Here is a 55,622-nt window from a genome sequence, read left to right as displayed (position 1 = left end):
CCCTCGGCCTGATGGTCGTAGCCTGCGTGCACGCAGATGTAGTCGACGCCCATGGCATCCACTTCGCGAGCCCGCTCCTCCAGATTCGTTACGTTGATCATGTCGACCATGATCTGCCTGCCTTGCTTGCGGCCTTCCTCGACAGCGCCTCGAATCGTGGCGTCGTCGGATACGCCTAGAATCGTCACGATGTCCGCTCCCGCCTCGGAAGCCTTCATGACCTCGTAGCCGCCTGCATCCATGACCTTCAGATCGGCAAGCACCCGCAGCTGCGGGAATGCTTCCTTCATCGCCTTGACGGCATGAAGGCCTTCATTGATGACGATCGGAGTACCTATTTCGACAATATCGATCGAGTCCGCCACCTCGGCGACGACTTTTATCGCTTCAGGAATATCGACGAGATCCAGTGCAAGTTGAAGTTCCATCTATTTCAACACTCCTTCGGAATGAAATGTCGGTTTTAGGCGATAAGCCGAATCAGGCTGCCCGCTCCCGCATGTCCTTCATTCTAGGATTTTAACGCACTTTTTGTAAGTAGGCACTTTGAAGTGGGATAGTTACTCTGGCGTAACCATGAGCTTCTGCGACTCGATAGACTTATAGCAACCTGGCCGCGTACAGCCATTCCGACATATCCAGCCATTCTGACCTCCGTTAGAAGAAACGGATAGAGCAAGCCTGACGGCAAGGTTGGTTCCGTCGCAAATGGGGGTCGGCAAGGATCGAAGACGGTAGGGTGGGGCCGGAAGGCAGGCGGCTGCAGGTTGGATTTGACCGGAAATTATTTGGATTTGCCGTAAATATAGCCTTCATATTGCATTCAATCATAGAGGGACAGCCACGACAATGAAGAATATGTCGAACAAAGTCATCAAAACACTTGACAGGTCATTTCCGGTTAATTAGTATTAGTTTAGAGTTATTACAAATAAATAATCATCCTCAGGAGGAACCATTCATGTCTCTAATTGGAACCGTAGTAAAGCCGTTCAATGCATCCGCTTTTCAAAAAGGAAAGTTCATCGAGGTTTCCGATGCCGACTTCAAAGGCAAATGGAGCGTCGTATGCTTCTACCCTGCCGACTTCACGTTCGTATGCCCGACTGAGCTCGGCGATCTGCAGGACCAATACGAGACGCTGAAATCGCTTGGCGTTGAAGTATACTCGGTATCCACGGACACTCACTTCACCCATAAAGCATGGCATGATACGACCGATACGATCGGCAAGATCGAGTACATCATGATCGGCGATCCTTCCCATACGATCTCCCGCAACTTCGACGTATTGATCGAAGCGGACGGCCTTGCTGACCGCGGCACGTTCATCATCGATCCGGACGGCGTCATTCAGACGGTTGAAATCAACGCCGGCGGCATTGGCCGCGATGCGAGCACCCTGATCAACAAGATCAAAGCCGCTCAATATGTGCGCAACAATCCAGGCGAAGTATGCCCGGCAAAATGGCAAGAAGGCGGCGCGACGCTCAAGCCTAGCCTTGATCTGGTCGGCAAAATCTAAGGAGCTGTTCCAATGGTATTATCCGAAGATATCAAGTCACAATTGAACCAATACCTTCAGCTTATGGAAGGCGATGTGCTGATCAAGGTCAGCGCGGCATCCGATCCCGTCTCAAAAGAGATGCTGGAGCTTATGGATGAAATCGTCGGCATGACGTCCAGAATTACGGTGGAAAAAGCCGAATTGCCCAGAACGCCGAGCTTCAGCGTCAACCGCATCGGCGAGGAAACCGGCGTTACGTTTGCCGGCATTCCTTTGGGCCACGAATTCACCTCCTTCGTATTGGCTTTGCTGCAAGTGAGCGGACGAGCCCCGAAAGTCGATCAAAGCGTGATCGACCAAATCAAAGGCATCAAAGGCGACTACCGATTCGAGTCGTTCATCAGCCTCAGCTGCCACAATTGCCCTGACGTCGTTCAGGCGCTGAACCTGATGAGCATCCTTAATCCGGGCATTTCGCATACGATGATCGACGGCTCCGCCTTCAAGGAAGAAGCGGAAAGCAGAGATGTCATGGCTGTTCCTTCCGTATTCTTGAATGGAGAATTTTTCGGAAGCGGCCGGATGACGATCGAGGAGATCCTCTCCAAGGTTGTCGAAGCTCCGGACGCCTCTGAATTCGACAACAAGGAGCCGTTCGACGTGCTTGTCGTCGGCGGCGGTCCTGCCGGCGCCAGCGCCGCCATCTATGCGGCGCGCAAGGGCATCCGTACCGGCATTGTCGCGGAGCGCTTCGGCGGCCAAGTGATGGACACGGTAGGCATCGAGAACTTCATCAGCGTGAAATATACCGAAGGTCCGAAGCTCGCCGCAAGCCTTGAAGAACATGTCAAAGAGTACCAGGTCGATGTGATGAAGCTTCAACGGGCCAAACGTCTGGAGAAGCGCGACTACATCGAGCTTGAGCTCGAAAACGGCGCCGTTCTGAAGAGCAAGACCGTCATCCTGTCGACGGGCGCCCGCTGGCGCAATGTCGGCGTGCCGGGCGAGGAAGAGTTCAAGAACAAAGGCGTAGCCTACTGCCCTCACTGCGACGGTCCTCTGTTCGCAGGCAAGCATGTAGCGGTCATCGGAGGAGGCAACTCCGGCATCGAAGCGGCGATCGACCTTGCCGGCATCGTCAGCCATGTGACGGTTCTCGAATACAATTCGGAGCTGAAAGCGGACGCCGTGCTGCAGGACCGCCTGTACAGCCTGCCTAACGTTACGGTGCTGAAGAACGTTCAGACCAAAGAGTTCACCGGAACGGACAAGCTGAACGGCGTTTCGTATATCGAACGCGAAACAGGCGAAGTCAAGCATATTGAGCTGCAGGGCGTATTCGTCCAGATCGGACTCGTACCGAACACGGACTGGCTCGGCGATGCCGTCGAGCGCACACACATGGGCGAGATTGTCGTCAACAACCACGGCGCGACGAGCTTGCCGGGTGTATACGCTGCCGGCGACTGCACGAACAGTCCGTTCAAGCAGATCATCATTTCGATGGGATCGGGCGCAAATGCCGCATTAGGCGCGTTTGACTATCTTATCCGCAATTAATGCAGCTATCGTTCAATAGGCCGCCTAACTACCTGATGGGTAGTTGGGCGGCTTTTATTTTCATTGGAATAGAGGGACGAAAAAAAGCCCTAACGGAAATGCTCTATGTCAATCTTGGGGAAAGCTACATGTAAACATAAATGTGAAATTGCCGATAACATAGGAGTTGATGGAAGGCATTCTTTCTAAAGATGGCTTTTGCGCAAATCTCCGCCTGAATCCGTTGAACCTGTGCAGGCTGTCGCCAAGGAATGTCCATCCGTGGTTGCCTTAGTTGTAATTTCCGAGATCGTGGTATAATTGCAGAGCTTATCCGTATGGTTTTGCGCCATCTAAATCAGACAGCAAAGAGGCTTAGAGTGAAGGTTATGCGATCCTACAAAAAAATCAAGCTCCGCCACATACTCAGCCTTCTGGTAATCAGTGCGATGTTCCTTACCGCGTCCGTCGGCGTTTATGCGGCTGTGCGCGCGAGCAGCGCCTCCCTTTCTTCGAGCTACCTGCAAAACAACGCTCAATATGCCAAGAAGCTTGCTTCCAATACCGAGGAGCTGCTTGATCTGATGCACAGCAACCTGGTGTCGCTGGCAGCGGTATCCTGGCGGAACAAGATCAATCAAAATGAGCTGGATACTTGGTTCCAAACCAATCAGCGCTACTTCAACTCCGTGTTTTTTGCCGACGCCAACCGGACGATCCAAGCCATCAGCCCGACGAATGTGGGCATCGGAGCCGGCACGAAGCTGACGTCGAGCGCCTCCGGACAGGCTGCTTCAGAGCGGACGGCGTTCATCTCCGATCCGTATGTAGGCGCCTCCGGCCGTCTTCTTGTGCTGATCTCGACGCCTGTATTCGACAAGGACGGGGAGTATGAAGGGTTTATCGGAGGCACCATCTATCTTCAAGAGGATAATGTGCTCAGCCGGCAGCTGAGCGAGCACTACTACGGCAACGGCTCGTACGTATACGTCGTGGACAAGCACGGCAGATTGATCTTCCACCCGAATCCCATTCGGATCAATGAATTCGTGAAAGGCAATGAAGTCATCGAACGGGTCAAGTCAGGAAACAGCGGCTACAAAACGATCGAAAATTCCGATGGCCAAAGCTATTTTGCCGGGTATGCCTATGAGCCCGACAGCGGTTGGGGAATTGTTTCCCAAACTCCAAAGACCATATTGGACGAGCCTATTCGAACGCTTGAAAAATCCATGATCCTCCAGGCGCTGCCGTTGTTCATTCTTATCCTGATCGCGGCGTTGTGGATTTCCAGACAAATTTCATCTCCGCTCTATAAGCTCGCCAGAATTTCGGAGGAAGCGGCCGTCTCTTCGCGGCATGTCCTTTCCGTGAACACCAGGCTGCGCGGAACGTACATCTACGAGGTTCAGCAGCTTGCTCAAAGTTTTGACAATTATGTCAAGGTCTTATCCGATGAAGCCCACCTGGACGGACTGACGCGGCTCTGGAACCGTAAAATGTTCGATCTTACGATCGCGGAATGGATCGACGAGGGGGCTCAATTCTCGTTGATTCTGCTTGATGTCGATCATTTCAAGCGGATCAACGATACATACGGACATGTCATGGGCGATCGGGTGCTTATCGAGCTGGCATCCCAGATTCGCGCGCTTGCCGGTGTTCGCGATGTTGCCTTCCGATATGGCGGCGAAGAATACGGCGTCCTTGTCAGAACCGCGGATGTCCATCTGGCCGAGCTGCTGGCCGAGCGGATCCGCGAAGAGATTGCCGCAGCGGCATTTGACCCTGTAGGCCGTCTGACGGTGTCCGTCGGGGTCGCTCATTGCAGCCCGGAATGGGGGTCGGCAAAGGAATTCATTCATAGGGCGGATATGGCGCTGTATCAATCCAAAGCCGGCGGGAGAAACCGTACGACCGTCCTCTAGCGCTGCAACAATAGGATCATGTGAATGCGAAAGGACCTGTCGTGAGACTGTCTTGAATAAATTGAGTCTGAGCGTGCCTTCAGCCGCTTGTACGAGCTATAAAACGTGAATCGCTTAAACGGAAAGCCGGATGATTCCGGCTTTTTTGCATGGGCGCTTTGCGGCTCCTCTGAATTCCTTGAACAGGCATAACCTGGCTGACATCCGCCGGACAGGAGGCTTTCTTTCCTCCTTTCATTCCATGGACGGTTTCGATCGAGGCGCGCTGTCTTTCTCAGTCCGTACGCAGGTTATTGATCGGATGAGTGCCATGATTGACTTGACAGGTTTGAGAGCGGAAGGTAAGATGATTTTAATCGTAATAATTACTATTATATTATGCGGGTAAGATCAGACTCGTTGGTATTCGAGTGAAATCATGAGCCCATGAACCCATGGAGGAGCCATAAAGGAGTTGAAGGAATGATACAGGAGATGGCGGAGAAAATTCCGGTGACCGTGCTCAGCGGTTATCTGGGCGCAGGAAAAACGACCGTATTGAATCATGTGCTCAACAACCGGGAGGGCCTTAGGGTCGCCGTGATCGTCAACGATTTGAGCGAGGTGAACATCGACGCGGAGCTGGTCCGGGACGGCGCAGGGCTGAGCCGCACGGAAGAAAAGCTCGTGGAGATGTCCAACGGCTGCATCTGCTGCACGCTGCGCGACGATCTGCTGCAGGAGGTCGAGCGCCTTGCCAAGGAGCAGAGATTTGATTATATCTTGATTGAGTCGACGGGGATCGGGGAGCCGCTTCCGGTCGCCCAAACCTTTACGTATGTCGATGAGGACCAGAATATCGACTTGTCCAAGCTTACCCGTCTGGACTGCATGGTGACGGTCGTGGACGCCTATCATTTCTGGCAGGATTTCAATACCCGGGAATTGCTGAAGGACCGCAGCCAGGAAGCGGGCGACGACGATACTCGGGGAGTGGTCCACCTGCTGACCGACCAGATCGAATTTTGCGATGTCCTGATTTTGAACAAATGCGATATGGTCGGCGCGGAGGAGCTCGACAAGCTGGAGAAGGCGCTGCGAGGCCTGCAGCCTGCGGCGAAAATCATTCGGACGAGCTATGGAAACGTAGATCCGAAGGCCATCCTGAATACGCATCTATTCGATTTTGACAAAGCGAGCCAATCCGCGGGCTGGATTCAGGAGCTGTTGAAGGAGGAGCATAAGCCGGAGACGGAGGAGTATGGAATCGGCTCGTTCGTCTACACCCGGAAAATCCCCTTCCATCCGGAGCGGCTGCTTCAGCAGCTCGCCAGCTGGCCTCAGGAAGTAATCCGCTCTAAAGGCGTCATGTGGATCGCCACTCGCAACCATACCGCTGTATCCTTCAGCCAGGCCGGCGTATCCCGGCAGCTGTCCCCTGCGGGGCTGTGGGTAGCCGCGTTGTCGGAGGAAGAGAGGTTCGCCTATTTCGGCAGCGATTTCCCCAAATCGCCGGATTGGGACGAGCAATGGGGAGATCGGGTAACCAAGCTCGTATTCATCGGCATCGGCCTCGACAAAGAGCGGATCAGCGGCTCCTTGGACCGGGCGCTTCTCACGGGAGAAGAAATGAAAAGCGTATGGCGTCATTTCAAAGACCCATTGCCGGCATTCCAGGCCGTATGAAGCAGAGCCTAATCCTACAGTCAGAGGAGTTCATTTCATGAGCAAGACAGCAGCGGCGAGCAGGCTTCCCCGTTCCAAGGGGACAGACATCGCTACCTATTATTCATCGAAGGATTGCGCCCGCAAAGTGAGGCGCATCGTGCTACAGGCCGAAAACAACCGCATTGTGGAGGAATTCATCCGGATCCTGGACATGAAGGAGAAATTCGAGGAGCATGACGTGCCTATTCCGAACAAGATCGTCATGTTCGGCCCGCCGGGAACGGGCAAGACGCTGACCGCCTTCTACATGGCGCAAAGGCTGAACATGCCTCTGCTTCTGGTCCGGCTGGATTCCGTCATCCACAGCCATCTGGGCGAGACGGCGACGAATCTCCGTAAAATATTCGATCATGCGCGGTCCAGCCCATGCGTGCTGTTTCTCGATGAGTTCGATGCCATAGCCCGGACCCGGGAAAACAATGATGAAGTGAAAGAAATGACCCGTGTCGTCAACACTCTCCTCCAGTGTCTGGATGAGTTCGACGGAAGCAGCGTATTCATGGCGGCAACCAATCTGGAGAAGGATCTGGACCGCGCCATCTGGCGCCGCTTCGATACGAAGATGAGGTACGACAGCCCGAACCGAGCTTCGCGGGAGGCGTATTTGAGCCAGCTGCTGGGCGATTTCCCCGGAGGGGAAGAGCTTCTGGAGCCAGCCTCGCAGATGCTGGAAGGATGCAGCTTTGCCGATATGGAGCAGATCGTGCTCAAAGCCAAGCGCAAGGCGATCATTGAGGAGGCATCGATCTCCCTGCCGATGCTTCAGGATTCCTATGCGGAATATAAGCCGAGGCTGCTTGAGCGGCTTGAAGCCGGACAGGAGCGTTCGCTTCGCGCGGGGGGATGGAAATGAAAGGCATCACACGGCTTGAGGGGAGACCAGCCCGCTTTCGCAGGGCAGGATGATCGTCTTTTCTTCGAGATGATCGTCTGATATACTGAAAAAGTAAAAATTACGATTAAAGGAGAATGATCATGGCGAAGAAATCCAAGGTCGTAAAAGAGCTAAAGCGACAGGCTTTGGTTGCAAAATATGCCGAGCTTCGGAAAAAGCTGAAAGAAGAGGGCAATTACGAAGCTCTGGCCAAGCTGCCGCGCGATTCTTCCCCAACCCGGCTGCATAACCGCTGTGCCATGACCGGCAGGCCGCATGCCTATCTGAGGAAGTTCAAAGTATCCCGGATCGCCTTCAGGGAGCTGGCTTACAAGGGGCATATTCCAGGCGTCAAAAAGGCCAGCTGGTAATTCCGCGCCATGGCGGCCATTGAACGGGATGAATTCAGCCGGTATCGGATCGGCAGGCTGCTGGACGGATACATCCAGCTCAAAGTTCCCGGCAGCATGCGCCGAGACATCCGGCTGGCCTACTGCTGGGAAGAGAACGGTCTAACGCTCAGCGAGCTGAGGCCCGCCCTCCCTGAATCGGGATGGCATAGCAAGGATATCGTCCATTTTCGGCTGAACAACGGCAAATGGGCGGTATGCATGAAAAGAAAAGGAGCTTGGAGCGAAGTCCCGATGATTCCTCTGCACGGCGATTTCGAGCATCAGCTCGAACAGGTGGAGCTCGACCGGCATGGATTGTTTTGGGGTGAATGAGTCTCTTTGGAACGGCTTCAAATAGTAAATATTACTTGTATTCTAAGCGAGCATGGAACACTTTCAGTGATCGTAAAGCACAAGGAGGAAAAGGGAAATGAGAGTCACAGTTACGCTTGCCTGCACGGAATCCGGGGACCGCAATTATACGACGACCAAAAACAAAAGGAACAACCCGGAACGGCTCGAGCTCCGCAAATACTGTCCGCGTCTGAAGAAGGTGACGCTTCACCGGGAGACGCGGTAAGGAAGCAGACGAACAAGCAGCCGGCTGAAGCTGCCTGTCTGGCCATGCCGGCGAACGTAAAGACTTTCCCTTTCTTGCATCGAAAGGGAAAAGTCTTTTTTTGTATGCTGAGGATTCTTCCTGTGCCTCTAGCGTCATGAGAACCGGGATAGGTTCATAGAATGGAAGAAAGGATCAGAGAGTTAGAGAGGGATGCTGGATGGACCATCACCATGTGGCCAAGCGCAGGCTGGGCCGTCTATTTCTCGTGTATTTCATCTTTTCTTCCACATGCACCATCATCTTGTTCCATCTTCTTGCCCTGCCGGTCATGCCGTTCAAGCAAATGCCGGCCTTGCTTGGGAAGCGCACGGCGTCCGAACAGGCTCTTGCCGGCAATCGGACAAGCCTTGCGGCAACTGGCGGCGGAAGAGAGCTTCCATCCCGGTCGCCTGCGCAAGCTTCCGCTTCGGAAGGCGACGATATCTTTCCTGTCGGCCCGCTTGCCGGAGGCGCGATCGATCATGTGGACGACATGGTCCCCAACAGACAAGCGTTCAGCTCCGGGAATGTCAAAGTCAATATGACCTGGGAAGCCGTCTACGGCAAATCTCCCGATCCGGAGCGGCTTCCGGAGCTGGACGGGGTCAATGTGGTGAGTCCGACCTGGTTCGAGCTCGCCAACGGAGCCGGGGATATAAGCAGCAAAGCGGATCTGGACTATGTCCGGTGGGCGAAGGAGCGCAGCCTCCAGATCTGGGCGATGTTCAGCAACGGATTCGAGCCGATCCGGACGTCAAAGGCGTTGTCGACGAAAAAGTCGCGGGAACATATGATCAAGCAGCTGCTTCAATACGCGGAATCGTATGACCTGCAAGGAATCAACTTTGATTTTGAAAACGTGAAAACGGAGGATGGGAAAAACTTCGTTCAGTTCATCAAGGAAGCGGCGCCGCTTCTTCACGAACGGAACCTCGTCGTATCTGTCGACGTCACCCCGAAGTCGGACAGCGAATACTGGTCCTTGTTCCTCGACCGGCCGGCCTTGGTTCCCTATGTGGATTTCATGATGCTGATGGCCTATGACGAGCATTGGGCTTCCAGCCCGAAATCCGGTTCGGTGTCTTCCCTCCCCTGGGTGAGGCGGTCGGTCGAACGGCTGCTGGACGAAGATGGCATTCCGCCGTCTAAAATCGTTCTCAGCATGCCTCTGTATACTCGAATCTGGACGGAGACGCCGAAGAGCTCGGGAGGGAGCAAGGTCACTTCCAAAGCGCTTGGAATGAAAAAGGCGGCCGAGCTGGTGGCCGCCCGCAAGCTGACTCCCGCGTATGACCGGAAAACCGGGCAGAATTACGTGGAGTATCGGGAGGACGGGCAATTGAAACGGATTTGGCTGGAAGACAGCACTTCCATCAAAGCAAGAGTTGCGATAGCGAAAGAATACGGGCTGGCAGGCGTTGCTACCTGGAGCCGCTCGTTCATGGACAGCGGAATATGGAATGTCATCAAAAAGGAACTGGAATGACCCTTTTCTAAACAGAGGCGGAAACGGTTGCCGGAGCCAGAATAGGATGCCGCCCGGTCGTCTCAATGATTCCGCCCCATGCCTATATACCCGCCAAGCTTTCTCAGCAAGCCTCCTGTCCGAAAGTGGACGGGAGGTTTGCTTTGATGCGATTTCAATCTGGATCGTGGAATCGCTTGACAATACCTCAGCAATCCAATAGGATTTAAAACATAACTGACTGACTAGTCAATCGGGTGAGGTGAAGAAACATCTTGAACGAAGACAAGGATTCGCAGGCCGGCAGCGAGCGGCGCAGGCGCTTCATGGAAATCGCCCTGAGACGGTTCGCGAAGGACGGTTACCATGTCACGAAAATTTCCGATATCGTTGCCGAAGCCGGCGTGGCGCAAGGAACCTTCTACTGGCATTTCAAGAGCAAGGAAGCGATTGCGCTGGAGATCGTGCAAGACGGACGCCGTCAGCTGCTGGAAGTCATCGCGCAAGGCTACCGCCGGGAGGCGGGCACGGTGCAGGACATGGTGCAAGTATCGGAAGCTCTGCTTGCCAGGCTGTTCCTGTTTGCGGAATCCAACCGGGACCTTATGGAGATGCTGCTCGGCGGCAGCGGCGCCATTGAACCGATCCGTCAAGAGATCGCGGAGACGCGGGCTGCGATGGAGAGGGCCTTCCTGCAAAATATCCGCCGGGCGATCGAGCTTGGAATGCTGCCTGCCGCAATCGATGCCGAAGTGCGGGCCGCCCTCATCATGAGCTTGATCGAAGGCGTCATTGCGCGCTGGCTGTTCGGCTTGAACGCGCCGGGGAGCGGGATCGGCTCCAGGACAGCGGAGCAGCTGGCGTCCGAGACGGCCAGATTCGAATTTTTCGGGCTGCTCGGCATTTAACGGGCCGGCAGCGGAATGATCCGGTCAGAGCCGGACACCATAATAAAAAAAGGATAGGGAGAGAAATCCAATGCGGAAGAAATCGCTTTACCTCGCTGTATCCATCCTCATGCTGCTCGCCTTTGCGCTGGCCGGATGCGGAGCGAAAACGAACGACAATGCCCAGAATACCGCAAGCCCGGCTCCTGCCGGCGAATCCGGAAGCAACGCGCCAGCGGAAGGAGACGACAACCTCCTCGCTCAAGTGAAGGCGGCCGGCGTGCTGAAAGTAGGGCTCATGGGCACCTACGCGCCTTATAATTTCCTGAACGAGAACAAGGAAATCGACGGCTTCGACGCAGACATCGCCAAGGATGTCGCCAAGCGCCTTGGAGTGAAGGCGGAATTCGCGCCTCAAGACTTCTCCGGCCTGATTCCGAGCCTGCAGGCAAGCAAGATCGATGTCATCATCAGCCAGGTGACCATAACCGACGAGCGCAAGCAGCAGATCGACTTCACTCAGCCTTACATTACGAACCAAGTGAAGATCATCGTCCGCGAAAGCAACGACTCCATTACGAAGCTGGAGGATTTCAAAGGCAAAAATATCGGCGTCGGCCTCGGTACGAACGATGAAGCCTACCTGCGCAATGAAGTGCTGCCCCAAGTAGGCAAGTTCAATATCAAAACCTACGACGATGTCATCACCTCCCTCCAGGACCTCAATGCCGGCCGGATCGACGCCACGATCAACAATCTGTACGCCTTGAAGCCGATCGTGGACAAGAACGGGTACAAGGTGAAGGCGGTCGGAGAAGCGATCAAATCCGATTCCGCCGGGATCGCCGTACGCAAGAACAATCCGGAATTTCTGGCGGCGCTGGATCAAGCTCTGACGGATATGAAGTCCGACGGAACGTACACGACCATCTTCAAGAAATGGTTCGGCGAGGAGCCTGCCTCCAAATAAGAAGCAGGGTTGCTGAGGGCTGTGGCGCATGAGCGTCATGGCCCTATGCGATATCCAACGGATCAAAAGGAGCTTCGAGCGTTCATGAATCTGCTATGGGATAACGGCCTCTTCTTGTTGAAGGGCGCCTATTATACGCTGCTGATTACCGTCGTAGCGATGTTTTTCGGCCTGCTGATCGGCATCGTCGTTGCGCTTGCCCGGCTGAAGGGGAATTTGCCGGTCCGCTGGCTGGCGCGAGCATACGTCTCCGTCGTTCGCGGCACGCCCGCATTCGTTCAAATTCTTATCGTTTATTATGGGCTTGTTGATTACGGCATTACGCTTGGACCGCTGACAGCCGCCTATGTGGCGTTAAGCATCAATGTCGGCGCCTATTTGTCGGAGACGTTCCGGGGGGCGATTCTGGCCATACCGAAGGGGCAGACCGAAGCAGCCTATGCGACGGGCATGACCCCCTGGCAAGCTTTGAGAAGAATCATATTTCCGCAAGCGGCCCGGGTGGCGATCGCCCCGATGGGCAACACGTTCATCGGCATGCTCAAGGAGACGTCGCTCGTCTCCGTCATTACCGTAACCGAGCTGCTGCGTTCCGCTCAACTGCTGGTCGCCCAGTATTATGTGTACATGCCGTTTTACCTGGGCGTAGCGGCGATGTACTGGGTGATGAGCACTCTGTTCTCGGCCATTCTCGAAGCGATCGAGAAGCGGCTGTCCAAAGTCTATTGAGAGAGGAGGAGCGAACCGAATGATGATTCAGACGAACGGGCTGTCGAAATCCTTTGGCGGAACGGAAGTGTTGAAAACCATCGATCTTCAGGTTGCGGCGAAGGAAATCGTCGTTCTTCTCGGACCGAGCGGCTCCGGCAAAAGCACGCTGCTGCGCTGTCTCAACGGGCTCGAGGAGCTCAGCGGCGGTTCGGTGGAAGTGAACGGCGTCCGCGTGGCTTCGGATATGCCGGCGAGGAAGAAGAGCGCGGGCTTCCGGGAGATCCGGCGCAACGCAGGAATGGTTTTTCAGCAGTTCAATCTGTATCCCCATAAGACGGCTTTGGGCAATGTCATCGAGTCGCTGCTTACCGTCAAGAAGCTGCCGCGGGCGGAAGCCGAGCGCATCGGCTATCGGCTGCTGGAGCGGGTAGGCCTGGCGGCCAAAAAGGACGAATACCCTTCCCGGCTGTCGGGCGGACAGCAGCAGCGCGTCGCCATCGCCCGCGCGCTTGCGATGGAGCCGTCCGTCATGCTGTTCGACGAGCCGACATCGGCGCTCGATCCGGAGCTGGTCGGCGAAGTGCTGGAAGTGATGCGGCAGCTGGCTCAGGAGGGGATGACGATGGTCGTCGTCACCCACGAGATGAAGTTCGCCCGGCAGGTGGCCAACCGGGTTGTATTCATGGACGGAGGCATCATTGTCGAGGAACAGGAGCCGGAGTCGTTCTTCCGCAGTCCAGAGTCCGATCGGGCTCGTAAATTCCTGAATCAGCTCAGCGAGCATTAAGGGGCAACACCACTACTTTCACGAGAAAGCGGGTATGTGAAATGAAAGTCATGACCACTTGGAACGGCCGGCGGGCGTTTACTTCCGTCGGAGATTCCGGTTATCCGGTCGGAATGGACGCGACGCCGCTGTATGGCGGCGAGGGCAAGGGCGCTACGCCGATGGAGCTGCTGCTGGCCGGCCTCGCCGGATGCATCGGCATCGACGTCACGATGATCCTCAACCATTACCTCGATTCCATCCAGCGAATGGAGATCGAGGCCGATGGAGCCCGCAAGGAGGAAGCTCCGACCGGCTTCACCGCAATCGAGCTTACCTTCCGCGTGGACGGAGACATATCGGCCGTCCGGGTGTGGAAAGCGATCGAGATGGGCAGCAAGAAGTATTGCGCGGTGTCCGACTCGCTCAAGGCCGACATCAGCTACAAGCTTGTGCTGAACGGGGTCGAAGCCGCCAAGCCTTGAATATAGAGATTCTGGAAGCCGCAAGCCGCCCTAAGTCGGGAGCTTGCGGCTTTTCCGCATGCCGGGGCTTTACAGGAGCGGGACCCGGCATCCGCCCTGGATGGGAACCATTGAGCGGGATAGCCTCTCCTTGTCGGGAGAAACTAATCGGGCCGTACCTGAACAAGGCTGCGGACACCATTGGACTATACTGGAGGAAACCGAATGAAAAAGCCCTGGAAAGTGCTTGCTGCCGGTATCGTAATCAGTACGGCTTTGGCCGGATGCGGAACGCACCATGGTGAGCTCGGCAACAAAAACATCCGCAACAATGCGGCCGGCAACTACAATCTGCTCAGCAAGCGCTTTGCCGATGACGGCATGAACGAAATGAACCGCGTGAAGGGCTACCAGCAAAACGGGAACAACATCGTCGGCAATCATCAAAATTATCATTTGTCCACGAACAAGAAGCTGTCGGATGAGCTGAATAAATTGCCGGGCGTGCGGACGGCCCACGTCTTCACGACGGACAAGAACGCTTATGTCGCCATCGGGCTTGACGGGCACAGCGTGACCGGCTTGACCTCGACGGGCCGTACGGCCCAAGGCTACAGCGACGGCAAAGGCATCGTCGGCGGGATGGAACGGATGGGAGCCGATATCGGAAGCGGCGTCCGCAGCCTCGCGAACGACGTCGGCATGGGAGCCCGTGCGCTGACGAACGACGTCGGCATGGGAGCCCGTACGCTGACGAACGACGTCAAGCGCGGCGCCCGGGATTTGACCGGAGGCGTCATCGGCCAGTCCAATTACGGCACATTCATGGACCGCCCCGGATCCAACGGGTACAGCTCGTATACGAACGGCTTCAACGCCTACGGCACGGGAGCATCCACGAACAACCGCGGCCATATGATGAACGGCCTGTCCGACAACAACAACCGGTACATGGACCGGGAGCTGACGAGCGAGTTCAAGGCGAAGGTCGCCGATATCGTGCACAAGAACCATCCGGGCATCCAGAATGTATACGTATCTGCGAATCCGGACTTCTTCAGCCGGATGCAAGGCTACGCCAACGACGTGAAGCAAGGCCATCCGATCAAGGGCTTCGTGGCCGAGTTCAATGCCATGGTGGAGCGGGTGTTCCCGGCCGAATCGGCCAGCAACTCCTCCTACAAGGGCATGAGCACGAACACCAACATGAATAATGGAACGCGCGGAAGCAAAAACGAGCATCTGTTCCAATAACGTCCGAAGGCCGCCGCAAGGCGGCCTTTTGACTTGGCTGAACGGACCGGGCGCCAGTCCTAGCAATTGACAAATTTCGCTGCGGTGATCAGTATGGAGGTACATACTACCCATTTTTCTAGCAGTCCTGCAGGAGGCGTCCATGTACAAAGTCATGCTGGTGGATGACGAAGCCGTCGTCCGGGAAGGCTTAAGGAACATCATCGATTGGCCCCGCCACGGGTTCGAGCTGGCGGGCGATTTCACCAACGGACGGGATGCGCTTGAAGCCATCGAGACGCTGAGGCCCGACCTGGTTTTGACGGATATCAACATGCCGTTCATGAACGGCCTCGAGCTGAGCGAGAACATTCTGCAGCGTTATCCCTATATCAAGATCATTATCCTTACCGGATACGATCAGTTCGAATATGCGCAGCAGGCTCTCCGCCTCAAGGTCCACGACTTCATCCTCAAGCCGATCACGGCCAGCGAGACGAGAGCGCTGCTGGACAAGGTCCATGCGGAGATGGAGGAGGAGAAGCGCAGGGGCGAGGATGTCGGCAGGCTGTACAGCCAGCTCAACCAGAGCCTGCCGCTGCTGCGGGAGCGGTTTCTGGAGCGGCTGGCCGCCACGGGGGCGGGAGCGCGGAACATGGCCGAGCGCCTGGCCTACTTCGGCATACCGGCTCTCCAGCCTCCCTATCTGATCACCTTGTACGACTACGATGGAGCCTCGAGGCATTCCGATGCTTCCGAGCAGGATGTGGAGCTGCTTCATTTCGCCGGCTTCAACATCATCGAAGAAATCATCTCCAGGGAGGGCGGAGTCGTCTTCCGGACTCGCGAGGACCGGATCGCCGCCCTGATCGGAGGCCAGCCGGAAAGCCTGCTGCATGAGCTGGCGCTGCGGACCGCCGAGGAGGCGCGCCATCATATCGAGCGGTATCTGGGCTATACGGTCACGGCTGCCATCGGGCGAGCCGCCGCAGGACCGCAAGATCTTCCCGATTCGTACAAAAGCGCCTCGGCCGCGCTTGATTACCGGTTTCAATACGGCAAAAACCGGGTGCTCAGCATTCTTGACCTGGAAGGCAAGGAAACGGCGCCCGCATCGGTCAGCCTCGAGTGGAGCCGCCTGCTTGCCGGGACGATCCGCACCGGTTCCGCGGCCGAGATCCGCAGCCTCATCGGGCCGTTCATCGCGGGACTGAAGCAATCCCATGCGCCGCTGGACGTATGCTACCTGCAGATCCAGAAGGTCATCGTCCTGCTCATGAACACGATGCAGGAGATGGGCATCGACGAGACGCGCATCGTCAGCAGGCACCGGATGCTGTTCTCGGAGCTGTACAGGCTCGGCACCTTGGACGAGGTCGGCCAATGGCTCGAGGAAATCGCGGTCGGAGCGATCGAGACCGTATCCGACAACCGGAGCCAGACGATGCGCAATCAGATCGGACAGGCGATCGCGTATATCGAGGAGCATTACGCCGACGAGCGCATCACGCTGCAGGACATATGCCGGCATGTCTTGATGAGCACGAGTTATTTCAGCACGGTGTTCAAGCAGCAGACGGGCGAAACATTCGTGGAATACCTGACCCGGATCCGCATCGGCAAGGCCAAGGAGCTTGTATGCAACACTCCTCTCAAGCTGTATGAAATCGCTGCCAAGGTCGGTTACGCCGATCCGAACTACTTCAGCATCTCCTTCAAGAAGCATACCGGCCTTACGCCGCGCGAATACCGGGAGAAATCAAGGGAGCAGCCATGAGAGGCAGGCGCTTTCTGGATTATTATCCCAAGACGATCCATGCCGCCATCTCGACGGCATTCTCCCTGCTTATCCTGGCGGCCATCGCCGTCACCAGCCTGATCAGCTACAACGTCTCGGAGGATGCGGTCATCAGCAATTCGGAAGCCTACATGGGAGAGATCATTACCCAGGTCAACAACAACATCCAGTCCTATATCGACAATATGGAGAACATCTCCCTCATTATTTTCACCAACAAGGACGTCAAGTATTATATTTCGAGCAATCCGTTCATCAGCCGCGAAGAGGTGCGCTCCTATCAGAAGAACATTTCGGACCTGTTCCAGTCCTTGCTGTACACCCGCAAGGATATCGCCTCGATCATGGTATTCGGGTACAACGGCAGGGTGGTGTCCGACCGGAGGCTGACCCAGCTCAATCCGAACGTGCCGCCCCAGGACCAGGACTGGTACAAGCAGGCGGTGAAGGAAGGCGGAAGGTCCGTCATTTCTCCGCCCCATGTCCAGAATGTCCTGCAAGGGGAATACAGCTGGGTCGTCTCCTTGAGCCGGGAGCTCAAAAGCATCAACGGCATGACCGGCCAGGGCGTCGCGTTGGTCGATCTCAAGCTGAACGTCATCAACGACATCTGCCGCAACGTGAAGCTCGGCCAGCGCGGCTACGTCTTCATCGTCGACAGCAGCGGGAACATCGTCTATCATCCGCAGCAGCAGCTCATCTACAGCAAGCTCCGCACGGAGCAGATCGGCCGCGTCATGGCCTCCGAGCAAGGAAGCTTCGTGGACAAGGACAGCGGCCGCATCTATACGATCCACGATACGAGCTTCGGCTGGAAGATCGTCGGCGTGGCCTATCAGGACGAGCTGATTTCCAATCCGTCCGCGATGCGGAATTCATTCCTGCTGTGGGCGGCTGCCGGCCTGGCCGTCACCCTCATCATTTCCTTCATCATCTCGCATCGGATCACCCGCCCGATCCGGCGGCTGCAAGCCGTCATGAGGCAGGTGGAGCGGGGAGACTTCGACGTGCGGGCGGAGGTCGGGCAGGCGGGCGAGGTCGGCCAGCTCGGCCGCGCCTTCAACATGATGGTCGGCCAGACCCGCAGGCTGCTGGACGAGAGGGTCCAGACCGAGAAGATCAAACGGCGGACGGAGCTCAGGCTTCTTCAGTCCCAGATCAATCCGCATTTCCTGTACAACACGCTGGACTCGATCATATGGATGGCCGAGCAGCGGAAGAACGAGGAAGTGGTGTTGATGACATCGGCTCTGGCCAAGCTGTTCCGGGCCAGCATCGCCAAGGACGACGAGCTGGTCCCGATCCGGGTGGAGGTGGAGCATATCGACAGCTATCTCCAGATCCAGAAGATGCGCTACCGCGACAAGCTCGATTATGCCATCGACGTTCCGAGGGAGCTCCATGCCTTCAAAACGCCGAGAATCCTGCTGCAGCCGTTCGTGGAGAACGCGATTTATCATGGAATCAAAAATTTGCCGGAGGGAGGCATGATCGCCATCTCCGCCCGGCAGGCGGACAACGGCATCGAATTCCGGGTGTCCGACAACGGCCAGGGCATGTCCGAGGAAACGATCAAGCTGATCATGGGCGCCGTCCGCAGGGATTCGGACCGGGATCATATCGGGGTGAGCAACGTCAACGAACGGATCGAGCTCGCCTTCGGCTCCGACTACGGCGTCTCCATCGAAAGCGAGCCGGGCGAAGGCACGACCGTCGCGATCAAGATTCCGCAAGTGCGCTGAGGAGGAGGCAATCATGAGAACCAAACGGCTGTGGCTGCCGCTTCTGCTGCTCGGATTCGTCGTCCTGGTCGTCTGGACGGGGCTGGGCCGGGGCGAGGCGTCTCCGCAGGACAACCGGATTGCAATCATTATGAAGACGACCGACGCCAACTCCCATTATTGGCAGACGGTGCGCTCGGGAGCTTTGGCCGCAGCCAAGGAGCTGGAGGTTGCGCTGGAGCTGTCCGGACCGCTGCGCAGCATCGACTCCGACGAGCAGGCGCGGCTGCTGGAAAAAGCGATTGAGCAGCGGCCGCGGGCCATTGTGCTCGCTCCGATCGACGAGGATGCGCTGGCGCCTCAGCTGGAGGAGATCTCCCGTCTGGGCATCAGGCTCATCATCATGGATACGCCTCTCCTGCATCACCGGGCGGACAGCTATGTATCCAGCGACCATGTCGAGGAGGGCAGGGAAGCGGCGGGCATCCTCGCTCCCGGACGCAAAACAAGGCCGGTCTACGCCTTTTTGACCAGCGACGAGAAGTCCCCGGTAGCCATGCAGCGCAGGAACGGGGTTCTGGAAGCACTTCCGGCCGGCTCGGCCTACAACCTCGGCATGATCAATGTCGGCAAATCCGAGGAACAGGCGTACCGGACCGTGAAGTCGCTGACGGTCGCCTATCCGGGGATGAACGGCATTATCGCGCTTACCGACATCGGCGTGGCCGGCGCGGCCAAGGCATTGAAGGAAACCGGTCTCAGCGGCAGCGTCAAGCTTATCGGGTTCGACAGCTCCGTTCCCGAGATCCAGCTGCTCGAGCAGGGAGCCATGCATGCCCTGATCGTACAAAACCCATTCAACATGGGATTTCTCGGCGTGCAGGCGGCGCTTGATTCTTCCGGCGGAAGCGCGACAGTCGACATTCCTTCCGCCACGATTACCCGGGCCAACATGTATGCGCCGGAAAACCAGAAGCTGTTGTTTCCTTTCGTCTATTAAGAATAGTCCGAAACGAGTTGAACCGAGATGAAGACGCCCCAATGGCGCCGCAGCTGCTTCCGGGCAGCCGCGGCCTGCGCGGCCTCCGCGCTGCTTCTCGCTTCCGGCTGCTCCGGAAAGCAGAATGCGTCCGAGGTGAAGGAGCCTGAAGAGAAGCGGGCTTTGATCAAATTCGTCACCTCCGAATACAGCACGTCGACCAAGCCGATTCTCGACGGCATCGTCAGCCGGTTCGAATCGGAGCATCCCGATATCGACGTCGAGCTCCAGGTCGTCAATTGGGACATCCTGGACGGGGTCTACACAAATATGCTGGCCCAGAACGAGCCTCCGGACCTGCTGAATACGAATTTCTACTCGCACTTCGCCAAGCGGGGCTTGCTCAATGACATGGCCGATATTCTGCCGGAATCCTTCCGGTCGAATCTGTATCCCTTCCTGCTGGAGAAGGACCGCTACAACGGCGTTCAATACGCGATTCCTTATGTCGCTTCCGTGAGAAGCCTATATTACAACAAGGCTTTGTTCTCGCAGGCCGGCATTTCGGGGCCGCCGCATACGTGGGAGCAGCTTGCGGATGACGCCCGGAAGATCCGCCAATATACTCCGGCCCGAGGATTCGGGATCGACATGACCGACAACGAGATCCATGCCAATCTGTCCTATTTTTTCATAGGCGCGGGAGGCGGCTGGCTGAAGGACGGCAAGTGGGCGATCAATCAGCCGGCCAACGTGGAGGGGCTGGAATTCCTCAAGAAGATCTATGACGAAGGCTTGACGGACGAGGAGCCGACGGTGACGACCCGCGACGAGAAGCAGCGCATTCTCGGGGACGACGGACTCGCCATGATGATATCGGGCAACTACTTCAGCTCCGTCGTGCCCAAGGAGTTCCCCGGACTGCAGTGGGGATCGGGTCCGATTCCGGTCAAGGAGGGACAGCCTCCGATGACCTTCGGCGTCCACGACGTGCTGATCTCCTTCAAGACCGCCCATACGGACAAGCAGGCGCTCTCTCAATTCATCCAATTCCTCTACGGCGACGAGCAGTACGTCAGCATGGTGGAGCAGGAGGGCTTCGTTCCGGTCACACGCTCGGCCGGCGATGCGATGTCGGCAGCCGATGCCGCCATGAGAGCGGATCTGCATGCTCTGGCCAGCGCGCAGTTCATCCCGATCGAAAAGCCGGCTTGGGCGAGGGTGATGGATACGGCGCGCAAGCTCGGCAGCGCCGTCCTGTCGGGCCGTTATACGCCCAAAGCCGCTCTCGACGAGCTGCAGAGAGTCGCGCTGGAAGCGGATCGGGAAACCGGATAGCGATTCGGCCGATAATTTCAATGTTAGCTGGATCAAGCTCCAACCATACCTGGAATCAAGCCCCTCAAAAGGGGCTTTTTTTCGTTTTCAGAATCAATATTCATTTTTCCATCAAAATTTTGAATGAAAAAATCATAAAATACTAATGGATTTACGGAAGATATTCAATGGAGAGGAAGCCCTGTTCCCGTTAGTATACAGATAAGCACCTGAAGCAAAGGAAGATGGCACCGAGATCCGGGTGCGGGGAACGTTCCAATTTGGGAGGGGTTATGCTAGATGACTTTCACGGTAAAGAAAACGGCGGCAACCGCAATGGCTGTCGCGATGTCCCTGGCCGTACTGGCCGGCTGCGGCAGTAACAACAATAACGGCAACACGGCGTCAAGCGCTTCTCCTGAGCCGACGGCAAGCGCGCCGGCCGACAATTCGGCCGCCAATGCAGCGGGCAACACAGGCGGCGACGCCCCCGCGACGACCGGTCTGAAGGGCACGTTCGAGATCCAGTACTTCGTCGGCGGTTACGGCGACAAGTGGTGGAAGCAAGTCATCGCCGATTTCCAGAAAGCGAACCCGGACCTGAAAATCGTCGAAGACGCAGGCCCGCAAATCAATACGCAGAACAAGCCGAAGTGGATCGCGGGCACGCCTCCGGACTTCGTCTACATCGACGGACCTGAGCTCAACGACCGCCAGCTGGCGGAAGACGGGCAGCTCGAGGATCTCACCGACTGGATCAAGGACGCCAAAAACGTCGACGGCGTCAAAATCCTCGACCTGCTCGCGCAGCAGCCTCCTTCCTACGACGGCAAGACGTACAACATTCCGCTCGTCCTGAACTCATGGGGCGTGTTCTACAACAAAGCCCTGTTCGAGAAGAACAGCTGGACGGAGCCTACGGACTGGGATTCCTTCATCGCCACTTCCGAGAAGATCAAGGCTGCCGGCACGACGCCGTTTATCCATACGGGCAAATACCCTTACTACATCAACGGCGCCATCCTGTACCCGGCCATCGTATCGGCGAACAACGACGACTACAAGCTGCTCCAGGATATGGGCGACAGCAAGGTCGAAGCGTTCAAGAGCCCGGCCGTCCTGGAAGCTCTGAACAAAATCGTCGAGTTGCGCGACAAGGGCTTCATCGACAAAACGTCCATCTCCATCAACCATACGGATTCGCAAATGCTGTTCCTGCAAAACAAGGACGCCTTCATTCCGAACGGCCTCTGGCTGCCTAACGAAATGTCCAAGGACGTTCCGGCCGACTTCAAATTCGGCTTCATTCCTTCCGTAACGCAAAAAGCCGGCGGAAAAGTCGTGGCCAACACGTCCACGTCCACCGTCGCCATCTCCAAAAACGGCAAAAACAAGGAAGCGGCAAAAGCGTTCCTGCAGTTCATCTTCTCGCAATCCCAAGCATCCAAGTTCGCCGAGCTGAGCGGCGCTCCTTCCAACATCAAGGGCGACATCAGCGCTTCCAACGCTCCTGACTTCGTCAAGCAAGCGGCGGCTTACCTGACGAGCGACAACACGGTCGTCGTGCCGACGGTCACGTTCAACGCCGACGTCGACAAGGCGATGCAGGATGCGACCGACGCCCTCACGATCGGCAAGATCGATCCTCAAGGCTGGGTCGACCGCGTTGTGAAAGTCGTGGAAAAAGTAAAAAAATAACCGAGCAAAACAAGGACGCACTTGCCCAAGCTTGCGGAATAATCGTGAAGAAACGATAGTGTTCGCCTTTGAAGACGGGTTTCCTTCCGATGAGTCCAGTTCAGGGAAACCCGGCTTCAACAGCGATCGGAACGATTATCCGCCGGCAGAGGCGACATTCCACGTCCATCATTTGCGAGGTCAAGGCAAGTCAGATTGAGGACCATCCTCGGGACAGCTGTCTCGGGGATGCTCCGATTTAAGGGGCGGTGAGTTTGAGATGAATATCGGAAAAGCCAAGCTGCAGAGAAACCTCTTTATCGCGGCGTTCATCATCCCGACATTTCTGTTCTTCTGCGTGTTTACGATTTATCCGCTGATCCAGGCGCTCTATAATTCTTTCTTTGACTGGTCCGGAATGTCGCAGCACAAGGATTACGTCGGGCTGCAAAATTTCAAAGACATTTTCGACGATCCCATTATGCTTACGGCGATCGGCAACGACTATTTCCTCGTCATCGGCAAAATCATCGGCATCATGGCGATCGCAACCTTCTTCGCCGTGGCGCTGACCCGCCTGCGCCTGAAGGGAACCGCCTTTTTCCGCTCCATCTTCTTCATTCCGAACGTGTTGTCGGCCGTCGTCGTCGGCATTTTGTGGAACTTCATCTACAATCCTCAAATCGGCTTTTTGAACGGCTTCCTGTCCCTGTTCACCAGCAGCAAGGTGGAGATCAACTGGCTCGGCTTCGAAAGCCACACGATCTGGATGCTGCTGCCGCCTGCCGTATGGGCGGGCATCGGGTTCTACATGATCCTGCTGATTGCCGCGATCACGAGCATTCCGGCTTCTCTGTACGAGGCTGCTGATATAGAAGGTGCCGGGCAGTGGCATCAGTTCCGGCATATTACGCTTCCCCTCATCTGGGAGCAGATGAAAATCTCCGTCATCAACATCATGATGACGACGCTCAACGGCTCCTTCGTCATCGTGACGATCATGACGGCCGGCGGTCCCGACAACTCGACCCAGGTCATGGGCTCCTACCTGTATCAGCAGGCTTTCAAGCAGGCCCATTTCGGATACGGAGCCGCGATCGGCACGGTCATCCTCATCACATCGCTCATCACGACCCTTCTCCTGCAATGGCTTCTGCGCAAGGAACAGGTGGAAGTCAGCTAACATCCGATCATATGGAAGGAGAGGGACTACATGCTGCAAAGAACCGTTCATCCGGTGTTCAAATCAATCTTTTATGCTTTCCTCGTCCTGTGGGGAATATCGGTCATCTATCCGCTGTTCTGGACCTTCACCGACTCCCTCAAGAACAACCAGCAGTTCTACTTCAACATGCCATGGTCGCTGCCGAAGTTCCCGCTGCTGTGGTCGAACTTCGAGTATGTATGGACCAATTACAACTTCGGCAAATACTTCATCAATTCCATTGCCGTCACCGCCGGGGCGACCGTGCTCGGACTCGTCCTTGCGGCCATGACCGCTTACACGCTTGCCCGCTACAAGTTTTTCGGCAGCAAGGTGCTGTATACCGTCTATATCTCCTCCATGATGGTGCCGTTTGCGCTTGCCTTGATTCCGCTGTTCTTCCTGGTGAATGATCTGGGCCTTGCCAACAACCGTTTCGGACTGATTCTCGTCTATGCGTCCAATACGCTCGCCTTCGGCATCTTCGTCCTGATCGGCTTCTTCCGGACGCTCCCCAAGGAGCTGGAGGAGGCGGGAGCCATCGACGGAGCCGGCTATTTCGGAACGTTCTTCCGCATCATGCTGCCGCTGTCGCGATCGGGCATCATCAGCGTCGGCATCATCAATGTGCTTGAAATCTGGAACGAGTATATCGTCGGCACGATTCTCGTCATCGATCCGACGAAGTACACGCTGCCGATCGGCCTCGCCGCCATGCAGGTCGAAATGCAGTACAAAACCGAATGGGGACCGTTGTTCGCGGGGCTGCTGTTCACGATCGTGCCCGTCCTGGTCGTATATATCATGGCGCAGCGCCATATCGTCTCGGGCCTTGTGGCTGGCGCGGTGAAATAAAGCTTCATTAAAGAAGGTGAAGGACGATAAGACTTTAAAGAACGGAAAGACCTTGAATCATGCCGCAGTCGGCGAAGCGCCGGGGCGGAGGGTTCAAGGTCGTTTTTTTGGCCGGTTTTCACAGCCGGTTTATATGATAGATTAATTGACATAAAAGAAAGGTGGGAGTATAATCAACTATATCGTGTAAGGTAAGTTTACATAATCAATGGGAGGGTTCCTTATGCTGGATCTGCTGATTCGCCGATTCAACCATCCCGATTTCCCTTCACCGATGGATATGGGACTGTTGAATGGAAAAATCGTTTATTTGCATCCTTCGGACGGAAGTCCGCCGGAAGCGGCCAAGACGATCATGAAGGACGCCGTCATCATCCCTCCGGCCCGGCTTCATCCCGGCATCCCAGCCACATCCTAGTTGCCCCCGACCGAAAGGTCTTCTTGCGGCCGCTTCCGCATTCCTGCGGAGCTGCCGCCTTTTTTTGCTGCCGACATCCCAGGAGACTTGAAGGGCTTGCCGACAAACTCGAAGCGAAGGGGTTCTCCTGCACTTAAAAAACCTTCCCGCCGAATGCGAAAACGCATTCGGCATGGAAGGTTCGTCAAGAGAACTCTCCGGCCTGACGAAGGTCAGATCGTAAGTTCCCCAAGCTTGATCAACTCGACAACCGCTTGCGAACGGCCTTTCACGTTCAGCTTCTGCATCACGTTCATGATATGCTTTCAATCACACACAAATAAAACCGTTGATTGATCATAGAATGTGAATGAGGAGCGTGGAGAAGACGGCTGAAATCAAAGATCGCATGGAGGCTAAGTGGAGCGAAATCGAAGCTGTAAAGGCCGAACGCGAAGGGCTGTTCCAAAACGAGGAAGAGAACCGTGACCAAATTGCCGCTCTGTACTTTGAAAAGAAAATCCTCGAGCTGCAGTACCTGCATTTAAAAAGGCAACAGCTTATGGAAGTGAAACTCGTTGAAAATCGCCCTGTTTTGGTTGAGTCAGCGGAAGGGGTGAACGAGATCAACGAGACCTGCATCGGTTTGCTCCAAAAGAGTCTCGTTCGAGAAGGGTTCAAAGATCGGCTGGTGCAAGAAGGACTTTTGCAGGAGGAAATTGCATAATGGCCACATACCAAGTCGGCGTCCGTTGGGAGAAGGAACGTACCCAGATTGAGGCCAAGAACAGCACGGACGCGAAGCGCAAGTTTTGCCGGCTGAAGGGCCGTAGCTACAACGATCCGTGGTCCGGAGGCACCGTTCTGACGGCTGAACTCATGAAATTCAGTGAACCCAACTTAATTCAAACACAACTCGGGTGAAACTCGCACCCAAACGGGACTCCATTTGCTTTCGGACATGGTATATTTGTATTGTGAGATATCGAGAGAGACACCGACGGAGCGTGAACGCTCTAACCCGACAGCCGGCCCTATGTGGTCGGCTTTTTACATTCCGGTGCAAAGCTCCTCTCGTGATCGCTGCTTCAAACGCCGATGTAGGTCTAGCATCAGGCGCAATGCTTTCTCAGGCGCTCAGAATGGCCCCAAATTCGCGTTCCAGCCCGTTCTCCCTCTCCTTGGAAGGGGTCAAACTAAGAACGCCTGTTTGGAGCCATTCTCGGGCGTCTGCTTTTTATCGGTGACAAGCGCCGCGCTCCCGCAGAACATGTGCCGGGTTCCATTCCCGGACCTATAGCGATCCGCGGTGCATCACATATATGCGTGGTGGCGGAAGAGAGACGCGACTATTGCCCTTGTGTTCAGTATGCCGCAGCTCGCGGGTATAAGTTTCGAAGCAGGTGCTAGTCCTCCCAAAAAACTAGTGGGCAATAGGGAGCTGCGATCCATGGGAGAATGGCCCATGGCCATGCAAACAAATGGCAAGCTGCTCTTAAGGAACAGCCTCTGCGGTCTGCCCCAGCGCTTTAATGGTCGAGTTCCACTCGGATGGCAATGGCACGCAGCTGTTCGGCATCGCCTGGGTTGGCCTCGGCGCAACGCCGCTTACTCCATGTAGGCGGCCAACAAAGGCTTCGGCCGCTGAGCCCAAATCAGCGGTCACTTATATGCGGGATATTGGATGCTGCGCCTTGCAGCCCCGGATCATGCCCGGGAACCCGCTCATTCGCTATCCCTATTCGCTATTACTCCGGACCTGCCTATGACCCCCACACAGCCGTGATCCCAGCGGCTAAGGTTCGGATCGGGAACGCTCGCGACCAGCGTCAATAATGGTCGAACTCTTAATTAAGCAGGAGTCACCCTTAAAACATCGAATATTGACCTCAATCAATTTCAGGGGGTCATGAAATGTCGAAAAAGAATCTTGATTTTAACGATGTCATGCTTACTACGACAACCACCGGATATTTCGGAATCACCATCGAGAAAGAAGACGGATCCAAGCTCCAGTTGAGTTTGAATAGCGCAAATGGCCCAAAGCATTTTGAGGAAAACCCTTATTACGACCAAATGTTTTTCTTGGAAGTCGAAGATACTGAAACAGAAGAAAGCCAACATATTTTGCTCTCGGTTAATGAGCTTGAAATGTTCGCCCTGCACGCTCAACGAATTGTTAGTCAGCTGAGGGGTACTCATGTGTGGCAAAACATTCCGGAATACTCGCCAAGAAGAATCATCCGTGAAAATGAAACGCCTGAAGCAAATAGTGAATCCGATACAGATGCGACCTGACAAGTCGTACTCTTACCCAAGCTGCTGAGCAGATCGGCTGCTTGGCTGAGGGTGACCGTCAATATTTTCAACTGGAATAAGAACGGGTGTTCGTCATATAATACTCTCCATGAGGTGATACATATGGGGATGAAATGGCCGGACCCAGCGCCGTCGGAAAAAGAGCTGGATATGATCGAGCAGGTCGCGATCTTGGAGATGATGCCGGCGAGGTATGAAGAGGCATATGAGCAGCTGGACGCGCGTAGAAACATCCTAAACAGGCTCTATGGCTACTGCGTCGGTGGTATGTCACTCTGGACGCGCAAGAGGCTGGTAGACACACGAAAGGAACTTGGGGTGCTCAGCATCCATGTCCAGCGTCCAAAGGCCGAGAGAGGGGTCATCATCGTGCCCTATAGGTGCAGATCAATTTCAAGCAGCCTGACGCTGGAGAAAGAGGACGTAGAGCGTAAGATCAGAGCGCTGATCGCCGAGTACGGAGATAGCCTCAAGGAGCTACTTGCCGACAAATAGGGGCCCGAATCCGGGCTCTTTTTTCTTGCCTAAATTTGCTTGCAGGCAGCATGGAGGCAGAGTGGTAGAATCAGCATATTAAACCGTTGAAGGGAGGAGGTGCAGCCGTGAAAGCACCGCAGGCAATGCTGCTCAGCAAGCGTGAAGATCCGTGGGACGATGATCGATACCTATTCGAACCAAAGATCGACGGACACCGCTTGCTCTTGACGCTCTCAAGTGGCGCTGTACGGCTGCACACCCGACATGGTAACGATGTGACCGACCGATACCCCGAACTGCACAGCGTGTCCGTCAGCGTGGATGATATCGTCCTGGACGGCGAGGTTGCTTATCTCAACCCGGTGACCGGACAGATCGAGTTCGAAACGATTATGGAGCGATTCCGACTCACTCGGCCGGAACGAATCCAGGAGAGCATGGCGCGGCTGCCGGTTCACTTCTACGTGTTCGACATCCTTCGGTTTAATGGAAAGGACGTCCGGAGCCGGCCGCTCCTAGAGCGCAAGCAGATGTTGGACCAGGTGCTGACCAACACGCCGTTCTTCAGTAAAGTGATGTCGGTCGACGGCAGAGGAACGGACCTCTTCCGTCATGTGGAGGCAATGAAGCTCGAGGGGATCGTCGGTAAGCTCAAGAGCAGCCGATACGTCGGCGAGCGCAGCAAAGACTGGATCAAGGTGATCAACTACGAGTACGCCGAGGTGGCCATCACCGGGTACCGCCGCGATGAGTTCGGCTGGCTAGTCTCTCATGAGGGCCGTCCGGTCGGAGTCGTTGAGCTGGCGGTGCCGGCAGCCCATCGCAAGGCGTTTTATCGGATCGCACAGCAGCTGGTGACCGGGGAGCGTAAGGGGATCGTTTACCTGGAGCCTAGAATTAAAGCTCGGGTGCGGTTTAGAAACTGGTACAAGTCCGGCATGCTAAGGTCGCCGGAATTTGTGAGTTTCGTCATATGAAAAAGCAAAAAGAGCCGGGATGCCCTCGGCTCTTTTACATTATTGCTTTCCCCAATTCATTTGGAATGCTCTTTCCGGAAGTTCTTTAAAAGCTTGGGGAAGGTACTCAGTGAAAAGGTAGTAAGTTCCCACGATTACTGCAATTAATACGGCCGCCTTAACAAAAACCGATTTTAGATTCTGAAGAAACATTGAGTGTCCCCCTATTTATCGAATCCGGAACTCGCACACGCCGCGCATGTAGTACATGTCGTCGATCTTTACCCGGACCGGATCAACCATCTGGATAATGCCTCCGTAGTCCAGCAGCTCGCCGTGCATCCAGACGGAGACGGGCGTTTGGCTGAGCATCGCAACAAAGAAGTGCTTGTTTTGCCTGAGTATCTTGTTTTTTGGGGCGTTCAAGTTGATCCCTCCTGATGACAACATTCGACGAAAAAAAGGTTTTTCCTTGAAATTGTCGAATGATTTTATGTAAATAATTGGAGGGGTGCTTTGAATGACCTTAATTAATGCGGTATATGTTCCAACTGGAATTGTCCTATCGGGCGACAGCAGAACCACGATTTTTAGAGAACACACACAATACGTTCTTTCAGATTCCTCAAACAAGGTGTTTGTGTTATTTAACCGATTCGGAGTTGCTACAAGTGGCGATGCTTTTGTGAACGGAAAACCTATCGAGCATTTTATCAAAGATTTTGAGTTTTTAAATACAACTGAAATTAAGAGTACTCACGATTTTGCTGAGTTAATGCTGAAATATTTTAAAGAACAAACTCCTCTTCCAAGGGTGAATCTTATTGTAGTCGGCTATGATGAAAGTGTTCCATTCGTTTATTCGGTGGTCACCCAAAATAATCACCTTGAAAAAGTAAACTCATACGACGATGGTTCCACTAGTTACGGAATGTTCAGGTCAGGAGATATAGAAATTGTTAACCGACTCACTCCTAATAATGTTGATGTTCCACACTATAATGCTTGGAACTTACAAGATGCTGTTGATTACTCACGTCATTTAGTTCGTACTACAATAGATCAATTAAGGTTTGAACCAAGGTTTCCAACGGTGGGAGGGCAAATTGATACGCTTGTAATTACACCAAAAGAAACTAAATTTTTATCAAAGAAAGAACTAGGCAGCATATAGTCTGAATCCTACCGCACCCATCATAAGGGTGCTTTTTTTATGCCCAAAAACGGAAGGAACTCGCCATGAAGAAGATCTGGAACTGGTTCCTGCGGCATGCAGGACATGCTCATGATTCGCATCCGAGGAACCGCAAGGAGCGCCGTCAAGGCATGAAATCAAATTAAGGAGAGTTGATCAAATGGCAGCTGGAGATTACGACTACGTCCGCTCTGGAAAGGTCCGTCGGTCGAATGGAACGGAAGCGAATGCGGCAGACGGCATCAATGCCGATGGCAGTCGAAACGTAAACGTCATATTACAGAATCCAGTCACTCTCGTAAATCTCAAGATGTCAGACTTGATTACAGGATCTCTAATCATTGCTTCTGGACAGTACATTGAGACAAACTGGGTTAACTCTGCAGGACGGCAAGTTTATAACGGACAATTAAGCTTTCAAAACGCAACTGCCTACAACAGCTCCGTCACCACTACAGCGGAGTATGGGGACGTTGCCGCTCTTATCGATACCGCTACTTCTACTAGCCAGTATCCTCAACTCGCGGATAAATCAGTCAAAGGCGCAAACCGTTTGAAATGGCGCGTAACCAACACGGCAGCTAACTCACTCACTATTTCTCAATGGGGGATGACAATACGATGACAGAAGCATGGATCAGAGAAAACTTTGAAACGCGTGATGAACAAGGCGGTACGGTAGTAATTCTCGAGGCAGCTACTGAGGAAAGAGGGGAACGGGGTACGACTCTCGCTTTTATGCTTGCGGTTTTCGGTGGTGTGGAGCCGGTGACATATGATGGGTTGTCTGCGACACCTTTTGCTGCTGCTGGTTGGCAAGCTGATTTCGACCAGTGGAAAGAGGACGGGAAAATATCGTGAAAAAAGGTTCAAATGGCTCGCCTTCTTGAGATTACGACGGCGCCGATAGGAGCTGATGTGATGTGCCAAATAAACTCAAGAAACCATGTGCGAAACCAAGCTGCCCAGAGTTAACCACAGAACGGTATTGCGCAGTTCACGCCAAGCAAAAGCAGCAAGCATATGACTCCAGGCGAGGGACGGCAGCCGAGCGGGGCTATGGAGCTCGCTGGCAAGCCCGGCGTTTAACGTTCCTCAAAAAGTATCCCCTCTGTCGGCATTGTGAAGGGGAAGATCAATTGAAAGGCGCTACGGTTGTCGATCATATCATTCCGCACAAAGGCGACAAGGTTCTTTTCTGGGATGAGTTGAATTGGCAGCCACTCTGCAAAAGGCATCATGACATAAAAACAGCCACCGAGGATGGAGGTTTTGGACGTTGAGAGTTGAGACCTATCAGTTGAGGGAGCTTCAGCCGAACACGTGGAATCCAAACGTAATGCACGATTCGGTGTTTCTATCATTGGTTGAGAGCATCCGCCAGCACGGCATCTTGCAGCCAATTCTGGTTCGGTCAGACGGGACTATCATTAAAGGGGAAAAACGCTGGCTCGCCGCGCAGAAAGCCGGATTAAAAGAAACGACCTGCATTGTCGTCGAATCTGGTGAAGAGGAGTCCAAGCTCCTGACGGTCAGCCTATCGACACTTCGCGGACGCACTGAAGACGAACTTCTTGCTTCTCTTGTCGCAGAGCTTTCCAACCACTATGAGCTTGACGACATCGCGGCATGTACGGGTCTGACTGCAGATACGCTCGAGCAAATGGTTGCAGGTCTACAAACGAACGTGGTACTGGATCCGCTCGTTGAAGAGGACTCGTTCGACGTCCAGGACGCGCTGGACCGGATCAAGGAGCCAGAAACGCGCCGCGGCGATAGGTGGCAGCTCGGCCGGCACGTTCTGATGTGCGGAGACACGACATCCATAGAAGACGTGCTTCGGCTCATGGACGGAAAGCAAGCAAACCTCGTCGTGACAGATCCACCCTACAACGTCGCCGTTCAGAGCGATTCCGCCAGGCTTACTGAAGATGGCCGTGGTCAAATCATGAACGATGACATGAGCGATGAGGACTTCCGAACGTTTCTGAAGGACGTCTTCGCCAACTATGGAGCCATTATGACTGCGGATGCTGCCATTTATATCTTCCATCCTTCGTCTTATCAACGCGAATTCGAAGATGCCATGAATTTGGCCGGCATCGTGACGCGCTCTCAATGTGTCTGGGTAAAAAACGCAGCCACCTTTGGATGGGCGCAATATCGGTACCAGCATGAGCCGGTCTTTTATGCTCACCGGAAGAACAAGGCGCCGGCGTGGTATGGCGATCGCAAACAGTCCACCGTCTGGAAGGCTGGGCTGCCGGTTGAATCTCCGGAACCGGTCAGTGTTTGGGAAGTGTCCCGCGGGGATGTCACCAAGTACGTCCACCCAACCCAAAAGCCGCTCGAGCTGTTGGCCATCCCAGTCAAGAACAGCAGCCGACAAGATGACGTCGTTGTCGATCTCTTTGGCGGCTCCGGCTCCACGCTGATGACCTGTGAGCAGTTGGAGCGTTCCTGTTACACGATGGAGTTGGACCCGATCTTCTGTGATGTCATCAAGCTGCGCTTCCAGGAATCGACTGGTATCGAACCAGTTTTGCTATCCAGCAATCTTTTAGAGGCATAGAAAAAGGAGGCGCGTGAACGCCCCCTTCTCTCTGCCCGGGTCACCCCGGTTGAGATAGTGGATACTCCGTGGCCACGGTTTTGACAAGCCACTATCTCGGAATCCATTTTACGGGAAACCGGGGTGAGCCACAATCAAAAGTTCTGATGATGTTTTCGTAGAGCTGGAGAAGAGCAAAAGCAAGTACCGATCGATTGTCCAAGCCGGTATAGCGAAGTGGGTGAAAGACTTTCAGGAAGGGAAGATCAAGATCACGACGGTCGACGATCTCCGAAAACTCGTGGAGATGGATCTACACATCCTGAAGGATGATTACGTCATGAGCAAGAACGCTCCATTCAAGAAACAGGGAGCGCGCAAGAAAGAAAGCATCTGAGCGAGAGAAGTCCATGTTTCATGGGCTTTCTGAGGACGCGATGAAGTTGTGTAATATTCATTCAAATCCTTAAACTGGTCTTGGGTCCTTCTTCCTCGTACTTACTAGATACGTGCTTCTTTTAAGAGCGCAGCGAGGCGCGAGCGAAGCGTCAGGCGCCTAACTAACTTAGGTCTCGGCACTACAAGCCGAACACCGCAGGGCAGTTGAAGGGGAATGCACAACTGCCGATCCAACTGAATACGAGCTCTACAGGTCACTCTCATTGCGGAGTGGCCTTTTCTGTTATTCACATTTTTATCCACATGGAGGGAGAACCACATATGAAGGCGACCGAAATCAAGAAAGGCCACACGTATGCGAACAAGCCGGAGAACAAGAAAGGCAAGCCCAGTGCCTGGTATCAGGAACGTGAGGTCATCGACGAGGGAGAACACTGCAAGCCGCTGTCTAATGGCAAGGTGAAGGACTGCATCAGGTACCGCGTGACGGCTGCTACTAGCCAAGGTTCCATCGGCCATGAAGCGAACATCACGCGCGCCGCCTTCGCTGCTTGGGCTGTGAACGAGGTGCGCAAATGAATCCCGATGAATGCCTTGGATTATGTCGATTGTCGACTCGTGTCGAAAAAATAGGGGTAGGGGGGTCAAATTTGCGGCCTCCCACCCCTATAGACCGCGCGTCCAGTTTCGTATAACCGCAGGCAGGTTTTTTCTAGGGGGGTATTTCCCGGGAAGGAGGAACGCATGGGGAGCCGTGGACCAAGACCAAAACCGACTGAACTCAAGGTACTCGAGGGCACATACCGCAACGACCGGGCACCTGTGAACGAGCCGAAACCGAGCGCTCCGAACCAGCTGCCGAAGGCGCCGCCGTACTTCAACGCCACCGCGCGGAAGGAATGGAACCGCATTGGACCGGAGCTCATGAGGCTGGGTCTGCTCACCATCGCGGACATGACCCTGTTCGAGGCTTATTGCCTTTCGTACAGCCGGCATGCCGAGGCAACCAAGTCTCTCAAGAAGGCCGGGACCATGTTTCATGAGTACACGAACAAAGCTGGCGCGACGAACTTCGTTCAGCGGCCAGAGATCGCCGTGATCCAGAAGGAAGCTGCTGTCATCAAGATGCTCTGCGCAGAATTCGGGCTGTCGCCGGCCGCCCGGGCCCGCATGGAGGCGCCGACCATTTTGCCTACCGGGGGCGCGCCGCCTGCTGGTAATCCTGATTCGTTCAGCGGGTATCTGAATGGCCCAAGAAAACGCGACCTGCCCCGTCCTTGAGTATGCTCAGAAGGTTCTGAGCGGTGAGATTATCGCCGGCGAGCTCGTTAAGTTGGCATGCCAACGACACCTGGACAACCTTCGGGATTCTGAGCTGCACGTCACGACCTTCGAGTATTACTTCGACGACTTGGCAGCGGCGCATGCCATTGATTTCTACCGCTATCTGAAGCATTCCAAGGGGAAATGGGCGCGACAATCTTTCCGGTTGGAGCTCTGGCAGAAGTTCATCGTCGGCAGCCTGTTCGGCTGGCTTGAGCGGGCCACACAGCTCCGGCGCTTCCGTGTTGCCTACGACGAGATTGCCCGGAAAAATGGGAAGAGCACACTGGCGGCCGGCGTGGGCAACTACCTTACGATCGCGGACGGCGAGTATGGCGCGGAGGTTTATTCCGCGGCGACCAAGCTTGACCAGGCCAAGCTGACCTTCGACGAGGCGTCCCGGATGGTCAAAGCCTCCCCGGATCTCCTGCAGCATGTCAGGGTTTACCGCAAGAACATGAGCGTGACGGAGACGGGAGCCAAGTTTGAGCCTCTGGGCGCCGATTCCAACTCTTTGGATGGTCTTAACGTCCACGGGGCTGTCATCGACGAATACCATGCTCACAAATCATCCGCACTCTATGACGTCATCGAGTCCGGTACCTCGGCGCGGGAGCAGCCATTGATCTTCGTCATCACGACGGCCGGCTTCAACATCCTGGGGCCGTGCCACCAGCTCCGCGAATATGCTGTGAAGGTCTTGAAGGGCATCCAGTCCGACGAGACCTTTTTTGCGTACATTGCCGCAATCGACGAGGATGACGATCCATTCGACGAAAGCTGCTGGCCGAAGGCGAACCCGAACCTCGGAGTCTCCAAGGGTATGGATTACATGCGACGGCAGGCGAACAAAGCGAAGCAGCTCGCCTCAGCATACGTCAACTTCCTGATAAAGGACTTGAATCGTTGGGTCAATGCTGTGGTCAAATGGATGCCTCTGCAGCGGTGGGATGCGGCGGCAGGCGTCATCGACAAGGAAAGGCTGCTTGGTCGGAAATGCATCGGTGGGCTCGACCTTTCGACCAAGACGGATATCTCAGCCTTCGCGCTGCTGTTTCCACCAGAAGAGGAGAGCGGCGTCTATGAGGTGCTTCTCTTCTTCTGGATGCCGGAAGAGACGGACTTTAAGGAGAGGGAAGAGCGCGACGGCGTGCCGTATCGCAAGTGGATCAAAGATGGCCTGATCATGACGACGCCTGGCAATATCATTGACTACCGTTTTATTAAAAAAACGGTGCTCGATCTGGCAAAACTCTATGACGTCCAAGAGATAGCCTTCGACCCATGGAACGCAACTCAGATCGCGCTGGAATTGGCCGATGAAGGACTCGAGATGATAGAGCTATCCCAGAACCTGCGGAACCTCTCGGCGGCGACGAAAGAGCTCGAAGCACTCGTTATTGCCAAGCGCTTCATCCACGGCGGCAACGAGGTGCTCCGCTGGATGGCCGACAACGTCGTCATCCGCATGGACGCGAACGAGAACATCGCCCCGGACAAGAAGAAATCCTCGAACCGGATCGACGGCATCGCAGCCATCATCGACGCATTGGCCCGCGCGCTTGTCTTCCGGGAGAAACGCAAATCAGCTTACGAGAAGAGGGGGCTGCGGAAGCTATGAAAATTACAATCGAAAATCTCCGGGAAGTCTGCCTTGTGGCGGGCTTTTTACTTCTCGGGTACGGGTTGTGGCTGATCTACCAGCCGGCCTGCTATATGGTCTGCGGCATCCTCTTGCTCTGGCTCGGGCTTCCACCGCGCCGGAAGCCCCCAGGAGCCGCGCAGGGCGTTCCTCCTAATGAGAGCCCCCGCACATAACCCCGCAAGCCTGTAAAGGCTACAGCGGAGAAAGGAGGAGCAAATGGGCGTTCTTTCAAGACTGATCTCCGCCAAATCTGAAGCATACACCATGGACGACTTTCATCGCCAGGTCGTGGAACGGGCCCGGGGCGGACAAGTACACTCCGGCGTCAAGGTAAACGAGGAAAGCGCGATGCGCTTCATCACCGTGTACAGCTGCGTGCGGGTGCTCGCAGAAACGATGGGCACCCTTCCGCTGGGCGTGTACAAAAAGCGGCCCGGGGGTGGAGCGGATCAGGCTTCGGATCATCCTGTCCACGAGCTGCTTTACTCGCTTCCAAACGACGAGATGACAACGGTCACCTGGCGGGAACAGCAGCTCGGCAGCCAGGCGTTGGCCGGGAACTGCTATTCTGTCATCACCCTCGACGGGCGGGGGCGGCCGGCGGACCTGTATCCGATCCCATGGACCATGGTTGAGCCGTTCCGAGATTTGTCCGACGGCAAGATCAAATACCGGATTACGGACCGAGGGAAGCAAGAAGTCTACCCGGCTTCAGCCATCTTCCATGTTCCAGGGCTTGGCTTCGACGGCATCATGGGATACAGCCCCATCCGTATGGCAGCAGAATCCATCGGGGTCGGTCTGTCGGCTGCCGAGTTTGCCGCGCGCTTCTATGGGCAGGGCATGAACATTGGCGGCGTAATCGAGGTGCAGGAGGAGCTCTCCGAAGCCGCATACAACCGGCTCCGGGATGACCTGGAGGCGCGCGGATCCGGACTCGCCAATTCGTGGCGACCTTTGTTGCTCGAGGAAGGATCGAAATTTTCCCGGATTCCGATGTCCTTCAACGATGCGCAATTCATCGAGAATCGGAAATTCACCCGCGACGAGATCTGCGGGTTATTCCGCGTGCCGCCGCACATGATCGCGAACCTCGAGCGCTCGACAAACAACAACATCGAGCACCAGGCCATTGAATTCGTGCAGTATTCTCTCATGCCGTACCTGGTTTCGTGGGAAAAAACGATCAACTGGAAGCTGTTCACGCCGGCGGAGCGCCGGGAGGGATACTACGCAAAATTCAACGTCTCGGGCTTGCTTCGCGGCGACTACAAGTCCAGGCAGGAAGGCCTTGCTCAGATGCGGCAAAATGGCGTCATCAACGCCAATAAGTGGCTGGAGATCGAAGACATGAACCCGATCGACGGTCCGGAGGGCGAGGCGTACCTGGTCAATGGCAACATGATTTCGCCGACCACAGCAGCGAGCCAGACAAAATCAAACTCTAGTGGAGGAGGTGAAATGAAAAAGTGAAACGGTTCTGGAATTTCAAAGCTTCTGCCGACGGGAACAATGTTGAGCTGCGCATCGAGGGCGAGATCGTCAGTGATGACGATGCTTGGATTTACGAATGGTTCGGCATACCCGTCGCCAATCCGAGCGCCTTCAAAGAGGAGCTCTCCGCATACAAAGGCAAAGACATCACGGTTTGGATAGACAGCTGGGGCGGCGACGTCTTCGCCGCAGCAGGGATGTACAACGCCTTGAAGGAGCACAAGGGGAAAGTCGTGGTCAAGATCGACGGCAAGGCGGCATCCGCGGGTTCTGTGATCGCCATGGCAGGCGACGAAGTCTACATGTCCCCGGTGAGCATTCTGATGATCCATAACCCTTGGAGCGGCACGCGCGGGGAAGCCAAGGACATGCGCCATATGGCCGACGTCTTGGATGAGGTCAAGCAAACTCTCGTCAATGCGTACCAGATGAAAACGGGTCTGAGCGCAAACAAGATTTCGAGGCTGATGGATGAAGAAACCTGGATGAGCGCGAAGAAAGCAGTAGCCCAGGGATTCGCCAACGGCATCCTCTATACCGATGAAGCGGCGCCTGTTGATGCGGATCCGGCAGTCCAAGATTCGTTCATGTTTAGCAGACTGGCCATTCAGAACAGTGTCAGCCAGGCCATGGATCGCTTTGCCGAACAATACAATCGGATCAAGCCTCCAAAGCAAGAGCCGCCCGCCCCTGAAGCCAACAAGACAACCGAATCCACCACACCTGAGCGGGCGCCAAGCGCACCGCTTTCTTTGTTTGAAAAACAACTCGCTTTGAAAGGGAGAGTGCTCACTCGATGAAAAACCAGTCCAAATTCCGTTTCCCCCTGAATCTTCAGACGTTCGCCGAAGGTGCGGTCGAATCGCTTGCGGAGCTGCTGCAGGCTCGCGCTTCTGTCCATGACCAACAGCAAGCCATCGTGAACAAAGCTAAAACCGAGGGCCGGAACCTCACGGACGAAGAAGAGGCTGAGTACGATCGGCTGGATGCTTCGTTCGACGACTACTCCACGAAAATCGAAGCAGCTCAGAAGCAAGAGGGGCGCGAGAACAAGATGGCTGCTCGTTCCGCAGTGCTGAACCAGACGTCCGGCCAACCTTTCCGACCTGCGGCGGTGGCCGGCGCCCCGGTACAGGCGAAACGCCTCGACAACGGCGGCTTCCAAAACCTCGGCGAAATCATCCATGCAGTTCGTTTTGGAGATTCGACGGGCCGTCTGCAGAACTTGCCGGTAGGCCAGGGCGAGGGCGGCGGCTATGGGGTTCCGGAAGCGTTCCGCGACCAGATCATGCCAAAGTTCCAGAACCAGTGGTCGATGGGCGTCGATTCGGAAGGCGGCTACGCAGTGCCGGATCAATTCATTCCGGACGTGCTGCAGATCGGTGCTTCGCCGTCCGTGGTCCGTCCTCGAGCCACTGTCATCCCTGCAGGAGATCCGCCTGACTCCAAGGTCACGATGCCGGCTCTGAACCAAGGCACCAACGGCGTATACGGCGGCGTACAGGTCCAATGGATCGCCGAAGGGGCCGACAAGCCGGACACGAATGCATCCCTGGCGGAAGTCTCCCTGCAGCCGAACGAGGTGGCGGCCACGACGATTGTCACTGACAAGTTGCTGCGGAACTGGAAGGCTGCAGACTCCTTCATCCGCGGCCTTCTCACGAAAGCCATGACGGCTGCTGAGGACATCGCCTTCTTGACCGGCAATGGCACGGGCAAGCCGACCGGCGTTCTGGGCGCTGCGGGTGGTCTGGTCGTCAAACGCGCGACGGCAAACAAGATCCAGTTCATCGACATCCTGCAGATGCTGGCATCGCTGCTGCCGGAGTCGACGTCCAACTCCGTCTTCGTGGCTAACCAATCGGCAATGGTGATGATCGCATCCCTGAAGGATGATGCCGGAAACAGCATCTTCATCCGCGGCGACGCCACGCGCGGCCTGCCTTCCACCCTTTTCGGCATCCCAATCGTATTCACGGGCAAGACGCCGGCTCTCGGCGCCAAGGGCGACCTGATGCTCGTCGATCTCTCCTACTACCTGATCAAAGACGGCAGCGGCCCGTTCATCGCGGCATCCGAGCACGTCCTGTTCAAACAGAACAAGACGGTCATTAAGGTGTTCTGGAACGTCGACGGCAAGCCGTGGGTCGTTGCGCCTCTGACGCTTGAAAACGGCGTCACGAAGGTCAGCCCTTACGTCATCCTGGACATTCCGGCCGTCTAGTAGCAGATTTCTGAAGGCCGGGCCATCCCCGGCCTTTTCTACTTTGAAAGGAGAGGGATTTCATGAAACAGTTCATCGTCAAAAACCAATTCGAAGACGTGACATCCGGCGAGCTCGTGGCAGTAGGTTCGATCATCGAGGCGGATGCAGAACGGGAGATCCTGCTGCGCGCAGCTGATGTAATCGGGAAGGAAGTCCAACCTGTAGCAAAGGAGCCGGAAAAAAAGGAAGCCGATTCGAAGGAGGCTGAAGCCGCTGAGAAGGTCGGCGATGAAGCTGGCGCTGACGACGAAACGGCGCAGGACAAATCCGCTGCAAAGCGGGTGAAAGCTTCCAAGGATGAAAAGTGAGGCGGTGATAGGGGATGCTTTCTACCCTTTCTAAGACCAAGCAGCAACTCCTCATCCTGCAAGAGGATGCGAGCACAGATGACCAAGTCCTGATGTGCCTGCAGGCAGCATCTGAGGCGATTGAGCAGTATTGCCGGCGTTCGTTCGAGCTGAAAGAGCGGACCGAACTCTGCAGCGGCCTCGGTTCAACCATGCTTCCTCTACGTGCCTATCCGGTAACCTCGATTCTGTCCGTGGGGGATTCGTCATATCCAATCACGGATTATATCCAATTCGACGAAGGAATGCTCTACCGTGAGCAACGCTGGCCCTGCGGCTCTTTTAACATCCGAGTGCATTATGTCGGGGGGTATGTGCTGCCGAGCGACGAGGACGGGGCGCCAGTATCGAACCTGCCCATATCTGTTGAGTACGCCTGCCTGCTGCTCTGCAAGCAGCTTTATTCGGGCGAATGGGGGAAGGTATCAGAGCGGATCGGCGATTACTCTGTAACCTACGAAAAGGGTTTAGATGGCGAATCTCCAAATCTGCCGCGGGCGGTACGCGCCTTGCTACGCTCTCATGTCAGGCGGTGGCGGTGATGGGCCCGGGAATGCTCGTACAGCGCTGTACAGTCTGGCGCTCGTTGCCACAGAAGGACGAGTACAACACTCCCCTCAATGGGGAGGACGATTATCAGGCAGTCAACTCCTATCCTTGCCGCCTGTCACGAAAAAAAATTCAGGCGACTCGAGGGGAACCCGAAACGGCCATTACCGAAGTGTACATGCTCTACATGCCTGCAGCCGCAAACATACAGGCCGGCGACTTGGTCAAGGTCAACGGCGCTGGGGAGTACCGGGCGGGCGAGCCGTATCGGCCCAACAATCACCATACGGAGGTTCAGGTGGAGCGGGAGGGTTCGGCATGAGTTTCAAAATCGAAGGTCTCGACCAACTTTCCAAGGCACTGGGGCATGCGGCTCGAGACAAGAAGCGTTACAACCAGTTGCGCTATGATGTCGGGAAGAAACATCTGCAGAATTGTGCGGCCGAGGTGCCGGTCAGCTCTGGGCGCCTCCGAGCATCATTTAAGCGGGAGCTCTACAAGGGACAAAAGGAATGGATTCTCTTCGTCGATCCCGGCGAGACGATCGAGGTCGGTACCAAGGTCTGGTACGCTCGCATGGTTGAAGATGGCCACAAGCTGGTTAAGGTGACGCGCAAGAAGATGAAGAACGGCCGAATTCGGAGAACCAAGAAGAATCTCGGCTTTGTCCCCGGTACTCATTTCTTCAAGAGGGCGCTGGAGAAGACGAACCGGGACATACCTGAAATGGTCGATGGATTCATCCGGGAGATCGGGAAGGAGGCGGGCTTCGATGTTTCGTAGCAGCCTGGACGCCATACGGCGCCTCCTGAAGGACACGATTCCCGAGGTCACGACCACATACGTCAACACGGTTCCGGACGGCTTTAAACAGCCGTCTTTTTTCGTGCAATTGGCGACCCATTCAGGGGAGTTCTTGAACCTCAATTACCGGCAGCGGCGAATGAGCTGGCAGATCGTCTACTTCCCCAAGCTCGCCCGCGGGCAAGAACCGGACGTATTCGATAAAATCGACGTTTCAGACCGCCTTATGACGGTATTGCAGGAATCGCCTGTATTGAAAGCCCCTGACGGTGCTGTCTACACAATCGCAAGCATCGACGGCGGGCCAAGGGACGAAGAAGTCTATATCACCGTTGTCCTGGAGGGTCAGACCAACCGGCAGCTGCCGGAGTACGACACCATGCAAGAGGTCCACTTGGACCAAAAAGGAGGATGACCAATGGCACTCGGTTTGCCTAATGTAAATATCGTGTTCAAATCCATTGCCACCGCCGCGATCCAGCAGGGCGGCGCGGGCGTGCTGGCGATTGTGCTCAAGGACACGTCCGTCTCGACCGGCGTCGTTGAGTACAAGCTGCGCCCAGGAGATGAAATTCCGGCTGGATTGACGGTGGTCAACAAAAACCATATCGCTCTGGCAATGATCGGCACGCCTGCAATGGTGAAGGTCGTCGTAATACCATCGTCCGCGTCCGACTACGCGGCGGCGTACAACTACCTGGAAACCATCCCTTGGAACGTCGGAACTGTCCCCGGGATCGCCGCTGGAGATGTGTCCGCAGCGGCCACATGGGCCAAGGGCATGTTCGACGCCAAGGATCGGAAGATCATGTTCGTACTGCCGAACCATGCCGGTGACCACCCGGCTATCGTGAATTTTGCTACCGACAACATCTATGTTGGTGCCACCAGCTACACGACGACCAATTTCCTGGCCCGGATTGCCGGCCTGCTCGCCGGCCTATCGCTCACCGTGGCCCCAACTTATCAGGTGCTGCCAGATGTGACGGATGTGCCGAAGCTTACGAAAACCGAGGCCAACACAGCCATTGCCGCCGGCAAGCTGGTCCTGATCAATGACGGTGAAAAGGTCAAGATTGCTCGAGGAGTAACGTCCCTTACGACGCTGGCCGATCCGTTTGGTGCCGAATGGCAAAAAATCAAACTGGTCCGGGTGTTCAACAAGATCTATACGGACATCAAGCAGACGATCGAGGACAACTATATCGGCAAGGTCTCCAACTCGTACACCAATAAGCTCCTGCTGCTAAATGCGGTGAATGCTTACTACGAGGAAATGGAGTTGCAGGGTATTTTGGATCCGGGGCTGAGCCGGGCAGACATCAACATAGCTGCTCAACGGGTATTCCTTAAGACGATCCTCGGTGCCGATGCAGTTGCTGCGATGAATGATCAGCAAGTCAAAGAAGCCAATACCAGGGACAAAGTGTTCATCGGCGGCCCGCTGCGAGCACTCGACGCCATTGAGGACTTCGATATGCAAATTTACCTCTAGGAGGGAATGAACCATGCCAGCAGGCTTTAATGGCGAAAGGATTATCAGCGGTACGGGTGGCGAGCTCTGGATCGATGGCGACTATGTCGCTGAGGTCAAAGGATTCCAAGCCAAGCTTGAGTTCAACAAAGAGGATGTGCAGTTGGCGGGGAATATGGGCGTCGATTCGAAATTCATGGGCTATAAAGGGAATGGCAGTGTCAGGCTGCACAAGGTTAACTCGCGGATGATTAAGAAGTACAGTGCCGCCATCCAAAAAGGCATTCTGCCTAGAGCGACCATCCTGAGCTCGTTGAATGATCCAGCAGCATTCGGGGCCGAAAGGGTTACTGTATCGGATGCCAGCTTCAACGACCTCACTCTTGCTGACTGGGAAGCCGGCGTCAAAGGCGAAACGGAAGCGCCATTCACATTCACAAAATGGGAAACCAATGATCTTATTACGGGTGGAGGAATTTAAATGTCTACACTCGATTTGCTGCTGAAAATCGATCAATCCAAGATGGTCAGACCAACCAAAAAGGTCGAAATTCCACGACTATCCAAAGAGGCTGGTGACAAAGTTATTTTCACTCTCCAAGCTCTCACACATGACGAGCAGGAAGAAATTTCCGATATCTCAGCCGGTGACGGCGAAATCGATCAAGGGGCACTGCGCGCGCATACGATCATCAAAGGGCTTGTTGACCCCTCTCTTAAATCGACTGAACTTCTGAAACATTTTGGAGCGGCCACGCCGAAGGATCTGCTGCTCAAAACAAACTTTCTCCTGACTGGAGAAGTTGCAATTCTGTATAACGAAATTTCGGAGTTGTCCGGTTTCAGTGCTGACGCTGTAACTGAATTAAAAAACGAATAAGGTCGGATGGTCTAACCGAGATGCTTTACTATTACTGGTCCCGGCGCGGCATCCGACCGAGCGAAATTTATAACATGCCGCCCGGTGAGCAATTGCTCATCCGGGCTTTCTATCAATATGAGCAAGAAGAACGGGCCCGCTTACAAAAGGCTGGAGCATGGCCGACGCTCCCAGTATTGTGAGGTGAACAGAGATGGCAAGGCTGACATCAGTCATTAGTCTGCGTGACAATTATTCCGCTGTCATGCAGCGGGTGAAGAAGAACACTGATACGTTCAACCGATCGGTCCAAACGGTAAAAAAACAATTGGATGCCGAGGCTAAGAAACAACGGCAGATTCGCATCAACAATTCACCAGCCATGAAGGCAATCAAGGCGGTGGAACAGCGCACCAAGGCGATCCGTAATGCGGCCGTCGTTGTAACGGCTCACGCACAGCGCTTTAGCACCCAAATCAAACCGGCGGTCAATACCCTCAAGTGGATGACAAAAGCTCCGTTTAAAGTGACTGTCAAGGCAGTCGACTTGGCATCCAGCGGTTTTCGCGGACTCCGAAGTATGCTTGACATGCTTAAGAAACCCTTGCTTATAGGTGGCGTTGCTGCTGGTGCTGTAGGAGCGGCAGGGATTGCCCTTATCAAGCAGAGTCTCAGTGGGGCTTCTATGCTGGAGCGGCAGATGATCTCCATGACTCACTTCCTTGGCGTCAATAACCCCAAGCAGGGTAAATCATGGGCAGGGCAGGAAGCGCAGCGATTCATTGCTGATCTCCGGAAGAATGCGGATATCACCCCGTTTGATACGGACGAAGTCATTTCGACGGGCACCAGGGCGCTCGGTATAGCTGGGGGCAAAACCAAGCCTGCTATGAGCCTTCTGAGGCTTGCTGAGGATATGACGGCTCTTACCCCTGGCAAGACTCTCAGCGACTCTATTGAAGCCCTTGCTGACCTAGCCACTGGCGAGACGGAGCGGATGAAGGAGTTTGGATTTAAAATCAGCCAAGCGCAAATCAAGGCTTCTGGCGGAGACTGGTCCAAGCTTAAAAACGGATCGGGGATCGGGCTGACGCAGATGTTCCGTGGCGGCTCCGAAAAGCTCGGGCAATCTGCTTATGGCCTGTGGTCGACAATTACTGGAACAATGGGTTCCGGTGTGACCAACATGGGAACTCGAACTCTTGAATACCTGAAGCCAGAACTTAAACGTTGGGCTAACTATTTGAGTGGTGGTGGCGCAGACAAAATGTTTGAAGCTGGCAGCAAGATGATGGCTTCCATGTTCAAGGGGGTCGTCAATACTGGAAAAAGCATCACCGCATACATTCAGGAACGGTTTATAAACAACAAGAAATTCCGAAACCTCCCGGACACAGAGTCTAAAGTGAAGTTTATTTTTACGGAGCTGAAAACTCTGTTTGATGGTTGGTACGAAAAATCCGGAAAGGCTCAGTTAACAGACATTGGCAGCAAGATTGGAGCAACCTTAGGAGTAGCTTTAGCCGGCAGCCAGCCTCTGATTGAATCAGCCATTACTGCAGGCAGGAAAATAGGACAAGGAATGTGGGAAGGCATCCAAGGGTATATTGCTGACAACCCAACCATGACAGCTGTTTTGGGAGCAGTGTCAGGAGGTATCGCGGGATCATCCTTCGGTCCTTACGGGGCTGCTATTGGAGCGTTAGGCGGCGGCGTGGCAGCTGGGCAAATGGCAAATGAGGCAAATTACAATAAATCCATGTCACTTGCAGATCAGTTGGGTTCAAAACAGGATGGCTGGATTACGAAAAACATGGGCGTATCTCAGAAAGAACTAGAGCGCTTGAAAACCGTGTGGTCTGATGAAGGCTATGTAAAATACGAGAGAAAGCTAAATCAAGCACTGAGCGAAAAGACCGGAATGTCAGCAGATGAGCTAAGGAAACTTTCCACAGGCGGAAACAAGGACATGCAGAAGTATCTCGAGCTAATGAATTCTGCTGGGTTTGCTTATGGAATTCAACGTGTCCCCCGGAATGGGTTCCCGGCCATATTGCACGAAGGTGAGCAGGTCTTGACGGCACAAGAGGCCAATCAAAATCGCGGTTCCGGAGGGGCTTCTCAACAATTCATTTTCCAATTTCCCGGAGCAGTTGTACGAGAAGAAGCGGATATCGCAAGACTGGCGCAAGAATTTAGAACCATCATGGAGCAAGTCAGTTTGAACGGAGGATAGGCATGCCGATTGATGTAGTTTTGTCGTATAACAGCGGTGCGGAGACACTACGGCTGCCGGTGCCGCCGTCGTCTTATGACCTCCAAACCGGAATGGCTCATAACACTGTAACCGTCCACAACCTAGGCGAGGTACTGGCTATGGGCAAGCGGCGGCTGAATAGCGTCACCTTAGAAAGCTATTTCCCCATTCAGGATGATGGTTTGTGCGTTTATAAGGACTTTCCGCCGCCGGTCACTTTCGTCAACACCCTGAACCGCTGGAAGGAGAGTGGTAAGCCTCTGCGCCTTCTCATCACGGCAAGGGGGCTCAACCTGAACCAGGTGATGGTCATTGAATCATTCAACTACGGCCATCGTCCGGGACCTTTGGACGTCTATTTTACATTGTCGTTACGGGAATACCGCTTTGTCACCGCCCAGAAGGGAACGACAACTCCAGCGACAATTGCCTCATCTTCGGCGCATAGCGCCAGCGCGGCACGTACATCGACCAAAACACCGCCGAAGACGTATACGGTCAAAAAGGGCGATACGGGATATCTCATTGCCAAAAGGGTATACGGTAACGGCAGCCGATGGCCGGAAATCAAAAAGAAAAACGGGATTACAGACGACCGCAAGCTGCAGATCGGGCAGGTGTTGAAAATATGATCTCCCTTAAGCACGTTTCCAGAGCTGGTGTGAAGACGGACTTATCGGGCCTCTTCCTACGGCTCTCGTGGTCCGGAGACAAGTCGACGGCTGCCCGATCGGCGACTTTCTCAATTCTGTTTGCCCCTTCGGACCGGAGCATTCCGCGAGTGCCTATGGAGTTAGGTGAGATGATATTCATCTACGATGATGACAGCAAAGAAATCTTCCGGGGCTATCTGTTCAAACAGAGTAAGTCGCTCACCGGGAACAGTATTGAGTACACGGCATATGACGGTCTTAGGTACATGACCCAGTCAAAGGTGAATCGGATCTTCAAGGGTGCGACGGCGGCTGCAGTTGCTCGGACTGTTTGCGCGGAGATTGGAGTTCCGGTCGGTTACCTGGAGGATGCCGGCGGCAGCCAACGGTTCACGGCTCTTAATCGCAGCGCGTATGAGGCCGTCATGATCGGCTACACCGGTGCTTCGAAGACGACAGGACATAAATACATCCCCCGCATGTCCGCAGGCCGACTAAGCGTTATCCGCAAGGGCACCAGAACAGCAGCAGTTATGTTGACGGCGGACACTAACCTGACAGAAGCTTCTTACACGGAGAGCATTGAGGACGCCGTGACGGCTGTCAAAATCGTCGATAAAAATGACAACTATGTTGGCGAGGTGACGGCAACCGATAACTTAAAACGGTATGGACGGCTCCAGGAGATCTACCAACTGGAAGAAAAAAAGGACCCCCATGCTCCTGCTCTTGCCATGCTGAAAGGAGCGGAAAGGACCGCAAACGTCACCGTCTTCGGTGACGGGCAAGTCGATCTCATAACCGGCAATGCTGTACGAATTAAGGATGAGCTCACCGGCTTGGTGGGCCTTTTTTATATCGATAGTGACGAGCATGTCTGGGAAAACGGTATGCAGACGATCACGCTCACGGTCAATTTTCAAAACCTCATGGATGAGCAGGAAGGAGGAGAAGTGGACAGTGGATCCAGCAAAACGAGCAGTAGCGGCGCCGGGAGTACGGGATATAGCCTGGATAACTTCGTATATCCGTGAGGTCGCAAAGCAGGAAGCGGAGCGAACCGGTGCGTCTCTCGGGATCGTGACCAGCACATGGCCTTCCACGATCACCGTACTTTCCTCCGATCTCACACTTGAGGCGGATGACCTCTATATCCCGCCAAACTGGACGCATCAAAACGGCGAGCAAGTCGTGCTGCAGCCTGTCGCAGGGCGTTGGGCAGTGACGAGGGTGGTGCCTGCCGATGGCTGACAGCCCGTTCCCTTTTATTGATGGAGTCACCGAGGATACAGCCGCGTCTGCGGTGGACAGCGCTGCACAGAAGGAACTCCCTCTCTGGATAGAGTACGCATGGGATTTTGCCGTAAACGACTTCAAACTTGTCGACGGGGATCCGGTTCGGTTGGAAGGATTGCCTGCGCTTGAAATCTGGATTTACAAGACCCTGCGGACTGAACGGTTTCGGTATTTGGCCTATAGCTGGAATTACGGTCATGAGTTGGACAACCTTCTCGGTCAACGAAGTGCGCCGGATAAGACAGAGGCGGAAAGATATGTTCGAGAAGCTCTGAACAGTCCTTATATCCTGTCGTTTTCCGATTTCGACATTGACCATTCCGAGGATGTGCTAAAGATCAGCTTTACAGCAGAGACGGTCTACGGTGAGGTGAGAATAAATGGCGACGGACTTTGATTCTATCCTTTCGCGCATGCTCAGCAACGTCCTGGGCGGTGTGGCCAAGGGTGAAGGGACCTTTACCTTCGATGCTCTGGCTCCTGTAGCCCTTGAAGTTTCCCAGGCCTATGACGAGATTGAGCGAATTAAGCGGGTGAGAGCAGGCAGCTCGGAGGATGCGACGGAAGAGGAGGTCGATATGATAGCGGCCGAGCAGGGAGTTACGCGCAAGCCGGCCGTGAAGTCGGAAGGCACCGTTCAGCTTTATGGTCCATCCGGAACGAAGATTCCAACAGGCTCTTTTGCGACTACAGAAAGCGGGACGGTCTTTGATATTCAGGGCGCAGCCACTGAAATCCCGGTCTCCGGAACCGTGTCCCTGAAAATCTTGGCACAAGTGGCCGGGGCGTCAGGGAATGTGCCTGCCGGCTCCATATCAAAGAGTTCCATTCCTGGGGTTACGGTGACAAACCTTGAAGAAACCCGCGGCGGAACAGACTTGGAGAGCAAGGAGGCGCTACTGGCCAGAGCGATCGAAAAGCGTGACCAGCCGGCTGTGAGCGGAAATCCGGACCAGTACAAGCAGACGGCAAAGACAGTGCCCGGCATCTTTGATGCTCGGGTTTTTCGTGGTTGGGCCGGAGGGGGGACTGTCAAGGTGGTGCTGATTTCGGTCGACAAGCGGACGCCAGGTGCTTCGGCTGTCGCGGCAGCTGATGCGCTCATCCAAGCAATGGCGACCACAGGGTCAGTGCCAACCGTGGTCGGAGTATCAGAACTGTTGGTCGATGTATCTGCCAAGCTGATTCTTGTCGATGGCGGATCATTGGATGAGGCCAGGGTTCAGGTGCAGGAAGCAATCACAGCTTATCTCAAGGCATTGGCATTTACGGAAACGGTCGTCAAGCTGAACAGGATCGGGGAGGCAATTTTATCCGCCGGGAATGTTTCCGACTATGAGTACGGTTCACTGACAATCAACGGGTCCACCGGGAACCTTCAGCTCCAGCAAGATCAAGTGCCTGTCATGGGAGCACTTAATTTAACCATATGAGGTGATGTAGCATGCCAGGGAAAACTGATTTTCTTGAAAATGCACTTTTGAACCACGTCCTGCGCGGTGTTGTGTACACGCCCCCCGCGGCGCTTTACGTCGGACTGTTCACGTCGGACCCTACAGACGCTGCGACGGGAACAGAAGTTTCCGGCGGCGCCTATGCCCGGCAGGCTGTCACTTTCTCAGCGGCAACGACTGGCAGTTGCAGCAATGCGGCAGACCTTCTGTTCCCGGTCGCTTCGGCGGCATGGGGCACCGTGACTCATTTCGGTGTGTTCGACGCGGCAACGGCCGGGAAGCTCCTATATTACGGATCGCTTACTCCCTCGCAGCCTATAACATCATCGAACCAGCTGAAGCTGCCCGCCGGCACCGTAATCGTAAACGAAGATTGAGGTGATGGCTGATGGCACTTGTAGAGTCTAGTGGCACGGCATCTTGTAGTTCAAGTGCCTCTGCAGCTGCTGTTCTGATCCTCACAGTGGCGGGATCAATTTTTGGGAATGCCGATTGTTCAGCTGCAGCAGTTCTGATCCGAAAGAGTAGCAGCACTTCCTATGGGGCGGCAACAGCTTCGGCGCAGACCGTACGTATTCAAAGTACATCTGGCACTTCAACGGGCCGATCGGTGCTGCCTGATGCGGTGGCAGCTCGGTACATCATCATGGGCGGACAAGCAGACGGGAAAGCGACAGCGGAGGCTTTTGCAACCTCAAGGGATATTTCCCAGGCTCTAAAAGATTTTCTGCCGGGATTCTTGCAGCAGTCTTCTCTATTCTCGGCTGCCCAAAAATTGCAGGTAGCCGAGATTATTCGTCTGCTCGCTATCATTGAGGAGTTTCGGAGGGATATGCTCCCCGGAAAAAATCGAAGACCGCAGCCAATGACAACAATGGCTTTTGAGTCGCTGGTAAATAAGTTCTATGGATGTAAAGTGGATGTCTATCCGGATCAGTATCTCCATAAAACAACAATTCTCAGTAAGCGCGGGGTTCCTGAAAATATAGCCGATATGGAACAGGCAGTTGATCGAGCCTTACCAGCCCATTTGATTCATGAATTCATCTATACATGGCTGCCGTGGAAAGAAGTGCAAGGCGTCAAGTTGACATGGGAAGGAGTCCACGGTTTCAAAAGCTGGGGACCATTCCAGACGGCATTTCTTAGGGGAGGGGAATGAATGCAGCAAAAACGAACAAAAAATCTTGGTCTAGTCAAATGGGATGATGACACTGACGAACTGCACCGTTCGCAATTCACGGAGAACTTCGAAACAATCGACGATCAAGTTAGTAGCTTGTACGGTTCTGCCAACCTCTGGTTTAAGTCTTCCACCGTGACGATCGGTAACCCCGGTTCTTCGGATGCTTACACGAATACGGACTATTTTACGAAGGTCTTCACACGCTTTGCCGTGCAAGGATTAGGTGCCGTCGTATCGACCCTGCATAACTTGGACAGCGAGACCGGATCGACCTTTCAACATCACACAGCCCAGCAGATTCAGAGCATTCTCAACATAGCCAAAGTAAAAGGCGTCAAGCTCTGGATGCTGAAGCCTCATATCGTTCTCAATTGGTCGGACGGATTCAGCCGGGGGCGCTATGATCCGGTGGATGTGCCACTGCACTTCGCAAACTGGACTCAGGAACTGCTCTTCGTCGCGCAGCTATGCCGGACAAACAACATCCCGTGGCTCTGCATCGAATGTGAGCATTACAAGCTGACAAGCGAAAACCTCTATTACTCCTACTGGCTTCAGTTGGTCAATACCATCCGGGCGGCTTATCCCGAACTCAAGCTCACGGTTGCAATGATGGGTTCCGAGCTTCGCGACACGACGCTCAAACTGCAAGCCGACCGGGCAGCGCGTTCAGTTGTCCATCTGGTCGATGCGATCGGCGCTAACATTTATGCGACATACTTTTATGAACCATACGCTATCGTGAATGGTAAGCCTACCGTCACGGTCGAAGATGTAGCCCGCGGCTTCCGCCGAACGTGGAGTGGATGGAGTCCTTATGACTTGCTGGTCGACATGAACCAATTGACTGGGAAACCGATTCTCATCACAGAGTTCGGCTGCATGCCGAAGGACGACGGACTGACGCAGCTCTTTGCTACGGGAGCGACGAACTACGATGTTCAGGCGCTGCTGTTTCAAGCTTACTTCGAGACGGTCGTTACGATCCCGTTCATCAAGGGGTTCGCAATCTGGCATGCTCATTCGCCGTTCCAATATTTCGACTACGAGGGCCAGACGATCTATCCAGGCGAAAAGGTCATCATTGACTATGTCAGCAGCGGGAGGATTTGATCATGGAGAAAATACTGACGAACTTGAATCATGCGCGTGACGACGACGCACACCCGGAACTGGCAATGCAGAAGATGTTCACAGTAAAGAACGGCAACCTGACGAATCCGAACCAGTGGGTTAAGCTATTTGAACATGAATTTTACTCGGACCAGTACCTAAAAACTAATCCTTACGGCACGGTCCGGCCGCCGGCATTGAAGAAGGTCATCACGCAATTCCTGTTGAACAGCGCGACGTCTGATTCGGAGTTCTTCAGTGCATTCGTTTCGGTGCGCATCAATGTCTACCACAATGACCAAGACGTCCCGGCAAACAGGTTTGCTGTCGAAGTCGTGCCGCTGGTATCTCAGGCATCGAGCAATCCTAACGGCTATACGGACCTGCTACGGCTATATCAAGAGAGCCTCGGAGGCGGGAAGTATGTCTACCGGCTTTATGTGCGCTACGTGAATCCATACATGCAATGGAGAATCAAGGTGCTGAACACCTCGTTGAATGATACGGCTGTCGCATACGACAAGATGAACCTTCTTATGACCAGGAACGGGTTGTGGGACAAGCCGGAAAGCGAATACCGCATGAACAACGAGTTATGGGGGCTTGCACGGAAGCCGGAAGATTTCACGCTTCTCGAAGAAGCACAGCTGCCGGTCACATCCGGCACAATAAGCTATACATCATCCCGTATCGCAGGCGGCAACGCGAACCGCATCAGCAGCCTTCCGGATCCAGGGCCAAAATATGTCGGACAAATATTTTGGCTTGTGTCGGCAACTCAAAACAGCGAGACGCCGTACTTTTGTTTCCGAAAAGGAACATCGTACTTTTGGCGACCGTTTGTGGATTACGTACCGTCGTCAGAGTACATCTCGGGCCCGGCCGGAACGGCGAGGGGGTACTACATTCAGACAGACGGTAACCGAAGAGCAGGATTTCGGGCGGAAGATGATCCCGAACAAGGAAATGATTCAGGTTCGACAATCGCAATTGTAATCATGCACGACGACGGATCAGTGAGCTTTCAGCCGATCCTCATGAAGCGCGACACCAAAGAAACGATTATTAATGCCGGGCCATTCGTCGTCGCTGGAATCTGGTCGAAGCCAATGAAAATGGGCCGATGGTGGATGTGGATCAACGATGATGGCAGCAAATACCGCAAGTTGGACACTATGCCAGTTGGTCCGGTAGACGGCGTTCCTTGGTAAACGAATGGGAGGGATGAAATGGGATTCATTCAAAGTTTGACCCTAGACAGTGGTCTCGATGTTCCAAAAGCATATATCAGGGCGGTGGCTATTAGCGGAACGGTGGCAGAACTAGAGGTAAAAGTATTCTACTATGCGAGCAAGGCAGCTCGTCTCGACGGTAAGCCGGCATTCCAAGTAAGGACATTTCGATTCGCTCCATCGGTCGCCCCGGGATCAACGAACTACCATAGGCAATTTTACGAGTGGGCAAAGGGCATTGAAGAGTTCGCCAGCGCTGTGGATGATCTTGAACCTTAGAAGAGAGAGAAGGTGAGCCGGGGTGCCGGAGTCGGATCACATGCAATTGATGAGCACGATCATGGAAATGAGAGTCGATATTGGCAAGATTTCAACCCGTCTCGAGAAACTGGATGATTTTAATCGATCGCTCGAGGATTTTAGAGGGCAGTTGAAAGAGATACACCGGCGCTCCGAGGAAGTGGACAAACTGGCGGTGGCCGCCTTAGAAAGCACCAAGTCGGCACACAAACGGTTGAATGCAATTTCAAAAGTTTCATACTGGTTACTCACGGCGATCGGCGGAGCGGTCGTCGTTTTTGTTGTCGGCTTTGCCCTCAAGGGTGGATTCTATATCAAGTAAGGGGAGATGATCTAATGGAATGGGCAGCAATTCAAGCTATGATTCCTCCGGAGTTGGCCGGCGTGCTTACCGTGTGCTGGGTGGCGGGGTATGTACTCAAGCGGACGCCGCGGGTGCCAGACTGGTCGATCGTCTACGTCGTTACGGCCGTTGCAATCCTGATGACATGTCTGCTGTTGGGGCCGACGGCCGAGAGCCTAATCCAAGGCGTCCTGTGCGGCGCAGTGTCGGTTTATGGGCATCAGCTTGTCAGGCAGACGAGCAAGGCTGTAAATGGGGAGGGCGGCGGCGATGGACAGCAATAAATATCAGATCGAGCGGCGCTACATCAACAAGCGCTCTAACGTCAGGCCAGGCATCCGGCTAGTAACCGGTGGCCCGGCCTTTTTAGTCGCCCACGATACCGGGAACCCCGGAGCTTCCGCCGAAAACCATTTCTCTTATTTCAATACGCAAACAGACAGGACGGCATCCGCACAGGTCTTCATCGACGACAAACAAATCCTTGAAATAATCCCGGCCGGCACCGGTCCGGATCCGGCAGAACAGGCTTTTCACGTCATCCGCAATGTAACCACGGACAACGAGTTGTTTGGCTACGATGCTAACCATGCCGCCCTGGGCATCGAACTATGCTACGGCGGCAAGATCGACTTCGCAGCGGCTTACACGCGGCTCGTCTGGTACCTTGCGATATGCTGCACTAAATGGGGTAAGACGCCATCGACTCACATCGTCAGTCATAAGCAGTTGGACCCGGCCCGCAAGTCGGACATCGACCAGGCACTTGCGGCCGGCGGCAAGACACTCGGCGACCTGATCCGGGACGTGACGGCTGAGATGGCGACTCAGGTCCGGCCGGTGCCGGCGGCGGCCAAACTGCAGGCAGACATCTGCGATCATGTCATCGTCTCCTACATCCAGCCGGCGCGGCACGCGGCGCTGCAGCAGGGGCTGCGCGAGGAGGCTGGACACTTCGAGCGTCTGGCGGCCAACGTTCGCGCCGCGGCGGCGGGAGCCGGACTGTCCAAGAGCACGCCCAGGAGATCATCTTCAACTGGCTCTCGCCGGCATGGCTCAAAGCTAAAGCTGAGGGCAGAGACCCGAGCAAATATAATCAAATGGCAAATGCACTCCGGACGTGTGCTGGTATCCCACTGAACTAAAAAGGAGGTCGAGGCTTTATGGATATGAAGACGCTAAAGCTACCTGTCGATTTCAGATGGGCTGGAGAAATGAGTCGGGCGGCAACCGAAGCGCTGGAACTGCTCAGTCAGTTACAGAACAAGATAGAGGAGATCAAAACATTCAAGAGCGGGCGCAAGCTTGATTAATTAAAAGCCTAGCTTTTTGGCTGCATACTCTTGGACTGCTGAATCCTGCATGTTTTCCCAAGAATCAAATTGAGTATGCTTACCGATGTGTTGGTCAAATACATCATCCGGAATAGCTTCGAAATCTTCTGCACTGTTGACTTCGAAGCCTCCGGCTTCCAGCAATTCTTCAAAAGATGAAAAGTTGGTGTGCTCTATCATGAAGGAAGGAGGGAAGAGTTCCTCAAACGTTACCTCGCGTCTTCCTTCAAGCTCTTTTGCTTGCCGCTGCATCTCGGCCAATGCCTTTTGAAATTCGTCCAATCCATCAATTTTTATACCAACCAGCTCCTCTATTTGCTTACGCCCGCATATTCATTAAACACCAATATTTGGAATTGGAAAAGCATAAGACTTTTCTGTAAAGCAAATCCCCCACTGGCCTCCGCGGCTGGTGGGGGATTTTTTTCGTTATTCTAGATTGACTGTGCCATTTTTGTAAGTGCCAATAACATAATTTTGGATGGTCACCTTATACGTCCTGGCATCCCAATCGCCATCCAAATTATAGTTTCCGTAAACAGGTTTTATTACATCCATTATTGCAATTATCTTGTCCTTCAACTCTTCAGCTTGAAGATCAAACTTTCCTTGCCCTTTGTACGCGAGCGCAACAGATGGTTGTAGTGAAATGTCGATGTAGCTTAAGTTTGAATTCATAAGAACTCTATTAACGATGAAATCATCAGTTACTGCCGCTTTTTCCACAGCATGTTGGAACGCCAGAACATTTACTTGTTCTTCAATTTCACTCATAGCAGGCTGAGGCTGAGCATGTGAAATGAC

The 55,622-nt window shown here is 54.5% G+C and carries 66 protein-coding genes and 1 pseudogene (2 of these 67 cut by a window edge); 62 read left to right on the top strand and 5 right to left on the bottom strand.

The window, feature by feature from the left end; translation table 11 throughout:
* A protein-coding gene (gene hxlA, locus PHU01S_RS04085) for a 3-hexulose-6-phosphate synthase (protein WP_127506292.1) crosses the window boundary here: on the bottom strand, positions 1–428 show its 5' portion. Its footprint begins 208 nt before the window's first position; the window shows 428 of its 636 coding nt (coding positions 1–428); it begins with the start codon at positions 426–428; the stop codon falls past the left edge of the window.
* Between the two features lie 533 nt (positions 429–961).
* On the opposite strand from hxlA, the gene ahpC reads away from it, so the two are divergent.
* The 23 genes from ahpC to PHU01S_RS03970 all read left to right on the top strand — a co-directional run bounded on the left by ahpC (position 962) and on the right by PHU01S_RS03970 (position 25,013).
* Positions 962–1,525: an alkyl hydroperoxide reductase subunit C gene (gene ahpC / locus PHU01S_RS04080; protein ID WP_048743873.1), complete on the top strand. Its 564-nt coding sequence runs from the start codon at positions 962–964 to the stop codon at positions 1,523–1,525.
* A gap of 12 nt (positions 1,526–1,537) precedes the next feature.
* Entirely contained in the window at positions 1,538–3,067 is a 1,530-nt protein-coding gene (gene ahpF / locus PHU01S_RS04075) for an alkyl hydroperoxide reductase subunit F (protein WP_127506290.1), read from the top strand.
* Between the two features lie 368 nt (positions 3,068–3,435).
* A complete protein-coding gene (locus PHU01S_RS04070) occupies positions 3,436–4,974 on the top strand; it encodes a sensor domain-containing diguanylate cyclase (protein WP_127506314.1) in 1,539 nt (512 codons plus the stop codon).
* 462 nt (positions 4,975–5,436) lie between these two features.
* Positions 5,437–6,639: a GTP-binding protein gene (locus PHU01S_RS04065; RefSeq protein WP_127506287.1), complete on the top strand. Its 1,203-nt coding sequence runs from the start codon at positions 5,437–5,439 to the stop codon at positions 6,637–6,639.
* 37 nt (positions 6,640–6,676) lie between these two features.
* Positions 6,677–7,534, top strand: coding sequence for an AAA family ATPase (locus PHU01S_RS04060; RefSeq protein WP_127506285.1), 858 nt, complete (start codon positions 6,677–6,679; stop codon positions 7,532–7,534).
* A gap of 122 nt (positions 7,535–7,656) precedes the next feature.
* Entirely contained in the window at positions 7,657–7,926 is a 270-nt protein-coding gene (rpsN, locus tag PHU01S_RS04055) for a 30S ribosomal protein S14 (RefSeq protein ID WP_048743869.1), read from the top strand.
* A 9-nt stretch (positions 7,927–7,935) separates the two neighbouring features.
* Positions 7,936–8,280, top strand: a complete 345-nt coding sequence (locus PHU01S_RS04050; protein WP_021879595.1) for a DUF3024 domain-containing protein — start codon at positions 7,936–7,938, stop codon at positions 8,278–8,280.
* A 97-nt stretch (positions 8,281–8,377) separates the two neighbouring features.
* The gene (gene rpmG / locus PHU01S_RS04045) at positions 8,378–8,527 is read left to right on the top strand and encodes a 50S ribosomal protein L33 (RefSeq protein ID WP_127506283.1); all 150 of its coding nucleotides are present in this window, start codon (positions 8,378–8,380) and stop codon (positions 8,525–8,527) included.
* A gap of 199 nt (positions 8,528–8,726) precedes the next feature.
* A complete protein-coding gene (locus tag PHU01S_RS04040) occupies positions 8,727–10,034 on the top strand; it encodes a glycosyl hydrolase family 18 protein (RefSeq protein ID WP_021879593.1) in 1,308 nt (435 codons plus the stop codon).
* Between the two features lie 305 nt (positions 10,035–10,339).
* Positions 10,340–10,921: a TetR/AcrR family transcriptional regulator gene (locus tag PHU01S_RS04035; protein ID WP_084781749.1), complete on the top strand. Its 582-nt coding sequence runs from the start codon at positions 10,340–10,342 to the stop codon at positions 10,919–10,921.
* 70 nt (positions 10,922–10,991) lie between these two features.
* Positions 10,992–11,870 carry a transporter substrate-binding domain-containing protein gene (locus tag PHU01S_RS04030; RefSeq protein ID WP_048743865.1) on the top strand — a complete coding sequence of 293 codons (879 nt, stop codon included), beginning with the start codon at positions 10,992–10,994 and terminating at the stop codon, positions 11,868–11,870.
* Positions 11,871–11,954: 84 nt separating this feature from the next.
* The gene (locus PHU01S_RS04025) at positions 11,955–12,599 is read left to right on the top strand and encodes an amino acid ABC transporter permease (RefSeq protein WP_048743864.1); all 645 of its coding nucleotides are present in this window, start codon (positions 11,955–11,957) and stop codon (positions 12,597–12,599) included.
* A gap of 19 nt (positions 12,600–12,618) precedes the next feature.
* Positions 12,619–13,368 carry an amino acid ABC transporter ATP-binding protein gene (locus tag PHU01S_RS04020; protein ID WP_373864517.1) on the top strand — a complete coding sequence of 250 codons (750 nt, stop codon included), beginning with the start codon at positions 12,619–12,621 and terminating at the stop codon, positions 13,366–13,368.
* 41 nt (positions 13,369–13,409) lie between these two features.
* Complete coding sequence (locus PHU01S_RS04015) at positions 13,410–13,832, top strand: OsmC family protein (RefSeq protein ID WP_049869498.1); 423 nt, start codon at positions 13,410–13,412, stop codon at positions 13,830–13,832.
* Between the two features lie 204 nt (positions 13,833–14,036).
* The gene (locus tag PHU01S_RS04010; RefSeq protein ID WP_048743861.1) at positions 14,037–15,065 is read left to right on the top strand and encodes a YhcN/YlaJ family sporulation lipoprotein; all 1,029 of its coding nucleotides are present in this window, start codon (positions 14,037–14,039) and stop codon (positions 15,063–15,065) included.
* A gap of 142 nt (positions 15,066–15,207) precedes the next feature.
* On the top strand, positions 15,208–16,821 hold the full coding sequence (locus tag PHU01S_RS04005; protein ID WP_049869499.1) for a response regulator transcription factor: 1,614 nt from the start codon (positions 15,208–15,210) through the stop codon (positions 16,819–16,821).
* Complete coding sequence (locus PHU01S_RS04000; RefSeq protein WP_048743858.1) at positions 16,818–18,584, top strand: cache domain-containing sensor histidine kinase; 1,767 nt, start codon at positions 16,818–16,820, stop codon at positions 18,582–18,584. The genes PHU01S_RS04005 and PHU01S_RS04000 overlap by 4 nt, the downstream gene beginning before the upstream one ends.
* 13 nt (positions 18,585–18,597) lie before the next feature.
* On the top strand, positions 18,598–19,563 hold the full coding sequence (locus tag PHU01S_RS03995; RefSeq protein WP_049869501.1) for a substrate-binding domain-containing protein: 966 nt from the start codon (positions 18,598–18,600) through the stop codon (positions 19,561–19,563).
* 27 nt (positions 19,564–19,590) lie between these two features.
* Positions 19,591–20,880, top strand: coding sequence for an extracellular solute-binding protein (locus PHU01S_RS03990; RefSeq protein ID WP_021877572.1), 1,290 nt, complete (start codon positions 19,591–19,593; stop codon positions 20,878–20,880).
* A gap of 279 nt (positions 20,881–21,159) precedes the next feature.
* Positions 21,160–22,557 (top strand): ABC transporter substrate-binding protein, encoded by a 1,398-nt coding sequence (locus PHU01S_RS03985; RefSeq protein WP_084781660.1) that lies wholly within the window; start codon positions 21,160–21,162, stop codon positions 22,555–22,557.
* 259 nt (positions 22,558–22,816) lie between these two features.
* Positions 22,817–23,719 (top strand): carbohydrate ABC transporter permease, encoded by a 903-nt coding sequence (locus tag PHU01S_RS03980; RefSeq protein WP_048744186.1) that lies wholly within the window; start codon positions 22,817–22,819, stop codon positions 23,717–23,719.
* Positions 23,720–23,749: 30 nt separating this feature from the next.
* The gene (locus PHU01S_RS03975; RefSeq protein ID WP_048744188.1) at positions 23,750–24,595 is read left to right on the top strand and encodes a carbohydrate ABC transporter permease; all 846 of its coding nucleotides are present in this window, start codon (positions 23,750–23,752) and stop codon (positions 24,593–24,595) included.
* Between the two features lie 223 nt (positions 24,596–24,818).
* Positions 24,819–25,013 (top strand): hypothetical protein, encoded by a 195-nt coding sequence (locus PHU01S_RS03970; RefSeq protein WP_021877576.1) that lies wholly within the window; start codon positions 24,819–24,821, stop codon positions 25,011–25,013.
* Positions 25,014–25,225: 212 nt separating this feature from the next.
* Here the strand turns inward: PHU01S_RS03970 and PHU01S_RS03965 are convergent.
* Positions 25,226–25,315: pseudogene (locus PHU01S_RS03965) on the bottom strand (helix-turn-helix domain-containing protein); the annotation flags it as partial.
* A 47-nt stretch (positions 25,316–25,362) separates the two neighbouring features.
* On the opposite strand from PHU01S_RS03965, the gene PHU01S_RS03960 reads away from it, so the two are divergent.
* From PHU01S_RS03960 to PHU01S_RS03940, 5 genes are all read left to right on the top strand, one after another.
* Positions 25,363–25,719, top strand: coding sequence for a hypothetical protein (locus PHU01S_RS03960; protein ID WP_218032409.1), 357 nt, complete (start codon positions 25,363–25,365; stop codon positions 25,717–25,719).
* Positions 25,719–25,916: a hypothetical protein gene (locus tag PHU01S_RS03955; RefSeq protein WP_127506279.1), complete on the top strand. Its 198-nt coding sequence runs from the start codon at positions 25,719–25,721 to the stop codon at positions 25,914–25,916. Before PHU01S_RS03960 ends, PHU01S_RS03955 begins: the two co-directional genes overlap by 1 nt.
* Positions 25,917–26,906: 990 nt before the next feature.
* On the top strand, positions 26,907–27,290 hold the full coding sequence (locus PHU01S_RS03950; RefSeq protein WP_164762972.1) for a hypothetical protein: 384 nt from the start codon (positions 26,907–26,909) through the stop codon (positions 27,288–27,290).
* A 123-nt stretch (positions 27,291–27,413) separates the two neighbouring features.
* A complete protein-coding gene (locus tag PHU01S_RS03945) occupies positions 27,414–27,806 on the top strand; it encodes a YhjD family protein (protein ID WP_127506275.1) in 393 nt (130 codons plus the stop codon).
* A 107-nt stretch (positions 27,807–27,913) separates the two neighbouring features.
* Positions 27,914–28,765 (top strand): ATP-dependent DNA ligase, encoded by an 852-nt coding sequence (locus PHU01S_RS03940; RefSeq protein ID WP_246029139.1) that lies wholly within the window; start codon positions 27,914–27,916, stop codon positions 28,763–28,765.
* 207 nt (positions 28,766–28,972) lie between these two features.
* Here PHU01S_RS03940 and PHU01S_RS03935 read toward each other — a convergent pair whose 3' ends face one another.
* The gene (locus PHU01S_RS03935) at positions 28,973–29,170 is read right to left on the bottom strand and encodes a hypothetical protein (RefSeq protein ID WP_048744192.1); all 198 of its coding nucleotides are present in this window, start codon (positions 29,168–29,170) and stop codon (positions 28,973–28,975) included.
* A 94-nt stretch (positions 29,171–29,264) separates the two neighbouring features.
* Here PHU01S_RS03935 and PHU01S_RS03930 point away from each other — a divergent pair, with 94 nt between their 5' ends.
* The 34 genes from PHU01S_RS03930 to PHU01S_RS25595 all read left to right on the top strand — a co-directional run bounded on the left by PHU01S_RS03930 (position 29,265) and on the right by PHU01S_RS25595 (position 54,797).
* Positions 29,265–29,918 (top strand): Ntn hydrolase family protein, encoded by a 654-nt coding sequence (locus tag PHU01S_RS03930; RefSeq protein ID WP_127506273.1) that lies wholly within the window; start codon positions 29,265–29,267, stop codon positions 29,916–29,918.
* A 181-nt stretch (positions 29,919–30,099) separates the two neighbouring features.
* Entirely contained in the window at positions 30,100–30,564 is a 465-nt protein-coding gene (locus tag PHU01S_RS03925) for a hypothetical protein (RefSeq protein WP_127506271.1), read from the top strand.
* Entirely contained in the window at positions 30,561–30,800 is a 240-nt protein-coding gene (locus PHU01S_RS03920; RefSeq protein WP_127506269.1) for a hypothetical protein, read from the top strand. Before PHU01S_RS03925 ends, PHU01S_RS03920 begins: the two co-directional genes overlap by 4 nt.
* 62 nt (positions 30,801–30,862) lie before the next feature.
* Positions 30,863–31,222: an HNH endonuclease signature motif containing protein gene (locus PHU01S_RS03915; RefSeq protein WP_127506267.1), complete on the top strand. Its 360-nt coding sequence runs from the start codon at positions 30,863–30,865 to the stop codon at positions 31,220–31,222.
* A complete protein-coding gene (locus PHU01S_RS03910; protein ID WP_127506265.1) occupies positions 31,219–32,511 on the top strand; it encodes a DNA modification methylase in 1,293 nt (430 codons plus the stop codon). The genes PHU01S_RS03915 and PHU01S_RS03910 overlap by 4 nt, the downstream gene beginning before the upstream one ends.
* 220 nt (positions 32,512–32,731) lie before the next feature.
* Positions 32,732–32,887, top strand: a complete 156-nt coding sequence (locus PHU01S_RS26570) for a hypothetical protein (RefSeq protein WP_246029138.1) — start codon at positions 32,732–32,734, stop codon at positions 32,885–32,887.
* Positions 32,888–33,192: 305 nt separating this feature from the next.
* The gene (locus PHU01S_RS03900; RefSeq protein ID WP_127506261.1) at positions 33,193–33,468 is read left to right on the top strand and encodes a hypothetical protein; all 276 of its coding nucleotides are present in this window, start codon (positions 33,193–33,195) and stop codon (positions 33,466–33,468) included.
* Between the two features lie 165 nt (positions 33,469–33,633).
* Complete coding sequence (locus tag PHU01S_RS03895) at positions 33,634–34,170, top strand: phage terminase small subunit P27 family (protein ID WP_127506259.1); 537 nt, start codon at positions 33,634–33,636, stop codon at positions 34,168–34,170.
* Complete coding sequence (locus tag PHU01S_RS03890) at positions 34,136–35,833, top strand: terminase large subunit (RefSeq protein WP_127506257.1); 1,698 nt, start codon at positions 34,136–34,138, stop codon at positions 35,831–35,833. The genes PHU01S_RS03895 and PHU01S_RS03890 overlap by 35 nt, the downstream gene beginning before the upstream one ends.
* 240 nt (positions 35,834–36,073) lie before the next feature.
* Complete coding sequence (locus PHU01S_RS03880; RefSeq protein WP_127506253.1) at positions 36,074–37,330, top strand: phage portal protein; 1,257 nt, start codon at positions 36,074–36,076, stop codon at positions 37,328–37,330.
* Positions 37,327–38,151 carry a head maturation protease, ClpP-related gene (locus tag PHU01S_RS03875; RefSeq protein ID WP_127506251.1) on the top strand — a complete coding sequence of 275 codons (825 nt, stop codon included), beginning with the start codon at positions 37,327–37,329 and terminating at the stop codon, positions 38,149–38,151. Before PHU01S_RS03880 ends, PHU01S_RS03875 begins: the two co-directional genes overlap by 4 nt.
* Positions 38,148–39,575: a phage major capsid protein gene (locus tag PHU01S_RS03870; RefSeq protein ID WP_127506249.1), complete on the top strand. Its 1,428-nt coding sequence runs from the start codon at positions 38,148–38,150 to the stop codon at positions 39,573–39,575. The genes PHU01S_RS03875 and PHU01S_RS03870 overlap by 4 nt, the downstream gene beginning before the upstream one ends.
* A gap of 62 nt (positions 39,576–39,637) precedes the next feature.
* The gene (locus PHU01S_RS03865; protein WP_127506247.1) at positions 39,638–39,925 is read left to right on the top strand and encodes a hypothetical protein; all 288 of its coding nucleotides are present in this window, start codon (positions 39,638–39,640) and stop codon (positions 39,923–39,925) included.
* A gap of 14 nt (positions 39,926–39,939) precedes the next feature.
* Entirely contained in the window at positions 39,940–40,506 is a 567-nt protein-coding gene (locus PHU01S_RS25600; RefSeq protein WP_164762970.1) for a head-tail connector protein, read from the top strand.
* Positions 40,506–40,835 carry a DUF3599 family protein gene (locus PHU01S_RS03860; protein ID WP_164762969.1) on the top strand — a complete coding sequence of 110 codons (330 nt, stop codon included), beginning with the start codon at positions 40,506–40,508 and terminating at the stop codon, positions 40,833–40,835. The genes PHU01S_RS25600 and PHU01S_RS03860 overlap by 1 nt, the downstream gene beginning before the upstream one ends.
* A complete protein-coding gene (locus PHU01S_RS03855; protein WP_127506243.1) occupies positions 40,832–41,296 on the top strand; it encodes an HK97 gp10 family phage protein in 465 nt (154 codons plus the stop codon). Before PHU01S_RS03860 ends, PHU01S_RS03855 begins: the two co-directional genes overlap by 4 nt.
* Positions 41,286–41,732 carry a phage tail terminator family protein gene (locus PHU01S_RS03850; protein ID WP_127506241.1) on the top strand — a complete coding sequence of 149 codons (447 nt, stop codon included), beginning with the start codon at positions 41,286–41,288 and terminating at the stop codon, positions 41,730–41,732. Before PHU01S_RS03855 ends, PHU01S_RS03850 begins: the two co-directional genes overlap by 11 nt.
* Before the next feature lie 3 nt (positions 41,733–41,735).
* On the top strand, positions 41,736–42,812 hold the full coding sequence (locus PHU01S_RS03845) for a phage tail sheath subtilisin-like domain-containing protein (protein WP_127506239.1): 1,077 nt from the start codon (positions 41,736–41,738) through the stop codon (positions 42,810–42,812).
* 13 nt (positions 42,813–42,825) lie between these two features.
* Positions 42,826–43,272 (top strand): phage tail tube protein, encoded by a 447-nt coding sequence (locus PHU01S_RS03840; RefSeq protein ID WP_127506237.1) that lies wholly within the window; start codon positions 42,826–42,828, stop codon positions 43,270–43,272.
* Complete coding sequence (locus tag PHU01S_RS03835; protein ID WP_127506235.1) at positions 43,273–43,671, top strand: phage tail assembly chaperone; 399 nt, start codon at positions 43,273–43,275, stop codon at positions 43,669–43,671.
* Between the two features lie 193 nt (positions 43,672–43,864).
* Positions 43,865–45,886 carry a hypothetical protein gene (locus PHU01S_RS03830; protein ID WP_127506232.1) on the top strand — a complete coding sequence of 674 codons (2,022 nt, stop codon included), beginning with the start codon at positions 43,865–43,867 and terminating at the stop codon, positions 45,884–45,886.
* 2 nt (positions 45,887–45,888) lie between these two features.
* On the top strand, positions 45,889–46,539 hold the full coding sequence (locus PHU01S_RS03825; RefSeq protein ID WP_127506230.1) for a LysM peptidoglycan-binding domain-containing protein: 651 nt from the start codon (positions 45,889–45,891) through the stop codon (positions 46,537–46,539).
* Positions 46,464–47,594 carry an XkdQ/YqbQ family protein gene (locus PHU01S_RS03820; RefSeq protein WP_444980854.1) on the top strand — a complete coding sequence of 377 codons (1,131 nt, stop codon included), beginning with the start codon at positions 46,464–46,466 and terminating at the stop codon, positions 47,592–47,594. Before PHU01S_RS03825 ends, PHU01S_RS03820 begins: the two co-directional genes overlap by 76 nt.
* Positions 47,595–47,803: 209 nt before the next feature.
* On the top strand, positions 47,804–48,253 hold the full coding sequence (locus PHU01S_RS03815; RefSeq protein WP_127506225.1) for a DUF2634 domain-containing protein: 450 nt from the start codon (positions 47,804–47,806) through the stop codon (positions 48,251–48,253).
* Positions 48,237–49,289: a baseplate J/gp47 family protein gene (locus PHU01S_RS03810; RefSeq protein WP_127506223.1), complete on the top strand. Its 1,053-nt coding sequence runs from the start codon at positions 48,237–48,239 to the stop codon at positions 49,287–49,289. Before PHU01S_RS03815 ends, PHU01S_RS03810 begins: the two co-directional genes overlap by 17 nt.
* Before the next feature lie 11 nt (positions 49,290–49,300).
* The gene (locus tag PHU01S_RS03805) at positions 49,301–49,687 is read left to right on the top strand and encodes a phage tail fiber protein (RefSeq protein WP_127506221.1); all 387 of its coding nucleotides are present in this window, start codon (positions 49,301–49,303) and stop codon (positions 49,685–49,687) included.
* A gap of 11 nt (positions 49,688–49,698) precedes the next feature.
* Complete coding sequence (locus PHU01S_RS03800) at positions 49,699–50,472, top strand: hypothetical protein (protein ID WP_127506219.1); 774 nt, start codon at positions 49,699–49,701, stop codon at positions 50,470–50,472.
* Positions 50,473–51,609 (top strand): glycoside hydrolase family 113, encoded by a 1,137-nt coding sequence (locus tag PHU01S_RS03795; protein ID WP_127506217.1) that lies wholly within the window; start codon positions 50,473–50,475, stop codon positions 51,607–51,609.
* 2 nt (positions 51,610–51,611) lie between these two features.
* The gene (locus tag PHU01S_RS03790) at positions 51,612–52,820 is read left to right on the top strand and encodes a hypothetical protein (RefSeq protein ID WP_127506215.1); all 1,209 of its coding nucleotides are present in this window, start codon (positions 51,612–51,614) and stop codon (positions 52,818–52,820) included.
* A gap of 18 nt (positions 52,821–52,838) precedes the next feature.
* Positions 52,839–53,120, top strand: a complete 282-nt coding sequence (locus PHU01S_RS03785) for a hypothetical protein (RefSeq protein WP_127506213.1) — start codon at positions 52,839–52,841, stop codon at positions 53,118–53,120.
* Positions 53,121–53,169: 49 nt separating this feature from the next.
* Positions 53,170–53,463 (top strand): hypothetical protein, encoded by a 294-nt coding sequence (locus tag PHU01S_RS03780; RefSeq protein WP_218032408.1) that lies wholly within the window; start codon positions 53,170–53,172, stop codon positions 53,461–53,463.
* 62 nt (positions 53,464–53,525) lie between these two features.
* The gene (locus PHU01S_RS03775) at positions 53,526–53,768 is read left to right on the top strand and encodes a phage holin family protein (protein WP_307721774.1); all 243 of its coding nucleotides are present in this window, start codon (positions 53,526–53,528) and stop codon (positions 53,766–53,768) included.
* Positions 53,755–54,624 carry a peptidoglycan recognition protein family protein gene (locus PHU01S_RS03770; protein ID WP_246029137.1) on the top strand — a complete coding sequence of 290 codons (870 nt, stop codon included), beginning with the start codon at positions 53,755–53,757 and terminating at the stop codon, positions 54,622–54,624. The genes PHU01S_RS03775 and PHU01S_RS03770 overlap by 14 nt, the downstream gene beginning before the upstream one ends.
* Positions 54,625–54,647: 23 nt before the next feature.
* Complete coding sequence (locus tag PHU01S_RS25595) at positions 54,648–54,797, top strand: hypothetical protein (protein WP_164762968.1); 150 nt, start codon at positions 54,648–54,650, stop codon at positions 54,795–54,797.
* Here PHU01S_RS25595 and PHU01S_RS03765 read toward each other — a convergent pair whose 3' ends face one another.
* Together PHU01S_RS03765 and PHU01S_RS03760 are read right to left on the bottom strand one after the other, a co-directional pair.
* The gene (locus PHU01S_RS03765; protein ID WP_246029136.1) at positions 54,798–55,100 is read right to left on the bottom strand and encodes a hypothetical protein; all 303 of its coding nucleotides are present in this window, start codon (positions 55,098–55,100) and stop codon (positions 54,798–54,800) included. It lies immediately after the preceding gene.
* A 147-nt stretch (positions 55,101–55,247) separates the two neighbouring features.
* Positions 55,248–55,622, bottom strand: the 3' portion of a protein-coding gene (locus PHU01S_RS03760) for a hypothetical protein (protein WP_164762967.1). It continues 126 nt past the right edge of the window; only the last 375 of its 501 coding nucleotides appear in the window; its start codon lies off the right edge, out of view; it ends in the stop codon at positions 55,248–55,250.

This window comes from Paenibacillus humicus NBRC 102415 (genome assembly GCF_004000905.1).
In the GTDB taxonomy this organism is placed as follows: Bacteria; Bacillota; Bacilli; order Paenibacillales; family Paenibacillaceae; genus Paenibacillus_O; species Paenibacillus_O humicus.
This window is presented reverse-complemented; position numbering and strand designations above follow the sequence as displayed.

Excerpts from the sequence above, each read along its gene's own strand:
- PHU01S_RS04015 (WP_049869498.1), top strand. The coding sequence starts at position 13,410 with ATGAAAGTCATGACCACTTGGAACGGCCGGCGGGCGTTTACTTCCGTC.
- PHU01S_RS03950 (WP_164762972.1), top strand. The coding sequence starts at position 26,907 with ATGTCGAAAAAGAATCTTGATTTTAACGATGTCATGCTTACTACGACA.
- PHU01S_RS04035 (WP_084781749.1), top strand. The coding sequence starts at position 10,340 with ATGGAAATCGCCCTGAGACGGTTCGCGAAGGACGGTTACCATGTCACG.
- PHU01S_RS04000 (WP_048743858.1), top strand. The coding sequence starts at position 16,818 with ATGAGAGGCAGGCGCTTTCTGGATTATTATCCCAAGACGATCCATGCC.
- PHU01S_RS03780 (WP_218032408.1), top strand. The coding sequence starts at position 53,170 with ATGAGCACGATCATGGAAATGAGAGTCGATATTGGCAAGATTTCAACC.
- PHU01S_RS03895 (WP_127506259.1), top strand. The coding sequence starts at position 33,634 with ATGGGGAGCCGTGGACCAAGACCAAAACCGACTGAACTCAAGGTACTC.
- PHU01S_RS03975 (WP_048744188.1), top strand. The coding sequence starts at position 23,750 with ATGCTGCAAAGAACCGTTCATCCGGTGTTCAAATCAATCTTTTATGCT.
- PHU01S_RS03855 (WP_127506243.1), top strand. The coding sequence starts at position 40,832 with ATGAGTTTCAAAATCGAAGGTCTCGACCAACTTTCCAAGGCACTGGGG.
- PHU01S_RS03860 (WP_164762969.1), top strand. The coding sequence starts at position 40,506 with ATGGGCCCGGGAATGCTCGTACAGCGCTGTACAGTCTGGCGCTCGTTG.
- PHU01S_RS03785 (WP_127506213.1), top strand. The coding sequence starts at position 52,839 with ATGGGATTCATTCAAAGTTTGACCCTAGACAGTGGTCTCGATGTTCCA.
- PHU01S_RS03845 (WP_127506239.1), top strand. The coding sequence starts at position 41,736 with ATGGCACTCGGTTTGCCTAATGTAAATATCGTGTTCAAATCCATTGCC.
- PHU01S_RS03820 (WP_444980854.1), top strand. The coding sequence starts at position 46,464 with ATGGCCGGAAATCAAAAAGAAAAACGGGATTACAGACGACCGCAAGCT.
- rpmG (WP_127506283.1), top strand. The coding sequence starts at position 8,378 with ATGAGAGTCACAGTTACGCTTGCCTGCACGGAATCCGGGGACCGCAAT.
- PHU01S_RS03960 (WP_218032409.1), top strand. The coding sequence starts at position 25,363 with ATGAGGAGCGTGGAGAAGACGGCTGAAATCAAAGATCGCATGGAGGCT.
- PHU01S_RS04060 (WP_127506285.1), top strand. The coding sequence starts at position 6,677 with ATGAGCAAGACAGCAGCGGCGAGCAGGCTTCCCCGTTCCAAGGGGACA.
- PHU01S_RS03870 (WP_127506249.1), top strand. The coding sequence starts at position 38,148 with ATGAAAAACCAGTCCAAATTCCGTTTCCCCCTGAATCTTCAGACGTTC.
- PHU01S_RS03770 (WP_246029137.1), top strand. The coding sequence starts at position 53,755 with ATGGACAGCAATAAATATCAGATCGAGCGGCGCTACATCAACAAGCGC.
- PHU01S_RS04020 (WP_373864517.1), top strand. The coding sequence starts at position 12,619 with ATGATGATTCAGACGAACGGGCTGTCGAAATCCTTTGGCGGAACGGAA.
- PHU01S_RS03880 (WP_127506253.1), top strand. The coding sequence starts at position 36,074 with ATGGGCGTTCTTTCAAGACTGATCTCCGCCAAATCTGAAGCATACACC.
- PHU01S_RS04050 (WP_021879595.1), top strand. The coding sequence starts at position 7,936 with ATGGCGGCCATTGAACGGGATGAATTCAGCCGGTATCGGATCGGCAGG.
- PHU01S_RS03985 (WP_084781660.1), top strand. The coding sequence starts at position 21,160 with ATGACTTTCACGGTAAAGAAAACGGCGGCAACCGCAATGGCTGTCGCG.
- PHU01S_RS04010 (WP_048743861.1), top strand. The coding sequence starts at position 14,037 with ATGAAAAAGCCCTGGAAAGTGCTTGCTGCCGGTATCGTAATCAGTACG.
- PHU01S_RS03825 (WP_127506230.1), top strand. The coding sequence starts at position 45,889 with ATGCCGATTGATGTAGTTTTGTCGTATAACAGCGGTGCGGAGACACTA.
- PHU01S_RS03850 (WP_127506241.1), top strand. The coding sequence starts at position 41,286 with ATGTTTCGTAGCAGCCTGGACGCCATACGGCGCCTCCTGAAGGACACG.
- PHU01S_RS03930 (WP_127506273.1), top strand. The coding sequence starts at position 29,265 with ATGACCTTAATTAATGCGGTATATGTTCCAACTGGAATTGTCCTATCG.
- rpsN (WP_048743869.1), top strand. The coding sequence starts at position 7,657 with ATGGCGAAGAAATCCAAGGTCGTAAAAGAGCTAAAGCGACAGGCTTTG.
- PHU01S_RS03970 (WP_021877576.1), top strand. The coding sequence starts at position 24,819 with ATGCTGGATCTGCTGATTCGCCGATTCAACCATCCCGATTTCCCTTCA.
- PHU01S_RS04065 (WP_127506287.1), top strand. The coding sequence starts at position 5,437 with ATGATACAGGAGATGGCGGAGAAAATTCCGGTGACCGTGCTCAGCGGT.
- PHU01S_RS03980 (WP_048744186.1), top strand. The coding sequence starts at position 22,817 with ATGAATATCGGAAAAGCCAAGCTGCAGAGAAACCTCTTTATCGCGGCG.
- PHU01S_RS04040 (WP_021879593.1), top strand. The coding sequence starts at position 8,727 with ATGGACCATCACCATGTGGCCAAGCGCAGGCTGGGCCGTCTATTTCTC.
- ahpC (WP_048743873.1), top strand. The coding sequence starts at position 962 with ATGTCTCTAATTGGAACCGTAGTAAAGCCGTTCAATGCATCCGCTTTT.
- PHU01S_RS03920 (WP_127506269.1), top strand. The coding sequence starts at position 30,561 with ATGACAGAAGCATGGATCAGAGAAAACTTTGAAACGCGTGATGAACAA.
- PHU01S_RS03890 (WP_127506257.1), top strand. The coding sequence starts at position 34,136 with ATGGCCCAAGAAAACGCGACCTGCCCCGTCCTTGAGTATGCTCAGAAG.
- PHU01S_RS03790 (WP_127506215.1), top strand. The coding sequence starts at position 51,612 with ATGGAGAAAATACTGACGAACTTGAATCATGCGCGTGACGACGACGCA.
- PHU01S_RS03955 (WP_127506279.1), top strand. The coding sequence starts at position 25,719 with ATGGCCACATACCAAGTCGGCGTCCGTTGGGAGAAGGAACGTACCCAG.
- PHU01S_RS03925 (WP_127506271.1), top strand. The coding sequence starts at position 30,100 with ATGGCAGCTGGAGATTACGACTACGTCCGCTCTGGAAAGGTCCGTCGG.
- PHU01S_RS04030 (WP_048743865.1), top strand. The coding sequence starts at position 10,992 with ATGCGGAAGAAATCGCTTTACCTCGCTGTATCCATCCTCATGCTGCTC.
- PHU01S_RS03800 (WP_127506219.1), top strand. The coding sequence starts at position 49,699 with ATGGCACTTGTAGAGTCTAGTGGCACGGCATCTTGTAGTTCAAGTGCC.
- PHU01S_RS03805 (WP_127506221.1), top strand. The coding sequence starts at position 49,301 with ATGCCAGGGAAAACTGATTTTCTTGAAAATGCACTTTTGAACCACGTC.
- PHU01S_RS04005 (WP_049869499.1), top strand. The coding sequence starts at position 15,208 with ATGTACAAAGTCATGCTGGTGGATGACGAAGCCGTCGTCCGGGAAGGC.
- PHU01S_RS03835 (WP_127506235.1), top strand. The coding sequence starts at position 43,273 with ATGTCTACACTCGATTTGCTGCTGAAAATCGATCAATCCAAGATGGTC.
- PHU01S_RS03900 (WP_127506261.1), top strand. The coding sequence starts at position 33,193 with ATGGAGGGAGAACCACATATGAAGGCGACCGAAATCAAGAAAGGCCAC.
- ahpF (WP_127506290.1), top strand. The coding sequence starts at position 1,538 with ATGGTATTATCCGAAGATATCAAGTCACAATTGAACCAATACCTTCAG.
- PHU01S_RS25600 (WP_164762970.1), top strand. The coding sequence starts at position 39,940 with ATGCTTTCTACCCTTTCTAAGACCAAGCAGCAACTCCTCATCCTGCAA.
- PHU01S_RS03830 (WP_127506232.1), top strand. The coding sequence starts at position 43,865 with ATGGCAAGGCTGACATCAGTCATTAGTCTGCGTGACAATTATTCCGCT.
- PHU01S_RS03840 (WP_127506237.1), top strand. The coding sequence starts at position 42,826 with ATGCCAGCAGGCTTTAATGGCGAAAGGATTATCAGCGGTACGGGTGGC.
- PHU01S_RS04025 (WP_048743864.1), top strand. The coding sequence starts at position 11,955 with ATGAATCTGCTATGGGATAACGGCCTCTTCTTGTTGAAGGGCGCCTAT.
- PHU01S_RS03815 (WP_127506225.1), top strand. The coding sequence starts at position 47,804 with ATGGCTGACAGCCCGTTCCCTTTTATTGATGGAGTCACCGAGGATACA.
- PHU01S_RS03990 (WP_021877572.1), top strand. The coding sequence starts at position 19,591 with ATGAAGACGCCCCAATGGCGCCGCAGCTGCTTCCGGGCAGCCGCGGCC.
- PHU01S_RS25595 (WP_164762968.1), top strand. The coding sequence starts at position 54,648 with ATGGATATGAAGACGCTAAAGCTACCTGTCGATTTCAGATGGGCTGGA.
- PHU01S_RS03795 (WP_127506217.1), top strand. The coding sequence starts at position 50,473 with ATGCAGCAAAAACGAACAAAAAATCTTGGTCTAGTCAAATGGGATGAT.
- PHU01S_RS03995 (WP_049869501.1), top strand. The coding sequence starts at position 18,598 with ATGAGAACCAAACGGCTGTGGCTGCCGCTTCTGCTGCTCGGATTCGTC.
- PHU01S_RS03945 (WP_127506275.1), top strand. The coding sequence starts at position 27,414 with ATGGGGATGAAATGGCCGGACCCAGCGCCGTCGGAAAAAGAGCTGGAT.
- PHU01S_RS03865 (WP_127506247.1), top strand. The coding sequence starts at position 39,638 with ATGAAACAGTTCATCGTCAAAAACCAATTCGAAGACGTGACATCCGGC.
- PHU01S_RS04070 (WP_127506314.1), top strand. The coding sequence starts at position 3,436 with ATGCGATCCTACAAAAAAATCAAGCTCCGCCACATACTCAGCCTTCTG.
- PHU01S_RS03810 (WP_127506223.1), top strand. The coding sequence starts at position 48,237 with ATGGCGACGGACTTTGATTCTATCCTTTCGCGCATGCTCAGCAACGTC.